Source organism: Sphingopyxis sp. QXT-31, assembly GCF_001984035.1.
Lineage (GTDB): Bacteria > Pseudomonadota > Alphaproteobacteria > Sphingomonadales > Sphingomonadaceae > Sphingopyxis.
Genome location: NZ_CP019449.1, coordinates 3,434,836 through 3,489,950 on the forward strand (window position 1 = coordinate 3,434,836; position 55,115 = coordinate 3,489,950).

The window sequence follows — 55,115 nt, forward strand, 5'->3', positions numbered from 1 at the left end:
AAAGCCGTCGGGGCCGCGCGCCAGGTTGCGCACCGGGTTCAGCAGGATGCCGCCGCAGCAATTTTCCTTGCGCTCGCTGTAGTCGGCGATCAGCCGTACCTTCAGGCTGTCGTTGGGCTCGAACGCCAGCTGGCCGCGCACCAGCCAGCGGTCGCGGTCGTTGATGTCGGGCTCGCCCGGGGTGACGTTCTTGATGAAGCCGTCGCGCTTCTGCCAGACGCCGTCGATGCGCACCGCGGCCGTGTCGCCCAGCGGGGCGTTGACCATGCCGTCGACGCGCCAATAATCATAGTTGCCGTAACTCGCCGACGCCTTGGCGCCGAAGCCGGTCATGTCGGGACCCTTGGTCACGATGTTGATCAGCCCCGCGGTCGAGTTGCGCCCGAACAAGGTTCCCTGCGGACCGCGCAGCACCTCGACGCGCTCGATATCGCCCAGTTCGGACAGGCCGACCCCGGTGCGGCTGCGATAGACGCCGTCGATGAACAGCCCGACCGAACTCTCTAGACCCGGGTTCTCGCCGACGGTGCCGATGCCGCGGATACGCGCGGTAAAATTGACCTCGCTCGTCGCGCCCGAGACGAGCAGCGACGGGGCGACCTGGCCCAGCGCGCGCACGTCGGTGGCGCCGGTCTTTTCCAGCGTGTCGCCCGATACCGCCGACACCGCGATCGGCACGTCGGACAGCAATTCGCTGCGCCGCGTCGCGGTGACGATGATCGTATCTTCGTCGGTCTCGGCCGCGGAGGCGGCCGTGTCCTGCGCGTAGCTCGGTACCGCGATCAGCGCCACTGCGAGCGCGGCCCCTGCCGCACCGCCACGGGCGAAACGCGCAATTCTCCTGTCGGCCTTTTTCATGTCATCCTCCCACCAAGCTTATTTTATTCTCAGTGATGATAACAGATTTTCGGCCGATGCCAAAATCAAAAACCGCCCGCATCCGGTGGGATGCGGGCGGGCTTGAAAGTCCCGAAAAGCGGGCTGTGCGGCTTAGAACTTGCCGCGCAGCGTCACGCCATAGGTCCTGGGTTCGGCCAGGAACTGCGAGAAGATCTGGCGTCCGCCCGGATATTGCGGGTCGGTGAAGGGGGCCGACGTCGTGCCCGCCTGGAACGGCGAGTTGAACGCGACCTGCGCATAATTCTTGTTGAAGATATTCTGCGCCCACAGTTCGACGCCCCATTTCTCGTCGGGGCCGCGCACGCCGACACGCGCGTTGAACAGCGCATAGCCATTCTGTTCCTTCTGCGGGAACAGGTCGGAGCCGGTGTTGTAATCGCTGGTCATGCGGCCATCGATATAGACGAGACCGGTGAGCCCGCTGCTGCCCAGCTCGGGGGTCCAGGTCACGCTGCCGGTGGCGACCAGTTCGGGCGCGTTCGACAGATTGTCGCCGGGCAGCTTGCGCAGCGCGGCGTCGAGCGGCGCGCCCGACTTGTTGCCGACCAGGTCGCCGCGATATTTGGTGCGGGCATAGGTCAGGCCGGCGGCCATGCGGAAATTGGGGGCCGGAACCAGCTGCGCCTCGATTTCGACGCCTTGGGTGCGCACGCCATAGCCGACATCGCCTGCGGCGCAGGTTCCGGTCGCCGAGCTGAGGTCGGTATCGGCGTCGGGGCCGCCGACCAGGTCGCTACAGCCGTTGATCGTCTGGACCAGGAAGACCGTACCGTTGAAGGTATTCAGCTGGAAGTTGCTGAAGTCCGACCGGAAGGCCGACAGGCTCAGGCTGAACGGGCCGGTCGCATATTTGGCGCCGATTTCATAGCTGTCGACCAGTTCGGGGTCGAACTGCAGATTGCCGACCAGCGCCTGCGCCCCGCCCACCGAGGCGAAGGATACGAGTGGCGCCTTGAGCGCCGAGCGGTCGAGGTTGAACCCGCCCGCCTTGTAGCCGCGCGCGAAGCTCGCATAGAGCAGCAGGTCGTCGATCGGCTTGTACGACAGGATCGCGGTACCGGTCCATTCGTCCTCGCTGCGCTTGTCGTTGATCGACACGCCATTGAGTTCGGCGGTCGAATTGCCCTGACAGGCCAGTCCGATCAGCCCCTGCGACACCGCCGCCAGCGCCTGAACGCCGGTGAAACCGCCGACCAGATTCTGGACGTTGACGCACGCGGTGTTGTCGTTGGTGAAGGTCGCATCGAAATTCTTCGTGTCGTGGGTGTAACGGACACCCAGCGTCAGATCGAGCCGGTCGGTGATGTGGACGATATTGTGCGTGAACAGCGCCCAATTGGTGTCCTTCTGGAAATAGCGGTCGTTGATGCTGCCCTTGTCGCGAATGCCGTCGAGCTGGTCGAGCGCGGCGTAGATCGCGGGCGATGCCGCGCCGAATGCCGGCGGCCGCGCCGCGACGCAGCCCGCCGAGGTCGGCGAATAGAGCCCTGCAAGCGCGCCGCCCGAAATCAGGCGACAGGCGGCAAAGCGGCCATATTGGTTGCCGAAACGCAGATTGTCGCGAACCGTCAGGCGCTCGTTGGCATAGAAGCCGCCGACCAGCCAGTCGAGCTTGCCGTCGAACGCTTCGCCCTGCAGGCGCACTTCCTGGGTGAAGGTGTGGAACTGGCGATAGGCGTCGTCGTCCTCGGCGCGATAGAGGATGTCGACCGTGCCGTAATCGACGTCGCCCGCCTGCCCCGACCGATATTCGCGGTAACCGGTGATCGAGGTCAGCGTCGCGCCGCCGAGGTCATAATCGATCTGCGCCGAGAAACCATAATCCTTGGTCTCGCCGGCATAGCTGCGCCCCGGGGTGACCGACAGGTTGCGGCCATAGCCCTGGTTGAAGGCGGACAGCGACTGGCCGAGGTCGCGCAGCACGTTGATGATGTTGTTGCCGTTCGCCTGCGGCAGGTTCGGCGGCGTTCCGCCTGCGCCGGTCGAAAGCGGCGTCGACGGGTTGTTGAGATTGCCGATGAAGGGATTGACGCTGTTGTCGATATAGACCGCGCCGCAGCATTTTTCGTCGCGGAACGTATAGTCGGCGATCAGCCGGATCGACAGCGCGTCGGTTGGCTCGAACAGCAATTGGCCGCGCACGAAATAGCGGTCGCGGTCGTTGACGTCGGTGTTGTTCGCGGCGTCGCGATAGAAGCCGTCGCGCTTGACCCAGATGCCGTCGAGGCGCGCGGCGATCGTGTCGGTGATCGGCCCCGTGATGCTGCCGCCGAGGCGGAAATAGTCATAATTGCCATAGGTCGCTTCGGCGGTGGCGCCGAAGTTGAAGTCGGGCTTTTTCGAATAGATGCTGATCAGGCCCGCCGACGAGTTGCGGCCGCCGAGGGTGCCCTGCGGGCCGCGCTGCACCTCGACGCGGTCGATCTCGCCGAGCTCGTTGAGCCCGATGCCCGAACGCGAGCGATAGACGCCGTCGATGAACACCGGGACCGAGCTTTCGAGGCCGGGGTTGTCGCCGACGGTGCCGATGCCGCGGATACGCGCCGAACCATTGGCTTCCGATCCGGTCGACGAGACGAGCAGCGACGGCGCGACCTGGTTGAGCTGGCGGATGTCGTTGGCGCCGCTGTTCTGTAGCACCTCGGCATTGACCGCCGAGATGGCGACGGGGACGTCGGCCAGCCGCTGCGAGCGGCCCTGCGCCGTGACGACGATTTCGCTGTCGCCGGCGTCGTCGGTGGTCGCGGTGTCGGCGGGGGTATCGCTCTCCTGCGCGAAGGCGGGGACCGCCATGCTGACGATCGCCAGCGAGGCGCCGAGCGCACTGGTGCGCAGAAGGCGGGCAGCACAAAGGGTATAGGATTTCATTTCGGGCACTCCTCTCAACATTTCGTTGTTTTTATTAGCGCCTATTCATACGCATAATTATGCGGCGATCCAGCCGAGGCGCTGCATTTGCGCGATGTTTTCGGCGGGTGATGCATTTGTGTCACAGGCTGTAAAGCCCGGATTTCGGCGCTATCGGGCGCGGCGCGGCATTGCCGTAACGTCATCGGCGGCATGGGCGCCGCAGCGCAGCGACAGCAATTTTCCGCCCGCGACCAGCATTGCGCGATAATCGCCGGCAAAATTGGCTGCGATCGCCTCGTCGCCGACGTCGAGCCCGCCGGTCAGGCTGCCGAAAGCGGGCAGAATCAGCCGCTGCGCATCGCCCGCGAAGCACGGCCGCGATACGAGCCGCCCGCGCAGCTGGAGGCGCAGCTTGGGGTGGAAATGCCCCGATACTTCGGGCCGCGTCTCGCCGTCCATAGATTGGTGGCGAAAAACGATCCCGTCGACCTCGATCTCGTCGGCGACCGCGCCGCCCCACGCGCCGCCGGCCAGCCCGTCGTGGTTGCCCGCGATCCAGGTCAGCCGCACGCTGCCCGTCTGGCGCAGCAGCCGCTCGGCGACCGCGGGCGCGATGCGCTCCGCCGCGGCGCGGTCGTGGAAACTGTCGCCGAGGCACCAGATCGCGCGGGCCCCGGTCTCGGCGGCGAGCCGCGCCAGCCGGTCGAGCGTGTCGTGGCTGTCATAGGGCGGAAGCGGCTGGCCGTGCGCCGCGTACCAGCTCGCCTTTTCGAGGTGCAGGTCGGCGACGATCAGCGCGCCGTGGCGCGGCCAGAACAGCGCGCGCCCGGCGAGCGGGACGAAGTGGTGACCGGCGAAATCGAAATGCGGCGCGGCGGGCATCGCATCGCTATGGCGATGCCGCTTGCCCCCGGCAAGGGCCGCGCGCCCGGGCCTATCCGCGGGGCGGCGAATAGGCGGCGAAACGCTGGCGGTTTTCGCGCGACGCCCCGGTCGGCAGTTCGAAGATCACGCGCTTGTTGGGAAAATCGATCTCGACGCGGTCGAACAGCGACAGGCTGTCCATGCCCAGCAGCAGCGCCGGCCGCTCCTCCAGCCCCAGCGCGCGGAACGCCTGGCTGTCGGCGAAGGAGACGGGCAGGTCGTTGACGTCGGCGCCGCTGATCGTGATGCGCTTGATCGCGGTGCGCGTCGCCGGCACCTCTTCGCCCGACACCGCGTTCAGCACCGTCGAAAAGAAGGGGAAGCTGTGCTGGCGCCGCGATGCGACCAGCCGTTGCAGCGCGAGGTTGCCGACGCTCGTCTGCGCCCCGGTGTCGACGATCACATCGACGCGCTTGCCGTCGATGCGCGCGTCGGACAGGATCAGCCGCCCCGCCATGTTGCGCGCGGTGACGACGATCGCGTCGTCGTCGTCGATGATCGGTCGCGCCCGCCGCCTCGTCTCGAGTATCTCCATGCTTTCGCTGCGGAAATTGATCAGGATGCGCCGGTTTTCGAGCATGTCGACCCCGATCAGCCCGGCCGCGCCGATATGGCGTCCCGAAAAGGCGGGGGCATCGAACGGCGTCATGTGCAGCCCCGTCATCGACAGCGCCGCGACGCGGTAGCTGGTCACCACCGCCGAGCTGCCGATCGTCGCCAGCCGCAATTTCTCGCCCTCGGCCAGCCCCAGGCGGTCGGCGAGTTCGCGCGCGATCACCGTGCGTTCGGCGCCGGTATCGACCAGGAAGGAAAAGGGCCCCTGCCCGCCGACCATCACCTGCACCGCCATGCGCCGCGTCGCGTCGAGGTCGAAGGGCTGGATGAAGGGCGTGACCTCGCTCGTCAGCGCGGGATCGTCGATCAGGGTTGCGGCGGGGGCGGGCACCGCCGGGGGTGCCGGGGGCTGGCTCGCGCCCAGCAGCAGCGGCGCCGCGGCGAGCGCGCTCCAGATCATCGGCCGCTTCGAAACATGGGTCATCGCGGGCATCCTCATTATATTTGTCCCCAGTCTACGCCTCTCCGCGGTTCGCGGCAAGCGGGGCGGGGGCTATGGGAAGGGCGATCGGGAGGGACGGTTTTGGGGTGGCGAGCTGCCCTAAAGGTCCTCCCCACGCGAAGCGATGGGGAGGGGGACCGCCGCGAAGCGGTGGTGGAGGGGTTGCGGGGCAGAGCTGACCTGTGACGTCGCCGACCCCTCCGTCAGCCCTGCGGGCTGCCACCTCCCCATCGCTGCGTGTGGGGAGGATCGTTACGTCCGCTATCGCCCGATACCCGACCGCCCTCCACCCATCGCCGCCGCGGCCAGTTCGTCGGCCAGCTCGCCCAGCAGCGCGTCGTCGATATCCGCCGCCGCGACATTCTCGCGCCCGATCAGCACCAGCACCGGCACCGCCAGCGGGCTGATCCGCTCGAGCCGCTGGTGCAGCATCGTCCCCGCCGCGCGGTCGAGCAGGTCGCCGAGGCGCGCCACATCCGTCAGCCGCTCGCGCGCATCGGCCCAGGCCGCCTCGAGCAAAAGATGGTCGGGCTCGTACTTGCGCAGCACGTCGAAGATCAGGTCGGTGGAAAAAGTGACCTGCTTGCCCGTCTTGCGCTTGCCCGGATGCTGGCGCTCGATCAGCCCGCCGATCACCGCGACCTCGCGGAAGGCGCGCTTCAGGAGGTGCGATCCCTCGACCCATTCGACGAACTCGTACTCGAGGATCGCCGCGTCGAACAGCGCTGCGGGATCGGTCACGGGGCGCAGCGACCAGATCGCCAGCGCATAGTCCGAGGCGACGAAGCCCAAGGGCTGCAGCCCCGCGCGCTCCATGCGTTTCGAGATCAGCATGCCCAGCGACTGATGCGCATTCCACCCCTCGAAGGGATAGGCGACGAGATAATGATTGCCCTCGTGCGGGAAGGTCTCGACCAGCAATTCGCCGGGGCGTGGCAGCACCGATCGCAGCTGCTGCATCTCCAGCCAGAAGCGCACATCTTCGGGAAAGCGCGTCCAGCTCGCGGGCTCGGCGAGAAAGGTCCGCACCCGGTCGGCGAGCCGCGTCGTCAGCGCCATGCGTGCCCCGACATAGGAGGGGATGCGGGCGGGCCGCGTCGTCGCGCGCACCAGCAGGTCGGTGTCGCGGATCGCCTCGACCTCGAGGCTGAGCCCCGCAAAGGCGAAGGTGTCGCCCGGAGTCAGCGTGCTCGCGAAATATTCCTCGACACTCCCCAGGCGGCGCCCGTTCTTGAAGCGCACATCGAGCGTCGGCGCGTCGACGATGATCCCCGCATTGAGCCGGTGTTGCGCCGCGAGCCGCGGATGCGCGATGCGCCAGCGCTGCGTTTCGCCTGGGGGTCCGTCGGGCGCGAGGCGGCGGAAGCGGTCGTAGCTCTTCAGCGCATAACCCCCGTCGCGCACGAAACCCAGCAGCCGCGAAAAGGTCGTCGCGTTGATCCAGCGATAGGGCGCAGCCGAGCGGATTTCGGCGAGCAATTCACCCTCGTCGAACGACGCCGCGCAGGCGAGCGCCATCACATGCTGCGCCAGCACGTCGAGCGCGCCGGGTCGGAAACGGTCGGCGTCGCGCTCGCCCGCTTCCACGGCGTCCAAGGCCGCCTGCGCCTCGAGATATTCGAAGCGGTTGCCCGGTACGATCAACGCGCGGCTCGGCTCGTCGAGGCGGTGGTTGGCGCGCCCGATGCGCTGGAGCAGCCGCGAGCTTCCCTTGGGCGCCCCCATCTGGATCACGCAATCGACGTCGCCCCAGTCGAGCCCGAGGTCGAGGCTCGACGTCGCGACCAGCGCGCGCAGCCGCCCTTCGGCCATCGCGGCTTCCGCCCTTTGTCTTGCCTCGCGGTCGAGGCTGCCATGGTGGATACCGATCGGCAGCGACAGGTCGTTGACCTTCCACAATTCCTGGAAGATCAGTTCGGCCAGCCCGCGCGTGTTGCAGAAGATGATCGTCGTGCGGTTCTTCGCGACCTCCTCCATCACCTGGTGCACCGCATAGCGCCCCGAATGCCCTGCCCAGGGCACCGCGCCCTCGGGCAGGAGGATCGCTATATCGGGGTCGGCACCGGCCTCCCCGGTGACGATCGTCACCGTCCCGCCCGCCGCCTCGGGCGCCAGCCATCCGGCATATTGCGCCGGATCGGCGATCGTCGCCGACAGCCCGACGCGGCGCATCGCGGGGGCGATTTGCTGCAGCCGCGCCAGTGCAAGGCTCAGCAGATCACCACGCTTGCCCGGGGCAAAGGCGTGGATCTCGTCGATCACCACGGTCTTGAGGTCCGCGAACATCGTGAAACTGTCGGGATAGGAGAGCAGAAGCGACAAGGATTCGGGGGTGGTCAGCAATATGTTCGGCGGTCGGCTGCGCTGGCGCGCCTTCTTGTCCGACGACGTGTCGCCGCTGCGGCTCTCGACGCTGATCGGCAGCCCCATCTCCTCGACCGGCACGGTCAGGTTACGCTCGACGTCGGCGGCGAGCGCCTTCAGCGGCGACACATAGAGCGTGTGCAGCCGGTCCGACGGATGCGCGGTGAGATCGACCAGCGTCGGCAGGAAACCCGCCAGCGTCTTCCCTGCCCCGGTCGCTGCGACGAGCAGGGCATGTTCGCCGCGCGCCGCCGCTGCGAGCATATCGGCCTGATGCCGCCGCACCCGCCACCCGCGCGCGGCGAACCAGTCGTTGAAGATTTGCGGGAGGGGCATGGGGCAGATGTGGCGTGCCCGGTGCAGGGCGGCAAGGGTTTCTCCCCTCCCGCAGGCGGGAGGGGAGACAATGGCATCGACAACCCCTTCAAAACCGGCGATACATCCTTAGGGGTCGCATCCATCTGAAGGATGCTCATGTTCAAATTCACACTGGCCGCGAGCGCCGCTGCGGCGCTGCTGTTCCCGTTGCCGGTCGCCGCCGAAGAACCGATGATGAAGCTCGCGGGCATGCTGCGCTGCGCCGCGGTCTATCAGGTCACCAGCGAACGCGCTCCCAAGGAGAGCGAGGCGCAGCTGACCGCGGGGCGCCATTTCCTGCAATATTATATGATCATGCTCGCGCTGGCCGAGAACAAGCCCGACGACAAGTTCGACGCCAAGACGCTGAAGACGCTCTTCGAGGCCGAAAACGCCATCGCCAATTCGGACGCGGTGCTCGCGCGCGTCGAGGGCAAGACCGATGTCTTCGCCGCCGACATCGCCACCTGCGCGGGCTTCCGCGAACGCCAGCCCGAACTGTTCGCGAGCGCCGACCGGACGATCGACACGATGGCCAAGGCGCAGGCGTCGAATTAGGGTAGGGGCGTTTTCGGGCTAAGGATCCTCCCCACGCGCAGCGATGGGGAGGTGGCAGCGCAAAGCGCTGACGGAGGGGTTCGACGCCGTCAAAGGCCGGCGCAAGGCCAGACCCCTCCACCACCGCCTACGGCGGCGGTTCCCCTCCCCATGGCTGCGCCAAGGGGAGGATCTTTCGGGCCGCTCACCCCCTCAAAGCCCCCTCTAAACCCGCTCGCCCACGCCCCCCAGCAACCCGCGCCAATGCTCGCCCAGCCGGCGCTGGAACAGCATCAGTTCGAACCCGTGCCGCGCGACATGCTGCTGCGGGATCGCATCCCAGCCGCGATGCTCGACCGTCACGCGCGTCTCGGCGCCGACCGCCTCGAAGCGCACCTCGACCTCGGTCGCCTGTTCGGGTTTGAAACTCGGCAGCCGCCAGCCGAACGCCAGGAGCGCGCCGGGCTCCCAGCGGTGCACCGTGCCGATTTCCCACTCGCGCCCGTCGGCGAAGCGCGTCACCAGCCGCCCGCCGGGGCCCTCGGGATCGAAGCGCAGCGCGCCGTCGCCCTGCCGCGACAGCGCGAACAGCGGATGGCTCTGCCACCACAGCCCGATCTCGCGCGTGAACACCTCGAACGCGCGCGCGGGCGAGGCCGCGACGCGCAGCGCGACGATCACCGCGGCGCTCATATGTCACGCTCGACATGTGCCTTGAACGCCGCGAGCTGGTCAGCCCAAAGCGCCTCGGTGTCGGCCAGCCATTGCTTGAGCTCGGCGGTCGCGCCGTCCTTCAGCCGATAGATGCGCACCCGCGCGTCGAAGAGCGGAAAGCCGTCCTCGACCAGCCCGCCCTCCTTGAGCGCGCGCAGGTGCCGGCTCATCGCCGGCGGCGCGAGCCCGAGCGCATGCGCGAGCTCGCCCGCGCTGTGGGGACGCTGCCCCAGCAGTTCGACCGCGCGCCGCCGTTTCGGGTCGGCGAGCGCGGCGAAGACACGGTCGACCCCCTCGCTCGATCTTAGGGCGCTCAATCGTCGAGCCGCGTCTTGGTCGTGAAGCCGCCTGCGGCGTCCCACTCGTCGGCGCTCTTTTCCTCGACCGTCACGCCGAAGGTCCAGATATGCCCCTCGGGATCCCTGGCGCGGTAGCTGCGGTCGCCGTAGAATTGCGTCTCGGGCTCCTGGACGATCACGGCGCCCGCGGTGCGCGCGACTTCGCAATGCGCGTCGATATCCTCGCCGGCGGCGAGCTGCACATGCACCGTCTGCGTATTCTTGCCGCCCAGCGACTTGGGGCTCTTGTGATCCTCGGACCATTCGTTGCCGACCATGATCGTCGATCCGCCATAGCCCATCTCGCTATGCGCCAGATTGCCCTCGGCATCGAGCAGCACGAACAGCGGCTCGAAACCGAACGCCTCCTCCAGCCAGCGGAACGCCGCCTTGGCGTCCTGGTAACAGACGGCGCTCGAAAGCCCCTTGCTACGTGCCTGTTCCGCCATGATCGCTCTCCCGATTCGCCTATGATTTCTCGATAATAGAATATTTTCGCAAAAATGAAAATACATGCAATCGCGAATGAAGTTGCTAGGAAGTGGGCGATGACCGACCTCGCCCGCTGCCTCGCCGAAGCCTATGAAGTCGCGCTGCCGCACCGCGGCCAGGGCAAGGTCGCCGACTATATTCCGGCGCTGGCGAAGGTCGATCCGAACCGTTTTGGTATGGCGCTCGCGCTTCCCGACGGCACGCTCCACACCGCCGGCGACGCCAGCGAGGCGTTTTCCATCCAGTCGGTGTCGAAGGTGTTCACGCTGGCGCTCGCGCTCCGCCGCGTCGGCAGTTCGCTGTGGGACAGCGTCGGCCGTGAACCCTCGGGCAGCGCGTTCAATTCGATCGTCCAGCTCGAAAACGAGGCCGGCGTGCCGCGCAACCCCTTCATCAACGCCGGCGCGATCGCGACCACCGACCGGCTGATCGACGGCCGCGACCTCGACGAAACGGTCGAGGAAATCCTCGCCTTCATGCGCGCCCGCGCCGGCGACGACGCGGTAGAGATCGACCTCGACGTCGCATCTTCCGAATCCGAAACCGGCGCGCGCAACCGCAGCCTGACCCATTTTATGGACGCCTTCGGCAACCTCCGTCACCCCGTCGAAACGACGCTCGGCGTCTATTTTCGCCAATGCGCGATCGCGATGAGCTGCACCCAACTGGCGAAGGCGGGGCTGTTCCTGGCGATGGAAGGCCGCGACCCGCGCACCGGCGAGCAATTGCTCGAGGCGCACCGCGCGCGCCGCATCAACGCGATCATGATGCTCTGCGGCCACTACGACAATTCGGGCGAATTCGCCTTCCGCGTCGGTCTGCCGGGCAAGAGCGGGGTCGGCGGCGGCATCCTGTGCATCGCGCCGGGGCAGGGCTCGATCGCGGTCTGGTCGCCGGGGCTCAACGAAGCGGGAACGTCGCTCGTCGGCGCGATCGCGCTCGAACATTTCGCTTATGTCGCGGGCTGGTCGGTGTTCGACTGATAGCATGCGATGAATGTCGCGTTTCGCCCGAAGCCGGCCGTCAATCCTCCAGCAGCGCCAGCCGCACCCGCGCCGTGCCGCTCCGGTGCATGCCGATTTCCTTCGCCGCGGCGTGGCTGATGTCGATGACGCGCCCGCGCCCGAAGGGACCCCGGTCGTTGATCCGCACCACCACGCTCTGCCCGTTCGACAGGTTGGTGACGCGCACCTTGCTGCCGAAGGGCAGGCTGCGGTGCGCCGCGGTCAGGTCGCCGGGATCGCACACCTCGCCATTGGCGGTGCGGTTGCCCGCAATCTCGCGGCTGTAATAGCTCGCCATTCCGGTCGCGACCTCGGTCTCGACGACGGTTTCTGTGTCGTCTTCGACCTCCTGCGCGGCCGCCGGAAGCGCCAGCAGCATCGGCATCAGCATAGCCAACAGCGCCCGCATGACATCCTCCCCCGTTTTCTGGCGGCAGAGAACCGCGCTCGGCGCGCCGTGGCAAGCCGGGCCGCGTTACGCCGCGCCGTAATTGCGATCAGACGTCGAGATTGGCCACCGACAGCGCGTTGGTCTGGATGAAATCGCGCCGCGGCTCGACCTCGTCGCCCATCAGCCGCTCGAAGATATCGTGCGCGACGTCGGCCTGGTCGGCCTCGACGCGCAGCAGCGAGCGGTTGGCGGGGTCGAGCGTGGTTTCCCAGAGCTGCTCGGCATTCATCTCGCCCAGCCCCTTGTAGCGGCTGATCGTCAGCCCCTTGCGGCTGTGCGCGAAAATCGCGTCGAGCAGTTCGGACGGGCGCGTGATCGAGGTAATCTTGCCGCCGGTCGCGGCGGGCAGGTCGCTGTCGCTCGCCTCGGCATCGTTCTCGGCCTCGGCGGACGCGGCGATCGCGGCGGCGTCGGCCGCCTGCGCCGCGGCGCTGCTGCCCTTCACCAGCCGCGCGGGATGCGCATAGGTTTCGGCCTGTTCGGCGGCGAGCTTGTGCAGCCGGCGCGCCTCCTGGCTCGCGAGGAACGCGGCGTCGATGGCATGATGGTCGCTGACCCCGCGCCAGCGCTTTTCGAGCGTATAGCCGCCGTCGACCGCGACGATCGTCCACTTCGCCTCGCTGCCGCCGGTCAGCGCGCGCTCGGCGGCGTTCAGCCACTCGGCGGCACGGATGCCCGCGGTGGCGCGGCCGGCTTCGTCTTGCGCGGGATCGAGCGCGCCGTTCAGCGCCAGCGCCTCGACCAGCTCGTAATTATGCCCGCGCGGGACATAGCGCATCAGCGCCCGCAGGCGGCGGCCATGCTCGATCAGCGAGCGCAGGTCGTTCCCCGACCGCGCGCCGCCGCTCGTCTCGAGCATCAGCGCGTCGATGCCGCCGTCGACGAGGTAGTTTTCGAGCGCGCTATCGTCTTTCAGATAGACTTCGCTGCGCCCCTTCGCGACCTTGTAGAGCGGCGGCTGGGCGATGTAGAGGTGCCCGCCCTCGATGATCTCGGGCATCTGTCGATAGAAGAAGGTGAGCAGAAGCGTGCGGATATGCGCGCCGTCGACGTCGGCGTCGGTCATGATCACGATCTTGTGATAGCGCAGTTTTTCGAGGTTGAACTCGTCGCGAATGCCCGTCCCGAGCGCCTGGATCAGCGTCCCGACTTCCTTCGACGAAATGATCCGGTCGAACCGCGCGCGCTCGACGTTCAGGATTTTGCCCTTCAGCGGCAGGATCGCCTGCACATGCCGGTCGCGGCCCTGCTTCGCGCTGCCACCTGCCGAATCGCCCTCGACCAGGAAGAGTTCGCATTTGGCGGGGTCGCGTTCCTGGCAGTCGGCCAGCTTGCCGGGTAGCGAGGCGATGTCCATCGCGCCCTTGCGCCGCGTCAGCTCGCGCGCCTTCTTGGCGGCCTCGCGTGCCGCGGCGGCGTCGATGACCTTCTGGATCACCGCTTTCGCATAGGCGGGATTTTCCTCGAGCCATTCGGTCATCCGGTCGGCCATCAGGCTTTCGAGCGGCTGGCGGACCTCGGACGAGACGAGCTTGTCCTTGGTCTGCGACGAGAATTTGGGATCGGGCAGTTTGACCGACACGATCGCGGTCAGCCCCTCGCGCATATCCTCGCCGGTCAGCGAGACCTTTTCCTTCTTGAGGATGCCCGACTTGTCGCCATAGCTGTTCAATGTGCGCGTCAGCGCGGCGCGGAAGGCGGCGAGGTGCGTGCCGCCGTCGCGCTGCGGGATGTTGTTCGTGAAGCAGAGGACATTTTCATAATAGCTGTCGTTCCACTCGAGCGCGACGTCGATGCCGATGCCGTCGCGCTCGCTGCTGATCGCAATCGGATCGGGCAGCAGCGCGGTCTTGTTACGGTCGAGATAGCGCACGAAGGCGCCGATGCCGCCTTCGTAGAACAGGTCGTGGCTGACATGCTCGGCATGGCGCGCGTCGACCAGCTTGATGCGGACGCCCGAATTGAGGAACGCCAGCTCGCGGTAACGGTGCTCAAGCTTCTCGAAGTCGAATTCGAGGACATTCTTGAACGTCTCGGTCGACGCCTGGAACGTGACGCGTGTGCCCTTCTTGCCCGCCGGGGCGGGGCCGTTGACCTTCAAGGGCGCGACCGAATCGCCATTCTCGAAGCGCATCCAATGCTCTTCGCCGTCGCGCCAGATCGTGAGTTCCAGCCACTCACTGAGCGCGTTGACGACGCTGACGCCGACGCCGTGCAGGCCGCCCGACACTTTATACGCATTGTCGTCGCTGGTATTCTCGAACTTCCCGCCCGCGTGGAGCTGGGTCATGATGACCTCGGCCGCCGAAATGCCTTCTTCGGCGTGGATGCCCGTCGGGATGCCGCGGCCATTGTCCTCGACGCTGACCGACCCGTCGCTGTTGAGCGTGATCAGGACGAGGTCGCAATGCCCCGCGAGCGCTTCGTCGATCGCATTGTCCGAAACCTCGAACACCATGTGATGGAGCCCCGACCCGTCGTCGGTGTCGCCGATATACATGCCCGGGCGCTTGCGGACCGCGTCGAGGCCCTTCAGCACCTTGATCGAATCGGCGCCATAGGCGTTGCTGTTGGGCTGGTTGGCAGGCGTGCTGGGGGCGATATTTTCAGGGGTATCCGTCATATCGATTATATAGGGTCGGCGCCCCGAAAACCCAAGCGAAAATGCGCCTCTCGGGGTCGTGGCAAGGGGCGTTGCGCCGCCGCGCCGCGGCGGCTAGTTTCGCCCCATGAACCATCGTCTCCCCGCTTCGCTTGCCGCCACCCTCGCCTTCGCGCTCGCCGCCTGTTCGCAGCCCGCGCCGCCCGCCGACAATGCCCCGGTGGTCGCCGGCGAGCCGCTCGCCTCGCGCCCGGTGATGATCGGCACCGAAGGGCCCCAGCTTCCCGCCTGTTCGAGCATCAGCCGCGTCAAGGCCGGCGGCACCGACGTCTATTGGGCGCCCGGCGAAACGCGCGCGGTCAAGGCGAAGCTCGCCGGCGGGGTGCGTGTGTCGCTGTGCGAGGCGACCGACGACGACGCCTGGTTCGGGGTGATCTTCCCGCCCGCGGGACAGGACGACACGCTCTGCGGCATCGGCCGCCCGATCCGCACCGCGCGCGAATATCAGGGCCCGTGCCGCTGGGGCTGGATCAAAGGCGGGACGGTCCAGCTGGGGGCTTAATGGGATATCCTCCCTGTCGCGCAGCGATGGGGAGGTGGCAGCGCGAAGCGCTGACGGAGGGGCGTTGGCGCCCAAATCGCCGCCCCCCCACCATCCTTCGGACGGTCCCCCTCCCCATCGCTTCGCGACAGGGAGGATAATTACCCCCGGCAATCCTCGATCAGCCGCCCGATTTCCGACTGCACCGGCAGCGTCAGCGTGCTGCCGTTGCTCGCTTCCAAGGCAAAGCGCCCGCGGCTGAACGCGATGCGGTCGAGCTTGACGTCGCGTGCGCCGATCGCGACCCGGCCGCCGGTGAGGCGCAGCTGGTCGGTCCCCGCGCTGGTCCGCAATTGCACGTCGAGCGGCGCCTCGCCGGCGCCCAGCCCCGCGCCGAGCTCGATCGACCCGCCGTTGCAGACCATCGTCACCAGCGGCGATGCGGCGCTGGCCTGCGCGAAGCGCGCGGTGCGCGAGCCTGCGTCGTAACGCCATTCGCCGGCGTCGAGCTGACGCTGGTCCCACGGCCGTGCTGGCGGGGCAGGGGGCAGCGGAACGGGGGTAGGCGCGACCGCGACGGGGCGCGGTTGCTGCACCGGCGCCGGGGTCGGCACCGCGGCGCAGCTGGCGATCGCCAGCGTCAGCGGCAGCGCCGTGCCATAGCGCCACCAAGCGCGTCTTTTGCTCATCGGGAAAACCCCCGCCAGTCGATCACTTCGTCGAGGCCAACGCGCGGCACCGGCCATTGGTTCACCGCGGCCGCCTCGTCGGCATAGCCGATCGCCAGCCCGGTGAAGAGGATCTGGCCGTCGCCGAGCTCCAGCGTCTGGCGGATCGTCTCGCCATACATCGCCCAACATTCCTGCGGGCAGCTGGCGAGGCCGTGCTCGACGAGCAGCAGCATGACCGACTGCAACCACATGCCCATGTCGGACCATTGCGGCGGCCCCATGATCCGCGAACAGTGGAGGAACAGCATCACCGGGGCGCCGAAGCCGGTATAATTGTGCATGAACTGGCCGAGCCGGCCCTTCTTGTCCTCGCGCGGGATGCCGAGCGCAGCATAGAGCCCCTCGCCGACGCCGAAGCGCCGCGTCTCCCACGGGTCGGTCAGCCCCTTGGGGTAGATGTCATATTCGGGCTGATGCCCGTCGCGCCCCATCGCGATGCGCCCCGCGACGGCGTCCTTCACCGCCTGCCAGGGCGCGCCCGTCAGCACGACCGCCTGCCAGGGCTGGAGGTTGCCGCCCGAGGGCGCGCGCTGTGCGGCGGCGAAGATTTCCGCGAGCAGCGCGGGATCGACCGGCCGGTCGGCAAAGGCGCGCACCGAGCGGCGCTTGTGGAGCGCTTCGGTCACCGAAGCTGCGGACGGGTCAGTCGCTGGCATATTTATCCTCTCGCCGCTTGCCGAACAGCAATTTGCGTTCGAGCCGCGCCTTCAGTTGCCGGTAATAGGCGAGGAGGAAGACATCGTCCTCCTCGGCCACCGGCCGCCCGATCTTGGCGCGGATCGTGTCGGCGACCTCGCGCATGGCGCGCGGATCGCGGGCGCGCAAGACCCGCTCGAGTTCCTGCAGCTCGTAGATGCCGTAAACCGCGAGCTCGTTTTCGCCGAAAGTCATCGTCGCGGCGCCGTCGGCCTCGGCGGCGATATCCTGGTCGAGCTTCGAGCGCTGCGCCATCACGACCCAGGTCCCCGCGATCAGGTCGCCCATCCGCATCCGGTCCTTGTTGAACAGCAGGAACAGGCTGAGCGTCAGCGACCATAATATGCCGGCCGCGACGGTCAGCCCCGACACGCGGTCCTCGCCCGCGCCGAACCCCAGCATCATCAGCGGCAGAAAGATTTCGAGCTCGCGGATCAGGTTGCGCGCGACCACCGCGTCGGCGGTCAGGCGTCCGCCGTCGCGCGCGACGACGCGGATACCCATCAGCCTCTTGCCCGGCGTCGCGGCGCGCTGCCCCAGCTCGAACCCGATGAACCAGAAGGTCCGCAGGAAGAAGAAGCCGAGCAGCCAGATGCTCTGGAATATGTCCGAGCGGCTCGAATAGCCGAGCCAGCCGATCAGCAGGCTGAAGAGGATCAGCACGACCAGCATGATACCGAGGTCGACGATCAGCGCGCCGAACCGCAGCCCCGAACTCGCGATCTTCAGCTCGAGATCGACCCCCTCGGGGGTGATGAACTGGCGCAGCTTGCCCTGCCGCGCCAGCCGCTCGCGCGCGTTGGTGGCCGCGCTCATGCGGCCTCCTCGCGGCGGGGGAGGTAATAATAGGCGAGCCAGAAGAGCAGCATCGCGGTGCCGATCGCATAGCGCGTCACCGTGTCGGTGATCAGCTGGCGCCCGAAACCTTCGAGCAGCCCGGCGATCAGCAGCATGATGATCACGCCGACCATCACCTTGCCCGCGGTGCGCCCTGCATCCGACGCCGCCTGCAACCGGCTGCGCGCGCCCGGAAATACCACCGCCGCGCCGATGCGCAGCCCCGCGGCGCCAGACAAAGCGGCGGCGAACAGCTCGGTCGTGCCGTGAATGAACAGCCAGCCGGCGAAATCATAACCCAGCCCCTTCGAGGTGAAGACCGCGACCATCGCGCCGATGTTGATGCCCTGATAGAATTCCAGCATCATCGTCGGGATGCCGAAGGCAAAGCCCAGCGCGAAGGACATGATCGACACGCCGCTGTTGTGCGTGAACAGGAAGGAGGCGAAGACGTGCAGCGCGCCGCCCTCCTCGTCGGCCGCGGCCTTGCCGTGCCCCATCGTCGATTGCAGATATTCGACCGTCGCGCGCGGGTCGCGCCCGCCCGCCATGCTTTCGTCGACGAAGCTGTAGTACCATTGCGGATCGCTGGTCACGAGCGACCAGCTGGTCAGTCCGCCGAGGAGGAGGATGGCCACGATGATCAGCGTTTCTTTCCACACTGCCTGCACCGCCAGCGGCCAGTCGCGCGCGAAGAAGCGCGCCAGCCGGTCGAGCCGCGACTGGCGCACGCCATAGATCAGGAAATAACCGCGCATCGACAGCGCCTCGAGATGATCGAGCAATGCCTTGTCGAGGCTGGTTGCGCGCGCGATCGACAGCGACGACAGGGTCGCGCGATAGAGCACGGGCAGTTGGAGCAGCTCCTCGCTCGACAGCCCCTTGGCGCCCTTTTTCTCGAGCCGGGTGAGCAGCGCGTCGAAGGCGATCCAGTCGGCCTCGCGCTCGGCGCGGAAACGCACGGTCGAGAAGGTCGGCGCGTCGATCGCGGCGGCGGCGGAGACGGTCGGCACGATCACAGGCTACCCTCGCGCTTGATGCCCAGATAGGCGTCGATCACCCCGCCCGCCATCGCGTCGGCGGGCACTTCGAGCACGTCGGCGCCCAGCCGCTGCAACCGCGCGATGACCAGCTGGCGGTCGCGCAGCATCGCGGCGGCGACGTTCGATCGCGTGACGTCGGCGGCGCTTTCGGGGCGGCGCTTTTCCTCGCTCTCCAGCTCCTCGTCCTTCAGCACGACGAACAGCAGCCGGTGCTTCTTGACCAGCCGGCCCGCGGCGCGGATCATCAGGTCGGCGCTCGTCGCATCTGTGAATTCGGTGAACAAGATGATCAGCGACCGGCGGTTGAGCTGCGCCGACAAGGTCGTCAGCGCCAGCGTGAAATTGCTCTCGACCGGGGCGTAATCGACCAGGCTCGCCGCGCGCTGGAGCGCCGGGAAATCCTGCGTGTGCATATGGGCCGGCGTCATCGCCTGCGGTTTCGCCGCGAAGGAGAAGAGGCTGATCCGGTCGTTCATCTTCAGCCCGACATAGGCGAGCAGCAGCGCCGCCGACACCGCGCGGTCGACGCGCGGCATGCCGCCCACCGGCTCGGCCATCGTCCGCCCGCCGTCGATCGCCAGCACGACGCGATTGTCGCGCTCGACGCGATATTCCTTGGCAAGCAATTTCACGTGCCGCGCGGTCGCGTTCCAGTCGATCGCGCGCCGGTCCATGCCCGGCTGATATTCGGCGAGCGCTTCATATTCGGCGCCTTCGCCGCGGATGCGCTGCTGGCGCAGACCAAACCAGCTGTTGCGCTGGAACAATCGGCTGCCCTCCTCGGTCACCGCGCGCAGGCTGGGGACGACCGCGATGCTGCCGTCGAGAGCGAATTTGCGCTGTTTCCACACCAGCCCCAGCGGCCCGCGCCAGCGGATCCACGCGGCGTCGATCAAGCCCTTGCCGCGCCGGCTCGCCGACAGCGGCATGATTCGCGTGAGCGGTCCGCCCTCGGCGGCGCGCATCGTTTCGGTGAGCCGGCCCCCGACCGCCAGCCGTTCGTCGACCGCCAGCGCGACCTCGGCGTGCCGCGGCACCCCGCGCTCGCTCGCCGCGGTCAGCTTGAGGTCGAACGGGTCGCCGACCCCGACCTGGTGCGGATATTTCGCATCGAGCGTCAAGTGGCGCGGATGCGCGCCCGCGAGTGCGTCGACCAGCAGGCAGGCGACCAGGAAAGCGATCCACCCGGGCGCGAACAGCCACAGCTCGGGCCGGATCAGCCCGAGCAGCAGCGCGACCGGCGCACCCGCCAGCAGCAGAAGGATCGCCCGCCGGGTCGGATAGATCATCAAAAAAGATCCTCCCTGCCGCGAAGCGGTGGGGAGGTGGCAGCGCTAAGCGCTGACGGAGGGGCTATGACGCAGCCCCTCCACCACGCGCTATGCGCGCGGTCCGCCTCCCCACGGCTTCGCCGCAGGGAGGATCTTTTCCGGCTCCCGATCAACGCGGCACCTCCTCGCGTTCGAGCAGTGCGCTCACCACCTGTTCGACGCTGCGCCCCTCGATCTCGGCCGCGGCCGACAGGATCACGCGGTGGCGCAGCACCCCGGCGGCAAGGCGCTGAATATCGTCGGGGATCACATAGTCGCGCCCGTCGAGTGCCGCCGCGGCGCTTGCGGCGCGCGCGAGCAGCGAGGCCGCGCGCGGGCTCGCGCCGCATTCCAGATCCGCGCTCTCGCGCGTCGCGCGCACCAGCCGCACGATATAATCGACGATCTCGTCGGCCAGCCGGACGTTCGAAATGATATCGATTGCCTCGCCGATCGCCTTGGCATCGGCCACCTGCGCCACGCCGAAATCGCCGACCGCGGGGCTCTTGAAGCGCCCGCCATGCTCGGCGACGATCCGCCGTTCTTCCTCGATTGCCGGATAATCGACGACCAGCTTGAACAGGAAGCGGTCGAGCTGCGCCTCGGGCAGCGGATAGACGCCCTGTTGCTCGATCGGGTTCTGCGTCGCCAGCACAGTGAAGCGCGGGCTCATGACGTGCGGCTCGCCGTTGATCGTCACGCGCCGCTCCTGCATCGCCTCGAGCAGCGCGGCCTGCGTCTTGGGCGGGGTGCGGTTGATTTCATCGGCGAGCAGCAGCTCGGTAAAGATCGGCCCCTTGGTGAGCGTAAAGCTCGACGTCTGGAAGTTGAACAGGTTCGACCCCAGGATATCGCCCGGCATCAGGTCGGGGGTGAACTGGATGCGCCCGAAATCGAGCCCGGTCGCGCGGGCAAAGGCCTGCGCGAGCAGGGTCTTGGCGGTTCCCGGCGGGCCTTCGAGCAGCACATGGCCGCCCGCGAGCAGCGCGATCGTCACCATCCGCGTCAGCGGCTGCTGGCCGAACACCGCCTTGGCGACCTCGGCGTCGATCGCGGCGCCCAGCGCTTGCACGCGCGCGACGCCCCCCGCCCCGTCTTTCTTGGGCCCGTCGCCCTTGGCGAGTAGATCAGCTGTCACGGATTAAGTCCTTCCTGATGTCGTGCAGCGCCTGCGCGTCTGCGAGGAATTCATGCTTGTTGCGCGCGAGCGGCAAGCGCCGCGCGAGCGCCGAGAAGAGGTCGCCGCCGGGCGGCAGATGCCGGTCGATCCAGCTGTCGGTCGCCGCGGCGTCGAGGCCGGCGGGGGCGTGCAGCCGCCGCGCGATCGCGGCGCGCAGGCTCGCGACATAGCTGTCGGCGCCCTCCAGCTCGCGGTCGGCCTGCTTGATCAGGTCGGCGCTGTTCGCGATCAGCGCCGCCTTCGACACCGCGATGGCGCGCCCGGGCTTCAGCGCCGGGCCGAAGCGCGCCCACGCCTGCCACAGCGCGAAGAGCCCCGCCGCGATCAGGCACAGGGTGATGCCGATGAACGGAGGCACGAAGGCAAAGCGCAGCAGCGAGCGCCCACCGCCCAGCCCGTTCAAGGTGACGTCGAAGGCGATGCTGTCGGCGTCGGCGTCCTCGGCGATGCCGTCGATCAGCATCGCGGCGCCGCGCGCGCCCTCGCGGCTGGCAAAGGCGAAATTGTTGATGAGGTCGGGGTCGGCGAGGATGTAGACGTCCTGCTCGCGCGCCCGCGCCAGCACCGCGCCGCCGTCCGGTGCCGCGGCCAATGTCTCGATCCCGTCGCCTGACACCGTCTGGACGCCCGCGGGCAGCGACAGGCCGATCTGGCGCCCCGCGACCCACGCCGGGGCTTTCGTCACCTGGCCCTTTGACGTGTCGATCGCGACCTTGCCGAAGGGCGCCTCGGGCAGCAGCCTCGCGGGCGGCGCGACCGGGGCGCCGACGCTGACCCAACCGGGCTTGGTGTCGCTCCCCGGGATGCGCATCGCCCGCCATTTGGGCAGCACGATCAGCACCGGGGCGCCCCCGGCGCTCGTCAGCAGTTCGGCGATTTCCTCGGCGCGCGTCTCGTGCGTCGGGGTCAGGACGATCAGCGGCTGATAATCGTCATAGCTATAGGAGGGGGGGCTGCGCCGGATATCGACCGTCGCGCCCGCGCGTTCGATCAGGTCGACGATCCCGGCATAGCCCGGCGCTGCCTTCGACAGCGCATGGCCCTGGCCGTCCTTGCCGCTGCTGAGCTGCGGGCCGAGCGCGATCAGCGCCCACAGCGCGATGAAGGCGATGATGCCGATGACGACCACGCCGGCCATCAGCCGCGGGTTGAAGGGGCTCTCGCCGCTCGCCGTCTCGCCGCTCATGCGCGCGCCCAATTCTTCGGCACCGTCATCTCGGCATAGGCGGCGCGGCACTGTTCCCACGCGCCGGCGTCGATCGCACGGCCGCCGAACAGGCTGATCTCGACCGCGCGCGCGATGCGGCTGAACGCCTCGCGTGCGACCGCGGGCAGGTCGCTCGCGCCCGCCAGTTCGCGCGACGTCATCGCGGGCTTGACCAGCCCGGGACGGCGCCCCTCGATATCCTCGACGCTGCGATAGAGCAGCAGGTGCGCCGCTTCGGCAAAGCGCCCCGCCGCCGCCAGCGCGTCGGCCTCGGCGAGCAGCGCGCGTGCCGCGCCGGCTTCCGCCTGCCCAACCAGCTCTTCCTCGTCCGCCGCGCCGCGCTTGCGGCGCAGGCGCAGGTCGTCGACCCAAGTCGCGAAAGCGGGGACGAACAGATAGAGGAGCAGCAGCACCAGCGCGATGCCCGCAACCCACAGCAGGGGCTGCGCTGCGGGGGCCAGGAATTCGAACAGGCGACCGATCGCCCGGCCGATCGCCATCAGCCATCCCGGCGTTTCGGGCACCGGCGGCGGGGGCGGGAAGGCGGTCTGGATCGTGTCGCCCGCCATCGTCTGGATATAGCCGGGATCGACGAGTTCGGGATCGACCAGCCAGCCTTCGCCGCCGTCGCGGGGCGTTTCGGCGGCGGCCGACGCCTGGGCGATCCACAGCGATATCATGTTGAAAAACTGGCTCCGCCCCGGATCGTCATCGCCGTTGGTGGTAGCGCGCCCGGCGGCGCGATGGCAAGAGATGCTTGCAAGCGCCCGCGCGCCATAATAGCGCGCCGCGGCGGGCGGGCCGATGGTTGCGCCTGCAACGAAGAGACGATGGGAGACACGGCGTGGACGCGGCGCAGGCGGTACATGAAAAATTCCTCGCCGCGCTGGCGACGGGCCGGCTGCCCGATCGCGCCGATGCGCCGGATCCCGCGACCGCCGGCCTGTCGCGCGCCGAGGCCACCGACATCTTCCTGTCGCAGCTGACCAGCCGCCAGATGGACCGGCTGTCGCGGCATCTCCAGGCGCGCGGCGAGGGTTTCTACACGATCGGCTCGTCGGGGCACGAGGGCAATGCCGCGGTCGCGGCGGCGCTCCGCGTCACCGACATGGCCTTTCTCCATTATCGTTCCAACGCCTTCCAGCTCCACCGCGCGCGCCAGCTGCCCGGCGAGACCGCGACCTGGGACATGCTGCTGAGCTTCGCGGCGTCGAGCGAGGACCCGATTTCGGGCGGTCGCCACAAGGTGATCGGCTCGAAACCGCTCGCGATCCCGCCGCAGACCTCGACCATCGCCTCGCATCTCCCGAAAGCGGTCGGCGCAGCCTTCTCGATCGGCATCGCGCGGCGGCAGGGGATGAAGGACCTGCCGCTCCCCGACGATGCGGTGGTGCTCACCAGCTTCGGCGACGCCTCGGCGAACCATTCGACCGCGCAGGGCGCGTTCAACACCGCGGGCTGGGCGGCGTTCCAAGGCTCGCCGATGCCGCTGATCTTCCTCTGCGAGGATAATGGCATCGGCATTTCGACGCGCACGCCGACGGGCTGGATCGAGGCGCAGTTCCGCCACCGCGCGGGTCTCCACTATATCCAGTGCGACGGCACCGACCTCGCTTCGGCCTATGCGGGCGCCAAGGAAGCCGCCGACTACGCGCGCCGCACGCGCAAACCGGTGTTCCTCCATATGGCGACGGTGCGTCTCTACGGTCACGCGGGTTCGGACGTACAGGGCGCCTATCTCCCCAAGGCGCTGATCGAATCGGACGAAGCGCGCGACCCCTTGCTCAAGGGCGCGGCGCTGATGGCGCAGCAGGGCTGGATGACCCCGGCCGAAATCGCCGAAACTTATGAGGACATCGGCGCGACGCTCGCACGGCAGGCCGAGGCGGCGATCCAGCGGCCCAAGATCACCACCCCCGCGGGTGTGATGGCCAGCCTCGTCCCGCCGAAGCGCGAGGTCGTGCGCGCCAACACCCCCTCGGCCGAGGACCGCAAGGCGATGTTCGGCAGCGACGCGGGCCAGATGGACAAGCCGATGCACATGGCGCGGCTTTTGAGCTGGGCGCTCGCCGACTTGATGCTCGCGCACAAGGAAATCGCCGTCATGGGCGAGGACGTCGGACCGAAGGGCGGCGTCTATAACGTCACCGCCAAGCTCCACCAGCGTTTCGGATCGTCGCGCGTGATCAACACCCTACTCGACGAACAGGCGATCCTCGGCCTCGCGATCGGCATGGCGCATAACGGCTTCGTCCCGATGCCCGAGATCCAGTTCCTCGCTTATGTCCACAATGCCGAGGACCAGATCCGCGGCGAGGCAGCGACGCTCAGCTTCTTCTCGAACGGTCAGTACACCAACCCGATGGTGATCCGCATCGCGGGGCTCGGCTACCAGAAGGGCTTCGGCGGCCACTTCCACAACGACAACAGCCTCGCGGTCTTCCGCGACATTCCGGGCGTGATCCTCGCGGTGCCGTCGAACGGCCGCGACGCCGTCGCGATGCTGCGCGAATGCGTAAGGCTGGCGCGCGAAGAGCAGCGCGTGGTGGTGTTCGTCGAGCCGATCGCGCTCTACATGACCCGCGACCTCCACGAAGAGGGCGACGGCCTGTGGACCAGCGTCTATGAAGCGCCGGGCGAGGGTACGCCGATCGCTTTCGGCGACGTCGGCGTCCATAGCGACGGCACCGACCTCGCGATCGTCACTTACGGTAACGGATATTATCTCTCGCGGCAGGCCGAGAAATTGCTCGCCGCCGATGGCGTCGAGGCGCGCGTGATCGACCTGCGCTGGCTCGGCCCGGTCGACGAGGACAAGCTCGTCGCCGCGGTCGGCGACGCAAAGCGCATATTGATCGTCGACGAATGCCGCATCACCGGCTCGCAGAGCGAGGCGCTGATGGCGAGTTTCGTCGAGCGCATCCCCGACCAAAAACTCAAGCGGATCGCCGCCGAAGACAGCTTCATCCCGCTCGGCCGGGCCGCGACGCTCACGCTGCCGAGCCGCGATTCGATCTACGCCGCCGCGAAGGAGTTGCTCGCATGAGCGCGAAGAAGACCGCGCTCGTCATCGCCCCCGGCCGCGGCACCTATGGCAAGGGCGAACTCGGCAGCATTGCGCGCCTCCACGGCACACGCTTCGCAGACGTCATCGCGAACTTCGACGCCCAACGCGCCGAGCGCGGCCAGCCGACCGTCACCGAACTCGACGGCGCCGAGCGCTTCAGCATCGCGACGCACATGCGCGGCGATGTCGCGGCACCGCTGATCTACACCGCCACCGCGCTCGATTATCTGAGCATCGACCGCGACCAATATGACATCGTCGCCGTCGCGGGCAATTCGATGGGCTGGTACAGCGCGCTCGCATTGGGCGGCGCGGTGTCGGTCGCGGACGGTTTCCGCATCGCGAACGCGATGGGCCTCAACAGCCAGACCCACGGCCCCGGCGGGCAGATATTGCTGCAGGTCGTCGACGAGGACTGGCGCCCCGTCCCCGGTCTCCGCGAATCAATTGTCGATCTCGTCGCCGCGATCGACGCCCGCCCCGGCCACGACCTCGCGCTCTCGATCGACCTCGCCGGCATGCTCGTCCTCGCGGGCAATGAGGAAGGTCTCGCCGCGCTCTTGGCCGAAGCCCCGCCGACCCCCGGCCGCGATCCGCTGCGCCTCGCGGGCCACGGCCCCTTCCACACCCCGCTGATGTTCGGCAGCTCGCAAAAGGCCAAAGCCGAACTGTCCGCGTCGCTCTTCGCGCCGCCCGCGATCCCGATGGTCGACGGCCGCGGCCATATCTGGCGCCGCTTTTCGTCGGACCCCGATGCCGTGTGGGATTATACCTTCGGCCACCAGGTCCTCGCGCCCTATGATTTCGCGCTCTCGGTGCAGGTCGCGGTCAAGGAGTTCGCCCCCGACGTGATCATCCTGCCCGGCCCCGGCGACACATTGGGCGGCGCGATCGCGCAGTCGCTGATCGGGATCGAATGGCAGGGGATCGCAGGCAAGGCCGACTTCATGGCGCGGCAGGCATCGGACCCAATCCTGCTCTCGATGGGCCGCGCCGGACAGCGCGCGCTCGTCGCGGCCTAAGGCAAAACCAGTTGGGGCCGGCGAAGGGGGACCCTCGCCGGCCCCGCCGGTGGTTGGAACGGCCGCGTGGGTGGCCCGGCCGCGCGATCGAACGGCAGCACCCCCGGGGACCAACTCAGGGGCACGCGCCGCTCATCCTCTCTATAGGATGCGTGCCGCACGTCCGGTCACGCCGCGCCGCCGATCATGCTCCGCTTCGGACCATATCACCCGCCTCGGCGACGAAGCGCAGCCGCAGCAGTTCGGCGATGCTCCCCGCCTCGGCGCGGCGCATGATGTTCGCGCGGTGCACCTCCACGGTGCGCGGGCTGAGCTCGAGCCTGCGGGCGATCGCCTTATTGCCCAGTCCCGCCGCGATCGCCTCGAGGATATCCTGCTCGCGCGGGGTCAGCGCCGCGAGCCGTGCCGCCGCCTCGCGCCGCCGCGCCTCGGCTTCGCGCCGCGCCCGCCATTCGCCCGTCGCCGCGTCGACCGCCGGGCGCACGGCGCGCGGATCGAGCGGCGCGGACAGCAGGTCATAGGCGCCGCTGCGCAGGATCGCCCGCGATTCGGCGAGGCTCAGCCGCTCGGCAGCGACCAGCAGCACGATGTCGGCCCGCCCGCACAGCCGCTCGAGCAACGCCGCACCCCCGCCGTCGGGCTGCTCCCAGCGCATCACTATGATGCCGCTCGCGGCCTCGGCTCCCGCCGCCAGATAATCCTCGCCGCTCGCAAAGCCGCGCACCACGCGCGGCGCCCCCGCGACGAGCGCGCGGAAACAGGCGCTGCGCTCGATCGCATCGGGCAATATCAGCTGGATCTGTCCCTGATCTTCGCTCACCGCTCCTTGCTGCCGCGCCGGGCCGCGGCCGGACAGCGCAGATACTTCCGCCCCGGCGCCAGATCGGAGAAGAGACGAATCCGCCCCGCAACGATTTCGCGCTGGCGCGCACGTGGGGAGTAGTTAGTATACTAATTAAATCCGGAATCAGGGCAAGAAGGAGGGGCATTTGCGCATCATCACCGACGACCGGGCCATCGACGGCGCCGATCTCGCCGCGCGCGTCGATGCCGCCGCCGGGGCCTTCGCGGCGCGCGGGGTCGGGTCGGGCGATTGCGTCGCGCTGTTGCTACGCAACGACATCGCCTTTCTCGAGGCCAGCCTCGCGTGCCGCCGCCTCGGCGCCTATTGCGTGCCCGTCAACTGGCACTTCGCCCCCGACGAAATCCTCTATGTCCTCGGCGACTGCGGTGCCCGGCTGCTCGTCGCGCACGCCGACCTGCTCGCCAGCGTCGCCGACGCGCTGCCCTGCCCCGCGATCGCCGTCCCCGTGCCGCCCGCGATCGCGGCGGCGTATCGCACCGCCGGGCCCGTGGCTGCCGGGGAGGACTGGGACGCCATCCTCGCCGCCGCGACCCCCTGGACGAAGCCGTCGCCGCCTGCCGCCGAATCCTTGATCTACACCTCGGGCACCAGCGGCCATCCCAAGGGGGTCAAGCGCCGCCCCGCCATCGCGGAACAAGCGGCAGCGAGCGACGCGATGCGCACGCTGATCTACGGTATCGGCCCCGGATCGCGCGTGCTCGTGCCCGCCCCGCTCTATCACACCGCGCCCAATCTCTTCGCGCACCGCGCCGCCGCGCTCGCCGATCTGCTCGTGCTCCCCGCGCGCTTCGATCCCGCAGGCCTGCTCGCCGCCATCGAACGCCACCGTATCACGCATCTCTATGCCGTGCCCGCGATGTTCACCCGCCTGCTCGCGTTGCCCGAGGCGCAGCGCCACGCGCACGATCTTTTGTCGCTGCAATTCGTCCTCCACGCCGGCGGCCCCTGCGCCCCCGCGGTCAAGGCGGCGATGATCGACTGGCTCGGCCCGGTGATCGAGGAATATTATGGCTCGACCGAGGCCGGCCCGATCACCCATGTGTCGAGCGCCGAATGGAGCACCCACCCCGGTACCGTCGGCCGCGCGATCCCAGGGGTCGAGATCGCGATCGTCGACGACGCGGGACAGCGCCTGCCCGCGGGCGAAATCGGCGAGGTCCAGTCGCGCAATCCGGGCTATCCCGATTTCACCTATCTCGGCCGCGACGCCGACCGCGCCGCGCTCGACCGGGGCGGCCTGCTCGCCTCGGGCGACCTCGGCTATCTCGACGGCGAGGGCCGGCTCTTCCTCTGCGACCGCAAGCGCGACCTCGTCATCTCGGGCGGCGTGAACATCTACCCGGCGGAGATCGAGGCGGCACTGCAGACCATCGCGGGCGTCGCCGACTGCGCTGTGTTCGGCATCCCCGACGCCATCACCGGCGAAGCGCTGATGGCGGTGGTCGAACCCGAAGCGGGCGCAACGTTGACGGTCGAGGCGATTCGGGAAGGGCTGAAGCCCAGGCTCGCGGGCTACAAGATCCCGAAACGGATCGAACTCACCGCCGCGCTGCCGCGTGAGGCGACGGGCAAGATCCGCAAGCGCCTGCTGCGCGATCCCCATTGGGCCGCGGCGGGGCGGAGCATCTGACTGCCGGGTTTGGAAAAGCTGGTGACCCCTACGGGAATCGAACCCGTGTTTTCGCCGTGAGAGGGCGACGTCCTGACCGCTAGACGAAGGGGCCGCGCTAACGACCGCCGATGGTGACCCCTACGGGACTCGAACCCGTGTTTTCGCCGTGAAAGGGCGACGTCCTAGACCGCTAGACGAAGGGGCCGTCGTTCGGTGAGCGGGCGCCTTAGACGGGCATAAGTTTGCGGTCAAGCGCTTCGCTGCACCGCAACCGCTAATCGGCGAACGCCGCGTCTTCCAGATGCAGTTCGGCGGCGGGGCGGCTGCCCCAATCGTCGCGTTTCGCGCGGCCCGCGAGCCATAATTTGCGCCCGCGCGCATGGAGCAGGGTCTGCCCCAGCTCGGTCTCGGCGCTGCGGAAGGCGATGGCCTTGAAGCGCGCGCCGTCGTCGCCCGACACGATCAGCCGGACATGGTCGGTGCCGACGATCCCCGCCTCGACGATTCGCACCGGCCCCGTCGCGACGCGCGGCGCGGGCCAGCCGGCGCCGTACGGCCCCGCGCTCTCGATCGCCTCGCACCAGAGCGGACTGATTCCGCGCGGCGCCAGCACCGCGTCGATCAGCAGCGCGCGGTCGCCGCTCGCGCGCTCGACATCGGCCGCCAAGCGTTCGTTCAGGAACGCGCCAAACGCATCGAGCTTGTCGGCGGCGACGGTCAGCCCCGCCGCCATCGCATGCCCGCCGCCCGCGACGAGCAGCCCCATTTCCTTGGCGGCAAGGATCGCCGCGCCCAGGTCGACGCCGCTGATCGAGCGCCCCGATCCCTTGCCGACGCCCGCCTCGTCCACCGCGATCACGATCGCCGGGCGGTGCAATTTCTCCTTGAGCCGTCCCGCGACGATGCCGATCACGCCCGGATGCCAGCCCGGCCCCGCGACGATCGCGACCGGGGCATTGCCCGCGCGCTCGCTCATCGCCAGCGCTTCCTCGAGCACCCCCGCCTCGATCGCCCGGCGCTCCTCGTTCAGCCGATTGAGCTCCTGCGAAATCTCCGCGGCCTCGTCGGGGTCCGAGGTGGTGAGCAGCCGCACGCCGAGGTCCGACTTGCCGACGCGCCCGCCCGCGTTGATCCGCGGCCCCAGCGCAAAGCCCATGTCGGTCGCCGTCGGCGCCTTGGTCAGCCGCGCCGCATCCATCAGCGCCGCGAGCCCGATATTTCCGCGCCGCGCCATGATCTTCAGCCCCTGCGTCACCAGCGCGCGATTGAACCCGGTCAGCCGCGCGACGTCGGCGACGGTGCCCAGCGCGACCAAGTCGAGCAATTCGATCAGCGCCGGCTCGGCCCGATTCGCGAAAAAGCCCCGCGTGCGAAGCTCGCGCAGCAAGGCCGCGCCGAGCAGGAAGGCGACCCCGACCGCCGCCAGATTGCCGTGCACCGCCGCGTCGGGCACCTCGTCGAGCCGGTTCGGGTTCACCACCGCAAAGGCCGCGGGCAGCGTCGTCGCGCATTGATGATGGTCGACGATGATCGTCTCGACCCCCGCGGCATTGGCCTCGGCGATCGCTTCGAACGCCTGCGCGCCGCAATCAACGGTGACGACCAGCTTCGACCCCGCCGCGCCGATCTTCACCAGCGCCGCGCCCGAGGGGCCATAGCCCTCCATCAGCCGGTCGGGGATATAGGCGCCCACGGGCACGTCGAGGTCGCGCAGCAGCCGCACGAGCAACGCCGCCGAGGTCGCGCCGTCGACGTCGTAATCGCCGAAGATGGTGATCGCCTCTTTGGCTTCGACCGCATCGGCGAGCCGCGCGGCGGCGCTGTCCATATCCCTGAACAATGCCGGGTCGGGCATGAAGCCGCGCAGCGTCGGCACGCGCTGGCGCTCGAGGTCGTCGCGCGCCACCCCGCGCGCGAGCAGCAATTGCGTCACCAGATCGTCGGGCGCCAGATTTTCCGACGCCATGTCGGCGCTCGCGCGGCGCCAATGCCATGGCTGCCCGGCGATCGAGCGTGTGATACCCAGAGCGGTGTCGGTCATGCCCGTGCTTTGGCGGTCAGGATGCGCGCGCGCAACTCTTCCGCGACGCCGCGCGGGATCGCCGGGATTTCATGGCTGGCGAGCGAACTGCCGCCCGGCACGCCGAAGACGAGCGTCGCGAGGCCCAGCGGGCGCAGGATGAAGTCGGTCTTGAGGTCGGCGCTCTGCACCGACGCATGCGGCAGCAAGGTCGTCTTGGGCTTCCACATCCCGCGCCGGATCGCGACACGGTCGCCGAGGTCGATCCAGCGATGGAAACGCGCGCCGAACAGCGATCCGAGCGCGATCAGCACCCCCGCGACCGGGCCGAGCCACCCGAGCGACTGGCCGAACGACACCGCGGTCAGCCCGCCCAGCGTTGCGCCCACCGACCCCACGAAGCCGCCCAGCGCGACGATGCGGTGGCTGTGCTGCCAATCGGCGTCGCCCGCGGGCCGCGGGATCGCGATCTCGCCCAGCACCGGGTCGATCTCGTCGAGTTTGGCGAAGGGGACGACCTCATGGTCCTTTTCCTTGCCGCCGTCGCTCGCCAGGCTTTGCAGCCGCAGCTGGTGCCAGCCGAAGCGCCGGCGAAACCAGCCGGTGACCAGAATCGCCGCCTGCACGCGGCGCACCGGAATCGCGACGTCGGTGCGCGTCGTCAGCCCGCGCGTACGGCGCAGCGACTTGGGCTCGCGCGTCAGGCGGAAGCCCCAGTTGGCGAAGACCATCGTCGCGATGCCGCTGATAAAACCGATCAGCAGCAGCGAAAAGAGCGCGCCCAGTCCCGCGATCCAGCGGTGCGCGATCACCCACTGATCGAGGCCGTACTGCCCCGCGAGGTCGATCCAGTCGGAGGGGCTGAACATGTTGAAGTCGAAGGGCAGCAGATCGTCGAAGAATTGCATCGTGGCGCCGACCACCGCGAGCGCGGCGAGCGAGAAGTTGAACAGCCCCGCGACCAGCAATCGCCGCGGCCCCATCGCAAAGAGCAGCCGGTCTTCTTCGGCGACGGGCGCGGCGATGGGCGCCGCCTCGCCGACAGGGGAGGCGGCGGACGCCGCGACCGCCCCGCTGCGATGCGCACGGATCGTCGTGCGCAGCGCCTGCGCCGCCTCGAGCGAGATGGCGTCGAGATTGGCCTCATTCTCCTTGCCCGCGCCGCCGGCGCCGGTCTCGAAACCGACCTTGGCGATGCCCAGCGCGCGCGCGACCAGGCCCTGCTCGATGCCGACGTCCTGGATGCGGTCGAACGGGATGGTGCGGTGCTGGCGCGACAGCACCCCGCTTTCGATCACCACTTCGTCGTCGCCCACGAAAAAGCGAAAGCGCAGCCAGTTCAACCAGGCAAAGGCGAGCGAGATCATGATGAAGGCGAGGATCGCGGGGACGATCCAGATCCAGTTGCCGGTGAAACCCAGCGCCGCGACCGCGGGCAGGAAGTTCAGGCTGCGCGGGCCGAGCTTGACGATCGCCAGCGCCAGCGTCGCGGGGTGCAGCCGCTGCCAGTTCGGTTCGGCGCCCGCGCTGTCGGAAACGGGCAGGGCGGCGTCGCTCATGCGAAATCGGTCTGGATATGGCGGCGGATCGTCTCGCGCATCGCGGCGGCGAGGTCGGCGGGCAGGCCGGGCAGGGTGACCGTGCTGTTGTGCGTGCCCGATGTGTGGACGATCAGGTGCGACAGGCCGAACCAGCGCTCGACCGGCCCCTGCCCGACGTCGATATGCTGGACGCGCACGAAGGGCACGATCGTGTCGGTGCGGAACATCCAGCCGCGCGCGACGCGCAATTGCCCCTCGCCGATCCGATAGCCCCAGCGCTGCATCCGCCGCGCGGGAAAGGTGACGATCATCAGGATCGCGATCAGCCAGGCTAGCGCCGTAATCAGCCCGTACGGTCCCTCGAGATGTCGGATCAGCAGCGCGTCGAACACGCTCGCCGCGATCGCCAGCGGAATCAGGTTCATCGCGGTCGTGACGCGCAGCACATGGGTATAGCGCGGGTCGACGGGGTCCAGCCCCTCGCTCGTGTTGAGCGCATTGGGGTCGAAGGGGTCGGTCGGGTGCGCCGGGGCGTCGGTGTCGGTCATGATCCTCCGTAGTCGGTCAGGGGCTTAGGGGACAACCACATTGAAACGCGGGTCCGCGGGCGGGTGCAGCGCGAACCAGCTCAGGAACGCCATCCGGTCGCCGTCGATCTTTATGGCGCCCGACTGCATCAGCGCCGGGAATTGCGCCTGCCCCAGCATCACATCGTCGAGTATCTTGCGGTCGATGGTGATCGTCGCGGCTGGCGCGGGGTCGGTAAAGCCGTAGCGCGGGAATTCGACCCCGCCGCCGACCACCACCGCAACGCTCTCCTTGCTGTCGGGCAAAACGAACTGGAAAGTTCCCTTGAGGCTGCTGCCCTTCGCGGCGTCGAACCGCGTCGCGAGCGCATCGAAGAAGACCGCGGTCGGGATCGCGCTGACGAAGCTGCGGCTCTGCCCGTTGCCCGACACGCTTTCGACCGCGTTGCCGCGCAGGCTGGCCGCTGCCGCCAAATAATAGTTGCGCCACGCCCCCGACTCGGCCTGGTAACCGAGCTGGTCATAGGCCGAGGCGAGCGCCGCGCGCGCCTCCTTGTTCTCGGGCTCGGCGAACACCAGCTTGTTCAGCAGCTCGGCCGCCCAGCGATAGTCGCCCGCCGCGATCGCCTTCTTTCCCGCCGCCAGCAATTTGTCGGCGCCGCCCGCCAGTTCGACATATTTGGGCGCCGACTGCTCGGGCGGAATCGGATTGAAGTTCGCCGGATTGCCGTCCCACCAGCCGAAATAGCGCTGATAGACCGCCTTCAGGTCGTGGTTCAGCGTGCCATAATAGCCGCGCGTCGCGAAATCGCGCGCCTGCACCGGCGCCTCGGCGGTCGCGTCGGCGAGCTCGTGCAAGGTCGCGCCGCGATTGGCGAGAAACAGCGTGCGGTCGTGGACATAGCGATAGGCGTCGCGCTGGTTCGCGAGCAATTCGCTCACCTCGCCCGCCCCCCAGGTCGGCCAATGGTGCGACGCCATCGCCACCTCGGCCTTGCCGCCCCATTTCACGAGCGTCGCGTCGATCACCTTCGACCAGTGCAAAGCATCGCGCACCTGCGCCCCGCGCAAGGTCAGCACATTGTGCAGCGTGTGCGTCACCACCTCGGTCGTGTGCAGCGCCTTATAGGCGGGGATATAGAAGACGAACTCCGACGGCGCCTCGGTCCCGCCGGCGTCGAGGAAGTCGAAGGCCAGCCCGTCGATCGTCAGCGTGCCGCCCTTTTCGCCGACGGTCTCGGTCGGCTCCATATAGCCGATGGTCCCCGACGACAGCTTGGGCCCCAGCCCCGTGTCGACCTGCCCCGCGGGTCCGGGCGCGAGGATTGATCCGAACATGTACAAGGCGCGCCGCCCCATCGCGGTCCCCGCGAGGACATTCTCGGCGGTCGCTTCCTCCGAAAAGCCGTGCGGCGCGATGATCCGGATCTTCTCCTTCGCCACCTGTTCGGGGGTGACGATCCCGCCGACCCCGCCGAAATGGTCGCTGTGGCTGTGGCTGAAGATCACCGCCTTGATCGGCTTCCTGCCCTCCTTGACCTCGACCGTGTCGGCGAACAGCTTCCACCCCGCCGCCGCGGCCTCCTCGGACAGCAGGGGATCGACGACGATCCAGCCCGACTTGCCGCGGATGATCGTCATCACCGAGATGTCGTAGCCGCGCAGCTGCCAGATCTTGCCCGGCACCACCTCGAACAACCCATGCACCGCATCGAGCCGCGCCTGCCGCCACAGCGACGGGTTCACCGTGTCGGGCGCTTCGGCCGCGTTCAGGAACTCGTAGGGCCGCCGGTCCCACACCGTCTTGCCGTCCTTGGTCAGGATCACCCCGCCGGGGATTTCGCCGAGCTTGCCGCGCGTCGCATTCGCCATGTCGCGCGGGTCATCGAGCGGCAGGCGCTTCGCCAATTCGGCCTGCGCGGTGCGCGTCGCCTCGCTCGCGGCGTCCTGCGCGATGGCGGCGAACGGCAGGCAGCTGGCAAGCAGCACGGTGGTCAGTCGGCGCATGAACTATCTCCCCCTCTTCGGGAGCCAGCTTGCGCGCCGCGCCGCGGCTTGGCAAGCATCGCCGCATGACCGCCGCGCCGCACCTCCTGATCGTCTGGCACAGCCGCACCGGCGGCAGCGAAGCCCTCGCGCGCGCCGCCGCGGAGGGCGCTGCGACCGCGCGCCTGCTCGCGGCGGACGATGTGACGCCGGACGATCTGATCGCGGCGAGCGGCTATCTCTTTATCGGCCCCGAAAATCTCGCCGCGCTGTCGGGCGCGATGAAGGAGATGTTCGATCGTTGTTATTATCCCTGCCTGGGGAAACTCGAAGGCCGCCCCTATGCGACGATCGTCTGCGCGGGCTCGGACGGCGAGGGCGCGCAGCGCCAGCTCGACCGCATCGCCACCGGCTGGCGGCTGAAACGCGTCGCCGACGCCGTCATCGTGAACACCGCGGCGCAGACCCCCGAGGCAATCCTCGCGCCCAAGACGATCCCCGCCGCCCGCCTCGCCGAAGCCCGCGACCTCGGCGCCGCGCTGGCGGAGGGCATTGCGGCGGGGATATTTTGAGCGCGGTGTTTAGCGCAATGACTAGTGCGCTTTCGATCCGCCGCGCGGCATAAGAATCGGCGCGGCGACCCTCGATCCGACGGGCGCGAAGGAGGAGAGGCGGATGGCTTTTTCAGGTCCCCTGGAGGATCGTCTCGCGCTGCGCGATTTGCTCGATTCCTATGCGGACGCAGTGTGTCGCAACGATGGCGCCGATTGGGCTGCGACCTGGGTCGAAGCCTGCCGCTGGGACCTTGCGGGTTTTGGGGAGTTAGTCGGCAAGTCGGCGGTGGTGGAGACCTGGACCGCGGCGATGCGCGGCTTTCCGGGGCTCGTGTTTCAGGCGTGGCCCGGCGCGATGACGGTCGCCGGCGATACGGCGACGATGCGGTCCTACACCTGCGAAACCTATTGGCGCGACGGGGAGATGCGCCGCGATTTCGGGGAATATGCGGACCAGTGCGCGAAAATCGACGGGCGCTGGTATTTCGTCAGCAGACAATTTCGTTCGTCGCGGCGATCGGAGAGCGATACATGAAGATCATCGTCGAAGCCAAGGTCGATCTGGACCCGGCCCGCCGCGCCGAGGCGCTCGCGGGCGCGCAAGGCTGGATCGAAGGGGCGCAGGCGCAGCCCGGATGCCTCGGCTATTTCTGGACCGCCGATCCGCACAACCCCGCGCGAGTGCATGTCTTTGAGGAGTGGGAAAGCGCCGGCGCCTTGGCCAGTCACCTGGCCGGCCCGCAATATCGCGGCATGCTCGCGCATGTTTCCGCGTTCGGCCTGACGCACGCCGTCAGCCGGAAGTTTGCGGTCGCGCAGGAGGGACCAGTCTATAATTCAGGCGGCGTGGCGTCGGCCGCGTTCGAATGAAGCCGCCAGGATTCGCCCGGGTGGACAGGAGGGGGCTTGCGTGGCGGCGTTGCTCCGCCGGCGCGACCGACATGTGACCGGGCCTGAAGCCCGAACTACCCCAGCCGGTGCTCGCCCTTCACCCAGCGCACCGTTCCCGACGACGCGCGCATCACCACCGTTTCGGTGGTCATCACCCCGTCGCGGCGGTGCTTGACGCCGCGCAGCAGCGAGCCGTCGGTCACCCCCGTCGCGGCAAAGATCACATCGCCCTTGGCGAGGTCTTCGAGGTCATAGACGCGGTCGAGGTCCTCGACGCCCCATTTCGCCGCGCGCTTGCGCTCGTCGTCGTTGCGGAACAGCAGGCGGCCCTTGAACTGCCCGCCGACGCAGCGCAGCGCCGCCGCCGCGAGCACGCCCTCGGGGGCGCCGCCCGACCCCATATAGATGTCGATATTGGTCTCGGGGTTGGTGGTCGCAATCACCCCGGCGACGTCGCCGTCGGGGATCAGCGCGACGCCGCAGCCCAGCGCGCGCAGCTCGGCGATCATCGCCTCGTGGCGCGGGCGGTCGAGCACGCACACCATGACGCCGTCGGGGCCGCAGCCCTTCTCGCGCGCCACCGCCTCGACATTCTCGCGGATGCTGTTGCCGAAATTGACGATGTTCGGCGAATAGCCGGGGCCGACCGCGAGCTTGTCCATATAGACGTCGGGGGCGTTGAGCAGGCAGCCTTCCTCGGCGATCGCCAGCACCGCCAGCGCATTGGGGCCGGCCTTGGCGGTGATCGTCGTGCCCTCCAGCGGATCGACCGCGATGTCGATCTTGGGCCCCTTGCCCGGCGCATTGCCGACCTTCTCGCCGATGAACAGCATCGGCGCCTCGTCGCGCTCGCCCTCGCCGATGACGATCGTGCCGTCCATATAGAGGTCGTTGAACGCGTCGCGCATCGCCTCGACCGCGGCGGCGTCGGCGGCCTTTTCGTCGCCGCGCCCGATCAGCTTGGCTGCGGCGATCGCCGCGGCTTCGGTGACGCGCACCATTTCGAGCACGAGCACCCGGTCGAGGTTGCTGCCGGTCTTCGTCATGTCGCTCACTCTCCGTCTTTACTTGTTCCGCCCCGTCGGCATGGTGGGCGCCATATGGTCGGTAACGCCGCTTGTCGAGAAACCATCGCGCGATTCGCCGCGGCTTTCGCCGCCGCCTGTGTCGTGATCGTGACGCCCGCCGCGGGGCAGGAAGCCCCGCCCGCGACGCCGCCCACCCCTGTCTACGGGCCGCCCGCGCCCAAGCCGTCCGTCGATGCCGCGACCGCCGCGGCCAAGGCGAAGGAACTCGTCGATCCGATCAAGCGCTGCAAACCCGGCGAGGACGGCGCGATCGAGGTGTGCGGCAGCGACACCGACCGTCACCGCCTGTCGCCCGAACTGCGCGCGATCGCCGGGATTGGCACGTCGACCAAGGACAGCATCCCGCACCAGCCGGTGAGCGCGATGACGCTCGACCGCCTGCCCTATAACTGGATGTCGCTCGGCGGCCGCTTTCCGCCCGGCCCCGAATATAACCATCTCTACGAAATGGCGAAGCGCGCGACCGACCCCGATACCGGCGTGCCGCCGCCGCCCGCCGAGGAAGAGCCCTAGGCAAAAACTTCGGCCGCCGTGGTGCCGGGCTCCGACGCGCGATACAGGCCGGCGGGGATCAGCAGCTGCGCCGCGAAATAGATGCCGAACAACAGCACCCAGCCGATGCTCATCAGCGTCTCGACCAGCCCGCCCGGCGCGTTGGTCGTGATGACATAGAAATGCAGCGCCCCCAGCGCGCCGAACGCGATGCCGAAGGCGACGTTGTAAAGCAGGAAAAATCCGAACAGCCACCATTGCTTGCTCGCGGTGCGTCGCCACGATTCGGCATAGGGCGAAAAGGGCTCGAGCGACCCGCGCGCCGCCATGATCGGCCCGACCAGGCAGAAGCGCGCGAGCAGCCATGTTCCAAACAGCGAAAAGACGAGTTGGCGGATCGCCGCGACGACGGGGTTCATCAGCCATTCGGCGGCGCCCATCGCGAGGACGACGGGCACCACCACTACCAGTCCGACGACGAAATAAAGCAGCACATAGGCGAGCAGATAGGCGAAGCCCGCGACCATCCCGTACATGATCTCCGAAATATAGCCCTCGCGCATCTCGGCCAGCAACGCGTTCCACGCCGCCAGCATCGCCCCCATCACGATCACCGTGACGATGCCCAGCAGGTAGAGCGGCCCGGCGATCGAGCCGCCGACACGATAGGTCCAGGGATCGGCGGCGATCGCCATCAAATTGCGCAGGCTGAAGATCGGCTCGCTCGACAGGAGCAGATACGGCAGCACGACGCCCAGCACGGCATAGGCGAGCAGCGCCTGCCAATGCTCGCCCGCCAACCGGCGCGCCTCGCCCAGCCCGCGCCCGATATCGATGTCCATGAAAACGCCCCCATTGCTCCCCAGGCCATGGGTAACAGGGGAAAGGGCGATTGCAAGCGGCGGACACCTTCCTCCCCCTTGATGGGGGAGGCAGCGAGACTTGGGCGCTTGCGCCCTAGTCGCAGCGGTTGGGGGAGCGGTTTCGGCCTGAAGCGAATAGAGCAAGGACGCACCCTCACCCCCCATCCAACTCCGCCTAGTCGCCTGCGGCGATAAGGCTTCATATCCTTCCCCCATCGAGGGGGAAGGTGCTGTCCGCTACAACGCCAAAATCGGCATATGCATCGGGGCGCCCACGACATGGTCCGACGCCGCCAGCGTGGCCAGCGCCGCGGCGATCGCGCGCGCCGGGCCTTCGTGGGTGACGATCGCGATCACCACGCCGTCCTGGTCGTCGGTGCCGCGCTGGATGAAGCTCTCGATCGACACGCCGGCATCGCGCATCGCCGTCGCGATCTCGGCGAGCACGCCGATGCGGTCCTCGACCACCAGTCGGACATAATGTTTGCCGACCCGCGCGCCGGCATCGGCCTTGGGCGCCTGGTCGAGCGCATCGACGGGCATCGCGAAGGCCGGACCATATTCGTCGCGCGCGATGTCGATGATGTCGGCGACGATCGCCGACGCCGTCGGCCCCGCGCCTGCACCCGCGCCCTCGAAGAACAGCCGGCCGACGAAGTTGCCCTCGGCGACCACCGCGTTGAGCGCGCCGGGAACATAAGCGAGCGGATGGTCCGCGGGGACGAGGCACGGCTGGACATGCTGGTAGAGGGCGCCGCCATTCTTGGCACCGTCGCGCTCGGCCATGCCGATCAGCCGCACGCGGTGGCCCAGCGCCTCGGCCTCGCGGATGTCGGCGGCGATCAGGTCGCGGATGCCGTTCGTCGCCACCGCGTCGATGTCGAGCTTGGTGCCGAAGCACAGCGCCGCCAGGATCGACAATTTATGCGCGGCGTCGATTCCGTCGACGTCGAAACTCGGGTCGGCCTCGGCATATCCCTCGGCTTGCGCCGCGGCGAGCGCGTCGGCGAAGCTCGCGCCGTTCCGCTCCATCTGCGTCAGGATATAATTGCAGGTGCCGTTGAGGATGCCATAGACGCGCGCGATCTCGTTGGCCGACGCGCCCTCGCGGATCGCCTTGATCACCGGGATGCCGCCCGCGACCGCGGCCTCATATTTCAGCGGCGTGTCCTTTTCCTCGGCAAGCCGCGCTAGGTTGAGCCCGTGATGCGCGATCATCGCCTTGTTCGCGGTGACCAGCGCCTTGCCGCTGGAAAGCGCCTGCCGGGCGAGCGTCAGCGCCATGCCGTCGGCACCGCCGATCATCTCGACGACGACATCGACGTCGTCGGCCGCGACCAGCGCACCGAGGTCGTCTTCCCAGCGATAGGGCGACAGGTCGACCCCGCGGTCCTTGTGCCGGTCGCGCGCCGACAGCGCGACGATCTCGACAGCTCGGCCCGCGCGACGTGCGATCAGCTCGCGGTTCGCCTGCAACAGCTTGACCACCCCGCCGCCGACGACGCCGAGCCCCGCGAGCGCGACGCGCAGCGGCGGACGGGGGGCAGCGGGGGCAGGGACAGGCGACATTCGGGCACTCCTAATATGAGGCCTGCGCCCTATCGGCTTTTTGCAACGAAACAAGAGCCACGCGCCTTTGCCTGGTCCTAGTTCCGCTTTACCCCACCGGCGGCTTGCGCGTGCGCGTGCAGTCACCGAGTGCGCCGAGCACGATCGCATAGTCCGACGCCGCCTTGCGCTGCTCGGCAGGGCCGCTACCCTTGAGCCTGCTCATCGGCAACTGGCGCGGCAGGCCGCAGGCGAGGCGGTACCAGGCGAGCGTATCGCGCGCGGGCACCGCCGCCGACCCATCGACGATCTCGCCGAACGCCGCGGCCCAGCGGCGCGACCCGTCGGGGCTCGTCAGGATCGTCAGCGACATCGGCTCGCCCGTCGCGGTGTTGAAAAACAGCTGCGTCTCGCCCTCGCCGGGCAGCGAGCCGGGGACGTGGAATCCATTGTCGACCCCGGTGATCGCGGGCGGCGCGCCGGGCTTGACCAGCTCGGTCAGGATCGCGCGCAGCCGCGCCTCGGTCGCGGGATCCCACGGCAGCTGCGCGTCGGGTGCGACGAGCCGCACGCTGCCGGTGCTGCTGCTTCCCGCGGTCGCCCCCGCGACGGGGCGCGCGAAGAGCAGCAGCGGCTGCTTCTTCTTGAGCTTGACCGGCTTGCCGTTCGCCGCATTGGGCAGGTCGACCAGATAGGCGATGCGCGCCGCGAGCGGCCCGTTGCCGCGAATCAGGCTGATCACGTCGGCCTCGACATAGAATCGGCTGTGCCCCGCGGCGACGCCGGGCGCGCGTTCGGGTTTGAGCACGGTGGCCGAGGCGACGCGCGCGTGGATCGCCATCGGCGCGGCGGTGGCCAGGTCGGCGACGTCGGCATAGCTGTAGGGGCTGGCGGGTGCCGCTGCCATCGGCGCCTGCATCGCCGAAACGGCGGGGATTCCAGCACTTAAGCCGACCAGCGCGGCAAGGGTCACGGGGAGGAGGATACGCATGGCTGGTCCTTTTTCTTTTGTCTCTGACACCGGTTGCATCGGCGGCGTGCCATCATGGCGCGCCCCACATTAACCGCTGATAAAGGGTTTGCGAACTCGCCGCCACCGCGATAGGACGTGCGACGAAGCGGCCGGTAAGAACAGAACAGCCGGTCGCTAGCCCGCCGGGTCTGCGGAACGCATCGGAAAACATCCGGGCATTTGGCAACTTCCCCCCGACGGTATGGATTGGTGTCAGGATGATCTAGCAAGGAGCGTCGTCCCTGAATGGCTTATGGTGATAATGTCGACCCTAAAAACAGGGTAGTGGCAATCGTCTTGGTCGGTCTGTTCACCGCTGTTCTGGGCTATGGCCTGGTCAACGGCTTGAACATCAGCATCGTCAAGAAGATTGCCGAGAAATTGGACGTGGTGGACGTCGAAGAGCCGCCGCCGCCCGAGGAGCCGCCGCCGCCGCCGCCGCCGGACAATGTTCTGCCGCCGCCGCCGCCGGTCGTGACTCCCCCGTCGCCGATTCCGCCGCCGGTGAGCACGAACACCGTGCAGTCGGTGCCGACTCCGCCGCGGCTTCCGCCGCCGCCGGTCTACACGCCGCCCGCTCCGCCGGCGCCGCCGCCGGCTCCGGATCTCAGCGCCGCCGGTACGCCGCGCGGCAACCCCGGCCGCTGGGCGACCAACGACGACTATCCGGCGCGTGCCATGCGCGAAGAGCGCGAGGGGACGACCGGATTCCGCGTCACCTACAGCGCCGATGGCCGGATCACGTCGTGCGACGTGACCGCTTCGAGCGGCCATGCCGACCTCGATGCCGAGACCTGCAAGCTCATCACGCGCCGCGGCCGGTTCAATCCGGGCAAGGACCGTGCGGGCAACCCGACGGGTGGCACCTACAGCAATCGTATCCGGTGGCAGATTCCGCGCTGATCGGCGCCGGTATCCGCCTCCATATCCACGTTTCTCGATTTTCGGACTTTGAGAGGGAATATCCTATATGTTTAATCTGATCGCAAATGCAGCTGCTGCCGCTCCCGCGGCGGCCCACGAAGCCGGCCTCAGCCTGATGCCCGCCTCGATGTGCGTGAAGGAAGAGGGTCAGAGCCCCTATGGTCTCGTTCCCGCGCTCTGCGAAGGCGGCGTCGTCTCGCAGCTGACCTTCCTCATCCTGCTGATCATGTTCGTCGGCACGCTCTACATCCTGTTCACCAAGCTGTTCGAACAGAATAAGGTGATGAACCAGGGCAAGGCCGTCGACGCCAATTTCTGGCGCGCGCCGACGCTGGCCGAAGGGGCTGCCAAGCTCGAAAAGAACAGCGCCTATCGCCAGGTCGTCGAAGACGGTCTGCGCGCCAACGAAGAGCATAACAAGCTGACCGACCCCGTTGAAGCGCATGACTGGATGCACGGCACGCTCGAGCGTTCGCAGAACCACATCAACTCGAAGCTCAACGGCGGCCTCGCCTTCCTCGCGACCGTGGGTTCGACCGCGCCGTTCGTCGGCCTGTTCGGTACCGTTATCGGTATTCTCCGCGCGCTGGTGAAGATCGGTGCGTCGGGCCAGGCCTCGATCGACACCGTCGCCGGTCCGGTCGGTGAAGCGCTCATCATGACCGCCATCGGTCTGATCGTCGCGGTTCCCGCGGTGCTCGCGTTCAACTGGCTGCAGAGCCGCAACAAGGCGATCGCCCGCCGTCTGTCGACCTTCTCGAACGACGTTCTGGGTTCGATCATGTCGGGTGGCCAGGTGAAGCCGGTCGTCCCCGCCGGCAAGGCTGCGGCCCCGGCTGCCGCGCCCAAGAAGTAAGATCGGCCATCCGGCGCCCGTCGCCGCCGCCTCCGCGCGGCGCTTCGGGGGCCGGATCGTCCCATGAAACAATTTGTGACAGGATGCTGATCCTATGTCGATGAGTGTAGGCGAAAGCGGTGGCGAAGACGCCCCGATGTCCGAAATCAACACGACGCCGCTCGTGGACATCATGCTTGTGTTGCTCATCATCTTCCTCATCACGGTTCCCGTGGTGTTGGAGACGGTGAACCTCAAGCTGCCCGATGTGGCGTTCGAAGTGACGACGACGAAGCCCGAAAACGTGTTGCTCTCGGTCCGCTCGGCGGACACCGACGGCGACGGCGAGCCCAATCCTGAAAGCACCGCCTGCGAAGTCTATTGGGGCCAGACCCCAGTCGATTCGAAGGTGCTGCTGGAACGTGGGCAAAAGAAGCTCGAAGATCTGATCGCCGACATCGGCGGGGTCGAGAACATCACCGAGGAAAATTTCCCCGAAGTGCACATCCGCGGCGACGTCAACACGCCGTACCAGTGCATCGGCGGGGTGATCTACACGATGCAGTTCGCCGGCTTCCAGAAGATCGGGTTCATTTCCGAACCGGCGCCCGGCTCGGGCACGATGGGCCGCCTCTAAGGCGCTCCGGCTAGTTATAAAGGAATAATCCTATGTCCATGGCCGTTGGCGATCGGGACGAAAATGAACCGATGATGGATATGAACACGACGCCGCTGATCGACGTCATGCTCGTGCTCCTCATCATGTTCATCATCACCATCCCGGTCCAGACCCACGCGGTGAAGATCGACCTGCCGGTGCCGACCGATGCCGAAAGCAATGTCGATCCGGAAAAGAACAAGGTGATGATCGACCCCGCGGGGACGATCACCTGGAACGGCACGCCGGTCGACCTGGCGCAGCTCGAAAATTACCTGCTCCAGACCAAGGCGCTGCCGGTCGAACCCGAACTTCAGGTTCAGCCCGACCCCTATGCGCGTTACATCGTGGTCGACCGCGTGATGGCGGTGATCAAGCGCAGCGGCGTCGGCAAGCTCGGCTTTGTCGGCAACGAACAATATGCGCGCGTCTTCTGATCGCTGATCGGACCGCGTGAAAAGGTAGGGGCCGCGAAGCAATTCGCGGCCCTTTTCCTTTGGCGGGTGGCGGGGTCGATGGCGGGTTTCGGGCGGTAGCGGACATTCCCCGCCCCTGCTCTGAAGAGGAGGGGTTTGAGGTGTCAAATCCACCCCAAAAGCGCCGCCGTCTTCAAAAAAGGCTTTTCCACATTATCCGGCTGTGCAAGCGCCGATTCCGGCTCGTCACTCGATCGACAGAAGCGGTCGCCTAGGTTCTGATGCGGGGCGCACAGGGCTGAACTTTCCTGAACTTTGGACAGAGCAAGCGTTCGCTCCCCACCCTAACACCGCCATCGCGGCCGCGCCCCCACATGACCGCTTTTCCTTTCGCGCCATTCCCCCTAAAGACGCGCCGCCTCCAGCAATAAAGGGTGAGCCATGAAAATCGCCATGATCGGAACGGGCTATGTCGGCCTCGTCTCGGGTGCCTGTTTCTCCGATTTCGGTCATGACGTCGTGTGCGTCGACAAGGATGCGGCAAAGATCGACGCGCTCCACGCCGGCCGCATGCCCATCTACGAGCCCGGGCTCGACGCGCTTGTCGCCGCCAATGTCGCCGCGGGCCGCCTCGCCTTCACCACCGAACTTGCCCCCGCGGTCGCCGGCGCCGATGCGGTGTTCATCGCGGTCGGCACCCCGTCGCGCCGCGGCGACGGGCACGCCGATCTCTCCTATGTCTTCGGCGCCGCCGAGGAGCTCGCCGCCACCCTCGGCCACGACTGCGTGATCGTCACCAAATCGACCGTGCCCGTCGGCACCGGCGACGAAGTCGAGCGCATCCTGCGCGAAGGATCGCCCGGCCGCAGCCACAGCGTCGCCTCGAATCCCGAATTTCTGCGCGAAGGCGCGGCGATCGGCGATTTCAAGCGCCCCGACCGCATCGTCATCGGCGCCGAGGATGTCCGCGGCGAGGCGGTGCTGCGCGAAGTCTATCGCCCGCTCTTCCTCAACGAAGCGCCGATCCTGATCACCCGCCGCCGCACAGCGGAAATGATCAAATATGCCGCCAACGCCTTTCTCGCGACCAAGATCACCTTCATCAACGAGATCGCCGACCTTTGCGAAGCCGTCGGTGCCGAGGTGCAGGACGTCGCGCGCGGCATCGGGCTCGACAACCGCATCGGCGCCAAATTCCTCCACGCGGGCCCCGGCTACGGCGGCAGCTGCTTCCCCAAGGACACGCTCGCGCTGCTCAAGACCGCGCAGGACAATGATGTGCCGCTGCGCCTCGTCGAGGCGACGGTGCAGGCGAACGACCTCCGCAAGCGCGCGATGGGGCGCAAGATCGTCACCGCACTCGGCGGCAGTGCGCGCGGCAAGACCGTCGCCTTGCTCGGCCTGACCTTCAAGCCGAACACCGACGACATGCGCGATTCGCCCAGCCTCGCCATCGTCCAGACCCTGCTCGACGCCGGCGCGCGCGTCACGGCTTATGATCCCGAGGGCATGGAGATCGCCGCGCCGATGATGCCCGAGGTCGAGATGAAGGCGAGCGCCTATGCCGCCGCCGACGGCGCCGATGCGGTCGCGATCGTCACCGAATGGGACGCCTTCCGCGCGCTCGACCTCGCGCGGCTCGGCGCGGGCATGACCGAAAAATTGCTGGTGGACCTGCGCAACATCTATCGCCGCGACGAAGTCGTCCGCCACGGCTTCCGTCACATCGCCATTGGCACCAGCGGCGAATAGGGCCATCGTCGCGGCGGACGGAACAAATTCGTAGCTGCGGAATTGCGAGTCCGACGCCTTTTTCCGGGGAGCAAAAGAATGACGATGCGTTCGACCATGATCCGTAACCTCGGCATCGGGGCGCTCGCCCTGTCGGTCGTCGCCCTCGGCGGCTGCAAGACGATGGGCAAGAAAGACGATCCCGGTTCGAACCTGCCCGTCGCCGACGCCAGCGCGCAGCTGTTCGACGCGCGCGGCGCCGACCGCGGCCGCGTCGACGTCTATCGCGATACGGACGGCCTGCGCCTCGAACTCGTCGCGCGCGGTTTTGCCGCCGGCACCTATGGCATGCACGTCCACGCTGTCGGCAAATGCGACGCGCCCAAATATACGACCGCCGGTCCGCATTGGAACCCGACGAACGTCCAGCACGGCCGCGACAATCCGATGGGCGCGCATCATGGCGACATGCCCAATCTGGTGATCGAACCCGACACGATCGGCCGCGCGACGCTGCGTCTCGTCGGCTCGCGCCTGTCGGGCGACGGCGCGCTGCTCGACGCCGACGGTGCGGCTTTCGTCATCCATGCGAAGGCCGACGACTACAAGACCGACCCGAGCGGCAACAGCGGCGACCGCATCGTGTGCGGCGTGATCACGGCGCGGGCGGGGTAAGCGGTCTTCGGGCGGGAGCGGTCAAGCCAACGTATAAATCCCGTTCGTGTCGAGCGAAGTCGAGACACGCGAAGGCACGCGCTTCCTATGGGTGTCTCGACTTCGCTCGACACGAACGGAAGTAGAGGACGGCCTGGAAACCACAGCGGAGCCGCCATAGACCTGGCGCCTCAAACCCCCGCCCGTTCCTCGATCGTCGCCTCGGCCTCCGGCACCGCGCGATAGGCGTAGATCAGCAGCGCCAGCGCGATCGGCGCGACAGCGATCAGCGACAATATGCCGGTGCGCAGGTCGCCCACCGGCTTGCCGTCCACGACCGTGCCCGCCAGGTCCGAAATCTGCCCCACCATATAGGGCCCGAAGGACAGGCCGACGAGCGTCGTGCCGAGGAAGAAGGCGGCGGTCGCGGTGCCGCGCATCCGCGGCAGCACCAGGTCCTGCGTCGTCGCCGCCGCCGCACCGAGCGCCGCCGCGCCGAACATGCCGGCGAGGAAGTTCATCGTGTAGAAGAGCAGCGGGTCGGGGGTCGTATAACCGATCCAGATCGGGACGATCGGCGCGACGACGCCGAAGATGATCATCAGGATGCGCCCCGCGGGATCCTTCGCGCGCAAGGCGTCGGCGATCCGCCCGCCGATGATCACGCCGATAAATCCGCTGATCGCGCCATTGGCGCCCAGCACGAAGGCGAGTTCCTGCTTGGGCAGCCCGAGCACGATCTCGGCATAGGGCGCCGACCAGAAGGCGAGCGCATAGGCGGCGAGGCTGACCAGCCCGTAACCCAGGGTCGTGCAGATGAAGGCGGGGGTACCCCAGATCAGGCGGAACGTTGCTGGGTCGCGCGCGCGGAGCGTGCATGCCCAAGAGAAAACCGCGTAATAGCCGAGCCCGACGGCCGACCATTGCGGCAAATTACCCGTCAGCGCGATCATCCACCAAGCGAAGGCCGCGATCGCGACGGCGAAACCGAGGTTGATCGCGAGCGCGCTCGCCCCGCGCTGGGCCGCGCCGATCAGCGTGAAGGGCGGCACGATCGTCGACAGGTCGCGTGCAAACTCGCGGAAGGGCGCCGCGGAAACTTGGGGTGAACTGGGGCTGGCGACGCCGTCCATCGCGCCTCGTACCGGCTCCTTCAGGGTCGCGACCCACAGCGCGACGAGCAGCCCCGGAATGCCGACCGCGAGGAAAGCCGCCTGCCAGCCGACGAGCCCCATCGGCCCCCCGCCCGGATAGGCCGCGTTCCACGCCTGGACGATCGAGGCGCCGATGAACAGCGAGCCGCCGCCGCCGAGATACAGCCCCGACGAATAGATGGCGAGCGCGGTCGCCTTCTGCCGCTTCGGGAAATAGTCCGAAATCAGCGAGTAAGCCGTGGGGCTCGCGGTCGCTTCGCCGATGCCGACCCCCATGCGCGCCGCGGTTAGCGTGAACTGGTTGCGCGCGAAGCCCGACAGCGCGGTCATCGCCGACCACAAGGCGAGCCCGATCGATAGCAATTTCACCCGGCTCCAATTGTCCGCAAGGCGGCCGAGCGGGATGCCGAAGAGCGCGTAAAAGACCGCAAAGGCCGCGCCGCCCAGGAAGCCCATGTCGCCGTCGGTCAGCTGAAGATGCGCCTTGATGTCGACCGCGAGGATACTGATGATCTGCCGGTCGATGAAATTCAGGATATAGACGACGACCAGGACCGACAGCACATACCAGCTGTAGCCGGTGGCGCGGGGCTCGGGCGCGACCGCGGCCGATGCGCTATCCCTGTCGGTATCGACCATCTGGCAACCCTCTCCCTGACCCTCTATCGTTGGCCGCCATGGCTAGCAGAGCCGGAAAAAGGCGCAAGTTGAAAGTCGGTTCAACTTGGGCCGCGAAGAAGGGCGATATGCACGACGACAGCAATCTTCGGAAACCCGCGATCCTGTTCCTCTGCCTCGGCAACATCTGCCGCTCGCCGCTCGCGGAGGGCGCCGCGCGCGCGGCCTTCGCCGCGGCCGGCATCGACGCGACGCTCGATTCGGCGGGCACCGGCGACTGGCATGTCGGCCATCCGCCCGACCGCCGCGCGATCGCCGAGGCGCGGCGCCGCGGCGTCGACATTTCGGATTTGCGCGCGCGCCAGCTCCGCGCGTCGGACTTCGCCGACTTCGACCTGATTCTCGCCGCCGACGACACCAACCTCCGCGACGCCCGCGCGCTTTGCCCCGCGGGCGCGACGGCCGAGCTCAGGCTGATGCTCGACCTCGTCCCCGGCCGCGCCGGCGAGAGCGTCTCCGATCCCTATTATGGCGACGACGGCGGTTTCGCCGCGACGTGGGACGACGTGTCCGCGGTCGCCGCGGCGCTCGTTGCCGACGCTGCGAGCGGATAACGCGCGACGGGGTGATAACGCGACCCGCCATGCCCCATCTCGCTTTCGTAGAGCGTGACATGGCCGAAGGCGAAGTCGGGGCTCGCGAGATCGCTGTGCAGCGCCAGGAAGGGCGCGACCGGCCCCGAGCCGCGGTTGAGCCGCGCCAGCGTGATATGCGGGACGAACGCACGCGTTTCGGGTTCGACCCCGACACGCGCGAGCAACTGATCGACCTTGCGGTGCAGCGCGGCGAGCGGCGCCTGCGGCTCGACCCCCGCCCACACCATGTGCGGCCGCCCCTGATGCTCGAACAGGCTGACCCCCGCGATGCGCGCGGTCACCGCCGCGGCGTGGAGCGCGCCGAGCGCCGCGGCAACATCCTCGGCGCGGTGGCGGTCGACCTCGCCAATGAAGCGCAGGGTCAGGTGGAGCTGGTCGTCGTCCTGCCAGCGCGCGCCCGAAATGCCATGCATCGCAGCGATCAGCGCAACCCTTACAGAGTGCGGCGGGCGGAGCGCGACGAACAGGCGGTGGGTCGACATGGCGGCCCTAGCATAAGCGGTTCCGGCGCCGCCGAAACCGCAAAGAAGCCTCTTTTCCGGTTTCGCTTGAAAGCAAGGGGAAAAATGCCGATATTGCAGGCTACGGCCGGTATGGGCTGGCCGGTTATGGAGTGAAAACAATGGCTAATTGGAACGACCCCAATATGGCGGCTTCCGGTTTTGGCGCCGGCGCGGACGCGAGGGACCAGGCCGTCGATGCCGGCCTGCGGTCGTACATGCTGTCGGTTTACAATTATATGGCCTCGGGCGTGCTGCTCACCGGCATCGTCGCGCTACTCGCCTTCAACACGGGCGTGACGGCGTCGCTGGTCCAGAGCCCGCTGTGGTTCGTCGTCGCGCTGTCGCCGCTGGCCTTCGTGCTGGTGCTGAGCTTCGGTATCAACAAGCTGTCGACCAGCGCGATGCAGGCGATCTTCTGGACCTTCGCGGTGGTGATGGGCCTGTCGATGTCGACAATCTTCCTGCGCTTCGGCATGGGCTCGATCGCGCAGACCTTCTTCGCGACCGCGGCGGCCTTCGTCGGCCTCAGCCTCTACGGCTATACGACCAAGAAGGATCTGTCGGGTTTCGGCACCTTCCTGATCATGGGCGTCGTCGGCATCATCGTCGCGAGCGTGATCAACATCTTCGTCCAGTCGAGCGCGCTGATGCTGGGCATCAGCATCACCGGCGTGCTGATCTTCGCGGGGCTCACCGCCTATGACACGCAGAAGATCAAGAGCATGTATTTCTATGTTCGCGGGTCGGACATGATGGGCAAGTCGGTGATCATGGGGGCGCTGAACCTCTACCTCGACTTCGTCAACATGTTCACCTTCCTGCTCAACATTCTGGGCAGCCGCGACTGAGCGGACGAATGAACGACTGAACAAGGGAGCCCGGCGGAGCGATTCGCCGGGCTCTTTTTTTGCGCGGAATGGGGCGGGTATGAACGCGATCTGGGGTGCGTATGCCGCCGCGGCGATGGGGCTGGCGACGCCGGCCATGGCCGCCGAAACCGCGCCCTGCGCCATCTCGCGCCCCGCTGACGGCGACCTGAAGGCGCACGCCGCGCGCCTCTTCCCTGCTGCCGACAGCGCCGCGATCGACACGCTGCTCGCCTGCCTCGGCGATCCCGATCCGGCGGTGCGCGACGGCTTCGCCTTCACCCTGTGGAGCGAAGGGCTGCGCGGTGGCCATGTCTCGCCAGCGCTGCTGCGCCACGCCAATATGCGGCTGCAGGCGACGCTCGCCGAACCCGACGACTCGGCCGGTTTCCGAAAGCCCTTCGCCGCACTCGCCTTGTCCGAGGTCGCGCGCGCCGACCGCATCGCGCCCTTCCTGAGCCAGACCGAGTTGCACGCGCTCGCCGCGTCGGGCGCTGCCTATCTGCGCAGAATCAGGGACTATCGCGGCTTCGTGGTGGGCGAAGGCTGGCGCCACGGCGTCGCGCATGGCGCCGACCTGATGCTCCAACTCGCGCTCAATCCGCGCCTGGTGCGCGCCGACGCCGACCTGCTGCTCGGCGCGGTCGCCGCGCAGGTCGCACCGGCGGGGCCGGTCTATTATGTCCATGGCGAGCCGGGGCGGCTGGCGCGGCCGATCCTCTATCTCGCCAAGCGGCCCGACATCGACGATGCCGCCTGGGCGGCGTGGTTCAAGACGCTCCACCCCGATACATCGGCCCGCTGGAAAGATCCCTATGCCGGCGAGGCCGGCCTGGCGGCGGTGCACAACAGCAGCGCCTTTGCGCAGACGATCTACGTCAGCGCGTCCGAATCCGCGGACGAGCAGATCAAGCGCCTCGCCCCGCTCGCGGTCGCGCTGATCAAGGCGCTGCCCTAAGTTCTTAACTTAGGCGGACGCCGTTCCCGCCGCCTGCATCTCGGCGATCAGGCCGTTGTCGATTTCCTTCGCGCGCTTGTACCCCGCGCGTTCGCGCAGGCCCGCGGCATAGGCCTCGAACGCCGGGCGGCTGGGGATCGTCCCGAACTGCAGCCCCCAGTCGATCTGGCTGCCGACATAGACGTCGGCGGCGGTGAATTTGTCGCCCGCGACGAAGCTCTTGCCCGCGACCGCGGTCTCGAGCGCGTCGAGAGCCATCTCGAGCGAGCCGAAGCCCGCCGAGCGCTGCTGGTCGGCGTCGGGCTCGATCCCGAAATGCTTGGCGGTGATCGCCTGCTCGACCGGCCCCGCGGCAAAAAACATCCAGCGATAATAGTCGGCGCGCTCATCGGCCTCAGGCGCCAGCCCCGCCTCGGGAAAGGCGTCGGCCAGATAGGCGCAGATCGCCGCGCATTCGGTGACGGTCTTGCCGTCATGGACCACCGCGGGAACCTTGCCCATCGGGTTGATCGCCAGATAGGCGTCGTCCTTCATCGTCGTGCCATAATCCATGATGTGTGTTTCATAGGGCGCGCCGACCTCTTCGAGCATCCAGCGGACGATCTGGCCGCGCGACATCGGGTTGGTGTAGAAAATCAGCTCATCGGCCATCGGGCGTCTCCCATGATTGCGAATCGATGGATCGAACATAAGAAGAACATTGCGATCGGTCCAGCGGGCTTGTTTTGTCATATGGTCCCGCTAAGGCAAAGCGATGAGAGACGAACGCATCTGGACCGCCGCCGTGCTGGTGATCGGCGACGAGATCCTCTCGGGCCGCACGCAGGACAAGAATGTATCGCAGATCGCGACCTGGCTCGACGTGCAGGGCATTCGCCTGCGCGAAGTGCGCATCGTCCCCGATGTCGAGGACGAGATCGTCGACGCGCTGAACGCGATTCGTGCGCGCTACGACTATGTCTTCACCACTGGCGGCATCGGCCCGACGCACGACGACATCACCGTCGACGCGGTGGCGAAGGCGCTCGGCGTCGGTGTCATCATCCACCCCGATGCGCGCGCGATTCTCGAACGCTATTACACTGGGCGCGGCATCGAGCTGACCGAAGCGCGGCTGCGCATGGCGCGCACCCCCGATGGCGCCGAGCTGATCCCCAACCGCATGTCGGGGGCGCCGGGCATCCGCCTCGGCAATCTTTTCGTCATGGCCGGCGTGCCCCATATCACCGCCGGCATGCTCGACGCGCTGACCGGCGAGTTGGAAGGTGGCGCCCCGCTCGTCGCGCACACCATCGGCGCCTGGGCGCCCGAAAGCGAGGTCGCCGACCTGCTGCGCCAGGGCGAGAAGGACCATCCGGGCGTCGCGATCGGCAGCTATCCCTTTTTCCGCGACGGCAAGGTCGGCGCCAATTTTGTCATCCGTTCGACCTCCGCCGCCGCGGTCACCGCCTGCGTCGCCCAGCTCAACGCAGGCCTCGAAGCCGCGGGCTATGCGGTGACCGACGGCGGCATCTGATCGGTATCGCGGTCGGCGTCGCGCGTGGCGCGCGGCAGGCGGCGCAGCATCGCGATCGCCAGCAGGCCGAAGATCGCCGCAACGATGAAGGCCGCGCCGGGGAAATGCACCGGCGCGCCGTCGGCGGTGAACCAGGCCATGGTTCCGGTCAGCAGGATCGGCGCGGCGAGCTGTCCCAGCCCCATCGCCATCGCTGAAATTCCCTGCACCTCGCCCTGCGTCTCCGGGGTGGCGCGGCGCGACATCATCGCCATCAGCGAGGGCTGGACCGGCGCCTGCAGCGCGACGGGGATCAGCAGCAGGAAGGCGCCCAGCGTCGAGGTGGTGAAGGCATAGCCGACATAGACCGCGACCGCGATCAGGATGCCCAATGTCGCGGCGTCGCGCTCGCCGAAGCGCGCGACCGCGGGGCCGACGACGAAGACCTGCCCCAGCGCGATCGCCACCCCCACCGCGGCCAGGCTGGCGCCGATCATCCCCGGCGACCAGCCGAGCTGCGCGATACAATAGAAGCTCCACGTCATCGGATAGACGAGGCTGGCGATCTGCCACAGCACCAGTACGCTCGCGACCCCGCCCATGCCGGGCAGGCCGCGCATCGTCTGCCACGCGCCCAGCGGATTGGCGCGCCGCCAGTCGAAGGCGCGCGTCCGGTCGGGGTGCAAGGTCTCGGGAAAGACGAAGATCCCGTAGAGCATGTTCGCCGCCGCGAGCAGCGCTGCGGCGACGAAGGGCGCGCGTGGCCCGATCTCGCCCAGGAAACCGCCGATCGCCGGCCCGGCGACGAACCCGACCCCGAAGGCGGCGCCGACGAAGCCGAAATTGCGCGCGCGCTGCTCGGGCTCGGTGATGTCGGCGATCGCCGCCTGTGCTGCGGCATAGCTGCCGCCGAAGGTCCCCGACAGTGCTCGCGCCACGAACAGCCAGGGCAGGGTGTCGACGATGGTCAGCAGCGCATAATCGACCGTCAGCCCGCCGAGCGACAGCAGAAGCACGCGCCGCCGCCCATAATGGTCCGACAGATTGCCGAGTATGGGCGAGGCGAGGAAGGTCGCGACCGCCATCACCAGCCCGATCCCCGCCCCGACCTCGATCGCGTGCGGCAGATCGATGCGCCCGATCTCCATCACCAGCTGCGGCAGCACCGGCATGATGATGCCGAAACCGACCGCATCGACGAAGATCGTCGCGACGATGAAGGGGATGGTACGCGAAGCGGTCACGAAATCGTCCTGTTCTGGCGAGAAAGCGGATGCGGCTTGCGCTGGCGCGCCTCTGCGCCTAGCGGCACCGATCCGTCCCCCATGCGTTGTCGATAGATGAAACTCGAAATCTCCGCCTCCCTAAATTACCGGTTGCCCGAACCGGTCGACCTGATGCTCCAGATCGAGGCTGCCGACGGCCATGGCCAGCGCGTGCTCGATGCGTCGCTCGACCTCGGCCGGCCCGACTTGATGGCGCGCGTGCCGACCGCGAACGGCATTTGCGATCCGATCTGGCTGCGCGAGGAAGGGCATTTGCGCGTCGCCTATCGCGCGCTGGTCGCGATCGACCGCCCCGCCGCCGATCTGGCGGCGCTCGCCGCGGTGCCGCTGCACCGCCTGCCGGCGGAAGCGGTGCCCTATCTCAACGAATCGCGATACTGCCCCTCGAATAAGTTCCACGCCTTCGTCGAGCGCCGCTTCGGCGAGCTTGAAGGCGGCGCGAAGATCGCAGCCATGCGCGACTGGATCGAAAGTCGCTTCACTTATGTCGCGGGGGCGAGCAATGCCGAGACCGGCGCGCTCGACAGCTTCGTCGAGCGGCGCGGGGTGTGCCGCGACTATGCACATGTGATGATCGCGCTCGCGCGCGCCGCGCATATCCCTGCGCGCATGGCCAGCGTCTATGCGCTCGGCGTCGAACCCCAGGATTTCCACGCCGTCGCCGAAGTCTATCTGGCGGGCGACTGGCACCCCGTCGATGCCACCGGCATGGCGACCGCCGACGCGATGGCGCGCATCTGCGTCGGCCGCGACGCTGCCGACATCGCCTTCCTTACCGCCTATCGCGAGATCGAACTGGTCGGGCAGGCGGTGGCGGTGAAGGCGGGGTAGGGTCCGGCGAGGCAAAGCCACGCCGTCAGTCCCTGCTGCGCAGGGCTGGCCGAACTTTCACCGATCGCAATTTAACGCGGCTAAATCGCTGCAAAAGTTGGAGCGGGTGAAGGGAATCGAACCCTCGTCGTAAGCTTGGGAAGCTTCTGCTCTACCATTGAGCTACACCCGCATTTCAACGACTTAGCGGTCATTGAGCGTCTTGTTTTGCTTTTTGTTTTGCTCCGACGCGCGCCGCCAATGCCATGAGAGATCGCGACTCGTCAACATAGACCTTGCGAATGCCCCGCACGCGGTCGCGCGACCA

General features: G+C 67.9%; 53 protein-coding genes and 3 tRNA genes (2 of these 56 only partly in view). 21 read left to right on the forward strand and 35 right to left on the reverse strand.

Translation table 11 applies throughout. The features are described 5' to 3' along the window. From BWQ93_RS16590 to BWQ93_RS16610, 5 genes are all read right to left on the reverse strand, one after another. Window positions 1-858, reverse strand: the 5' end (the start) of a protein-coding gene (locus BWQ93_RS16590) for a TonB-dependent receptor (protein WP_077031468.1). 1,959 nt of this gene lie to the left of the window's left edge; the window shows 858 of its 2,817 coding nt (coding positions 1-858); it begins with the start codon at window positions 856-858; the stop codon falls past the left edge of the window. 132 nt (window positions 859-990) lie between these two features. Continuing rightward, window positions 991-3,768 (reverse strand): TonB-dependent receptor, encoded by a 2,778-nt coding sequence (locus tag BWQ93_RS16595; RefSeq protein WP_077031469.1) that lies wholly within the window; start codon window positions 3,766-3,768, stop codon window positions 991-993. Window positions 3,769-3,918: 150 nt separating this feature from the next. Further along, window positions 3,919-4,632, reverse strand: coding sequence for a ligase-associated DNA damage response endonuclease PdeM (gene pdeM / locus BWQ93_RS16600; protein WP_077031470.1), 714 nt, complete (start codon window positions 4,630-4,632; stop codon window positions 3,919-3,921). Between the two features lie 52 nt (window positions 4,633-4,684). After that, window positions 4,685-5,713, reverse strand: coding sequence for a retroviral-like aspartic protease family protein (locus BWQ93_RS16605; RefSeq protein WP_077032477.1), 1,029 nt, complete (start codon window positions 5,711-5,713; stop codon window positions 4,685-4,687). A 279-nt stretch (window positions 5,714-5,992) separates the two neighbouring features. Then, a complete protein-coding gene (locus tag BWQ93_RS16610; RefSeq protein WP_077031471.1) occupies window positions 5,993-8,431 on the reverse strand; it encodes a ligase-associated DNA damage response DEXH box helicase in 2,439 nt (812 codons plus the stop codon). Window positions 8,432-8,569: 138 nt separating this feature from the next. On the opposite strand from BWQ93_RS16610, the gene BWQ93_RS16615 reads away from it, so the two are divergent. After that, on the forward strand, window positions 8,570-9,010 hold the full coding sequence (locus tag BWQ93_RS16615) for a hypothetical protein (protein WP_156878270.1): 441 nt from the start codon (window positions 8,570-8,572) through the stop codon (window positions 9,008-9,010). Window positions 9,011-9,214: 204 nt separating this feature from the next. Here the strand turns inward: BWQ93_RS16615 and BWQ93_RS16620 are convergent, their stop codons facing one another. The 3 genes from BWQ93_RS16620 to BWQ93_RS20925 are packed head-to-tail and all read right to left on the reverse strand — an operon-like array spanning window position 9,215 to window position 10,490. Next, window positions 9,215-9,682: an SRPBCC domain-containing protein gene (locus BWQ93_RS16620; RefSeq protein ID WP_077031473.1), complete on the reverse strand. Its 468-nt coding sequence runs from the start codon at window positions 9,680-9,682 to the stop codon at window positions 9,215-9,217. Beyond that, window positions 9,679-10,020: an ArsR/SmtB family transcription factor gene (locus BWQ93_RS20920; RefSeq protein ID WP_077031474.1), complete on the reverse strand. Its 342-nt coding sequence runs from the start codon at window positions 10,018-10,020 to the stop codon at window positions 9,679-9,681. The genes BWQ93_RS16620 and BWQ93_RS20920 overlap by 4 nt, the downstream gene beginning before the upstream one ends. After that, the gene (locus tag BWQ93_RS20925) at window positions 10,017-10,490 is read right to left on the reverse strand and encodes a VOC family protein (protein ID WP_077031475.1); all 474 of its coding nucleotides are present in this window, start codon (window positions 10,488-10,490) and stop codon (window positions 10,017-10,019) included. The genes BWQ93_RS20920 and BWQ93_RS20925 overlap by 4 nt, the downstream gene beginning before the upstream one ends. Window positions 10,491-10,589: 99 nt before the next feature. On the opposite strand from BWQ93_RS20925, the gene BWQ93_RS16635 reads away from it, so the two are divergent. Then, window positions 10,590-11,516 carry a glutaminase gene (locus tag BWQ93_RS16635; protein ID WP_077031476.1) on the forward strand — a complete coding sequence of 309 codons (927 nt, stop codon included), beginning with the start codon at window positions 10,590-10,592 and terminating at the stop codon, window positions 11,514-11,516. A 40-nt stretch (window positions 11,517-11,556) separates the two neighbouring features. On the opposite strand, the gene BWQ93_RS16640 is transcribed toward BWQ93_RS16635, so the two are convergent. After that, window positions 11,557-11,946 carry a septal ring lytic transglycosylase RlpA family protein gene (locus BWQ93_RS16640; protein ID WP_077031477.1) on the reverse strand — a complete coding sequence of 130 codons (390 nt, stop codon included), beginning with the start codon at window positions 11,944-11,946 and terminating at the stop codon, window positions 11,557-11,559. Between the two features lie 88 nt (window positions 11,947-12,034). Then, window positions 12,035-14,611: a DNA topoisomerase (ATP-hydrolyzing) subunit B gene (gene gyrB, locus BWQ93_RS16645; protein ID WP_077031478.1), complete on the reverse strand. Its 2,577-nt coding sequence runs from the start codon at window positions 14,609-14,611 to the stop codon at window positions 12,035-12,037. A gap of 106 nt (window positions 14,612-14,717) precedes the next feature. Between gyrB and BWQ93_RS16650 the strand changes: the two genes are divergently transcribed. Beyond that, window positions 14,718-15,152: a hypothetical protein gene (locus tag BWQ93_RS16650; protein WP_077031479.1), complete on the forward strand. Its 435-nt coding sequence runs from the start codon at window positions 14,718-14,720 to the stop codon at window positions 15,150-15,152. A gap of 140 nt (window positions 15,153-15,292) precedes the next feature. Here the strand turns inward: BWQ93_RS16650 and BWQ93_RS16655 are convergent, their stop codons facing one another. From BWQ93_RS16655 to BWQ93_RS16690, 8 genes are all read right to left on the reverse strand, one after another. Further along, window positions 15,293-15,820 carry a hypothetical protein gene (locus BWQ93_RS16655; protein WP_077031480.1) on the reverse strand — a complete coding sequence of 176 codons (528 nt, stop codon included), beginning with the start codon at window positions 15,818-15,820 and terminating at the stop codon, window positions 15,293-15,295. Continuing rightward, entirely contained in the window at window positions 15,817-16,518 is a 702-nt protein-coding gene (locus BWQ93_RS16660; RefSeq protein WP_077031481.1) for a nitroreductase, read from the reverse strand. Before BWQ93_RS16660 ends, BWQ93_RS16655 begins: the two co-directional genes overlap by 4 nt. Beyond that, window positions 16,505-17,374: an RDD family protein gene (locus BWQ93_RS16665; RefSeq protein WP_077031482.1), complete on the reverse strand. Its 870-nt coding sequence runs from the start codon at window positions 17,372-17,374 to the stop codon at window positions 16,505-16,507. The genes BWQ93_RS16660 and BWQ93_RS16665 overlap by 14 nt, the downstream gene beginning before the upstream one ends. Further along, entirely contained in the window at window positions 17,371-18,411 is a 1,041-nt protein-coding gene (locus tag BWQ93_RS16670; RefSeq protein ID WP_156878369.1) for a stage II sporulation protein M, read from the reverse strand. The genes BWQ93_RS16665 and BWQ93_RS16670 overlap by 4 nt, the downstream gene beginning before the upstream one ends. Further along, window positions 18,411-19,727, reverse strand: a complete 1,317-nt coding sequence (locus tag BWQ93_RS16675) for a DUF58 domain-containing protein (RefSeq protein ID WP_077031483.1) — start codon at window positions 19,725-19,727, stop codon at window positions 18,411-18,413. Before BWQ93_RS16675 ends, BWQ93_RS16670 begins: the two co-directional genes overlap by 1 nt. 151 nt (window positions 19,728-19,878) lie before the next feature. Further along, window positions 19,879-20,775: an AAA family ATPase gene (locus BWQ93_RS16680; RefSeq protein WP_156420472.1), complete on the reverse strand. Its 897-nt coding sequence runs from the start codon at window positions 20,773-20,775 to the stop codon at window positions 19,879-19,881. A gap of 100 nt (window positions 20,776-20,875) precedes the next feature. Continuing rightward, window positions 20,876-22,114: a DUF4350 domain-containing protein gene (locus tag BWQ93_RS16685; protein ID WP_077032480.1), complete on the reverse strand. Its 1,239-nt coding sequence runs from the start codon at window positions 22,112-22,114 to the stop codon at window positions 20,876-20,878. Continuing rightward, on the reverse strand, window positions 22,111-22,815 hold the full coding sequence (locus BWQ93_RS16690) for a DUF4129 domain-containing protein (RefSeq protein ID WP_077031484.1): 705 nt from the start codon (window positions 22,813-22,815) through the stop codon (window positions 22,111-22,113). The genes BWQ93_RS16685 and BWQ93_RS16690 overlap by 4 nt, the downstream gene beginning before the upstream one ends. Window positions 22,816-22,979: 164 nt before the next feature. Here BWQ93_RS16690 and BWQ93_RS16695 point away from each other — a divergent pair, with 164 nt between their 5' ends. Both BWQ93_RS16695 and BWQ93_RS16700 read left to right on the forward strand, forming a co-directional pair. Further along, complete coding sequence (locus BWQ93_RS16695; protein WP_077031485.1) at window positions 22,980-25,181, forward strand: dehydrogenase E1 component subunit alpha/beta; 2,202 nt, start codon at window positions 22,980-22,982, stop codon at window positions 25,179-25,181. Next, window positions 25,178-26,224: an acyl carrier protein gene (locus tag BWQ93_RS16700; RefSeq protein ID WP_077031486.1), complete on the forward strand. Its 1,047-nt coding sequence runs from the start codon at window positions 25,178-25,180 to the stop codon at window positions 26,222-26,224. Before BWQ93_RS16695 ends, BWQ93_RS16700 begins: the two co-directional genes overlap by 4 nt. Window positions 26,225-26,408: 184 nt before the next feature. Here the strand turns inward: BWQ93_RS16700 and BWQ93_RS16705 are convergent, their stop codons facing one another. Continuing rightward, window positions 26,409-27,044 carry a response regulator transcription factor gene (locus tag BWQ93_RS16705; RefSeq protein ID WP_232314640.1) on the reverse strand — a complete coding sequence of 212 codons (636 nt, stop codon included), beginning with the start codon at window positions 27,042-27,044 and terminating at the stop codon, window positions 26,409-26,411. Window positions 27,045-27,213: 169 nt separating this feature from the next. Between BWQ93_RS16705 and BWQ93_RS16710 the strand changes: the two genes are divergently transcribed. Beyond that, a complete protein-coding gene (locus tag BWQ93_RS16710; RefSeq protein WP_156878271.1) occupies window positions 27,214-28,719 on the forward strand; it encodes an AMP-binding protein in 1,506 nt (501 codons plus the stop codon). 19 nt (window positions 28,720-28,738) lie between these two features. Here the strand turns inward: BWQ93_RS16710 and BWQ93_RS16715 are convergent. From BWQ93_RS16715 to BWQ93_RS16740, 6 genes are all read right to left on the reverse strand, one after another. Next, window positions 28,739-28,813, reverse strand: a tRNA-Glu gene (locus BWQ93_RS16715). A 17-nt stretch (window positions 28,814-28,830) separates the two neighbouring features. Continuing rightward, window positions 28,831-28,906: transfer RNA gene (locus tag BWQ93_RS16720), tRNA-Glu, on the reverse strand. Between the two features lie 69 nt (window positions 28,907-28,975). Further along, window positions 28,976-30,742, reverse strand: a complete 1,767-nt coding sequence (gene recJ / locus BWQ93_RS16725; protein ID WP_077031489.1) for a single-stranded-DNA-specific exonuclease RecJ — start codon at window positions 30,740-30,742, stop codon at window positions 28,976-28,978. Continuing rightward, entirely contained in the window at window positions 30,739-32,280 is a 1,542-nt protein-coding gene (locus tag BWQ93_RS16730; protein WP_077031490.1) for a PH domain-containing protein, read from the reverse strand. Before BWQ93_RS16730 ends, recJ begins: the two co-directional genes overlap by 4 nt. Next, window positions 32,277-32,810: a PH domain-containing protein gene (locus tag BWQ93_RS21310; protein WP_077031491.1), complete on the reverse strand. Its 534-nt coding sequence runs from the start codon at window positions 32,808-32,810 to the stop codon at window positions 32,277-32,279. The genes BWQ93_RS16730 and BWQ93_RS21310 overlap by 4 nt, the downstream gene beginning before the upstream one ends. A gap of 24 nt (window positions 32,811-32,834) precedes the next feature. Then, entirely contained in the window at window positions 32,835-34,796 is a 1,962-nt protein-coding gene (locus BWQ93_RS16740; protein WP_077031492.1) for an alkyl/aryl-sulfatase, read from the reverse strand. Window positions 34,797-34,861: 65 nt separating this feature from the next. Here BWQ93_RS16740 and BWQ93_RS16745 point away from each other — a divergent pair, with 65 nt between their 5' ends. The 3 genes from BWQ93_RS16745 to BWQ93_RS16755 all read left to right on the forward strand — a co-directional run bounded on the left by BWQ93_RS16745 (window position 34,862) and on the right by BWQ93_RS16755 (window position 36,199). Beyond that, window positions 34,862-35,347 carry a flavodoxin family protein gene (locus BWQ93_RS16745; protein ID WP_077032481.1) on the forward strand — a complete coding sequence of 162 codons (486 nt, stop codon included), beginning with the start codon at window positions 34,862-34,864 and terminating at the stop codon, window positions 35,345-35,347. Window positions 35,348-35,450: 103 nt separating this feature from the next. Beyond that, window positions 35,451-35,864: a nuclear transport factor 2 family protein gene (locus BWQ93_RS16750; RefSeq protein ID WP_077031493.1), complete on the forward strand. Its 414-nt coding sequence runs from the start codon at window positions 35,451-35,453 to the stop codon at window positions 35,862-35,864. Beyond that, window positions 35,861-36,199: a putative quinol monooxygenase gene (locus tag BWQ93_RS16755; RefSeq protein ID WP_077031494.1), complete on the forward strand. Its 339-nt coding sequence runs from the start codon at window positions 35,861-35,863 to the stop codon at window positions 36,197-36,199. Before BWQ93_RS16750 ends, BWQ93_RS16755 begins: the two co-directional genes overlap by 4 nt. A gap of 95 nt (window positions 36,200-36,294) precedes the next feature. On the opposite strand, the gene glpX is transcribed toward BWQ93_RS16755, so the two are convergent. Next, window positions 36,295-37,266: a class II fructose-bisphosphatase gene (gene glpX, locus BWQ93_RS16760; protein WP_077032482.1), complete on the reverse strand. Its 972-nt coding sequence runs from the start codon at window positions 37,264-37,266 to the stop codon at window positions 36,295-36,297. Window positions 37,267-37,320: 54 nt separating this feature from the next. On the opposite strand from glpX, the gene BWQ93_RS16765 reads away from it, so the two are divergent. Continuing rightward, window positions 37,321-37,821 (forward strand): hypothetical protein, encoded by a 501-nt coding sequence (locus BWQ93_RS16765; RefSeq protein ID WP_077031495.1) that lies wholly within the window; start codon window positions 37,321-37,323, stop codon window positions 37,819-37,821. On the opposite strand, the gene BWQ93_RS16770 is transcribed toward BWQ93_RS16765, so the two are convergent. The 3 genes from BWQ93_RS16770 to BWQ93_RS16780 form a co-directional block, all read right to left on the reverse strand. After that, window positions 37,818-38,642 (reverse strand): hypothetical protein, encoded by an 825-nt coding sequence (locus BWQ93_RS16770; protein WP_077031496.1) that lies wholly within the window; start codon window positions 38,640-38,642, stop codon window positions 37,818-37,820. The genes BWQ93_RS16765 and BWQ93_RS16770 overlap by 4 nt on opposite strands. A gap of 258 nt (window positions 38,643-38,900) precedes the next feature. Next, window positions 38,901-40,232, reverse strand: coding sequence for a homoserine dehydrogenase (locus tag BWQ93_RS16775; RefSeq protein ID WP_077031497.1), 1,332 nt, complete (start codon window positions 40,230-40,232; stop codon window positions 38,901-38,903). An 88-nt stretch (window positions 40,233-40,320) separates the two neighbouring features. Beyond that, the gene (locus BWQ93_RS16780; protein ID WP_077031498.1) at window positions 40,321-41,202 is read right to left on the reverse strand and encodes a hypothetical protein; all 882 of its coding nucleotides are present in this window, start codon (window positions 41,200-41,202) and stop codon (window positions 40,321-40,323) included. 267 nt (window positions 41,203-41,469) lie between these two features. Here BWQ93_RS16780 and BWQ93_RS16785 point away from each other — a divergent pair, with 267 nt between their 5' ends. From BWQ93_RS16785 to BWQ93_RS16810, 6 genes are all read left to right on the forward strand, one after another. Continuing rightward, complete coding sequence (locus BWQ93_RS16785) at window positions 41,470-42,126, forward strand: energy transducer TonB (protein ID WP_077031499.1); 657 nt, start codon at window positions 41,470-41,472, stop codon at window positions 42,124-42,126. A 67-nt stretch (window positions 42,127-42,193) separates the two neighbouring features. After that, window positions 42,194-43,003 carry a MotA/TolQ/ExbB proton channel family protein gene (locus BWQ93_RS16790; RefSeq protein ID WP_198040407.1) on the forward strand — a complete coding sequence of 270 codons (810 nt, stop codon included), beginning with the start codon at window positions 42,194-42,196 and terminating at the stop codon, window positions 43,001-43,003. Window positions 43,004-43,097: 94 nt separating this feature from the next. Beyond that, the gene (locus BWQ93_RS16795) at window positions 43,098-43,619 is read left to right on the forward strand and encodes an ExbD/TolR family protein (RefSeq protein WP_077031500.1); all 522 of its coding nucleotides are present in this window, start codon (window positions 43,098-43,100) and stop codon (window positions 43,617-43,619) included. Between the two features lie 32 nt (window positions 43,620-43,651). Beyond that, window positions 43,652-44,077, forward strand: coding sequence for an ExbD/TolR family protein (locus tag BWQ93_RS16800; RefSeq protein ID WP_058807310.1), 426 nt, complete (start codon window positions 43,652-43,654; stop codon window positions 44,075-44,077). Window positions 44,078-44,497: 420 nt separating this feature from the next. Next, on the forward strand, window positions 44,498-45,808 hold the full coding sequence (locus BWQ93_RS16805; protein ID WP_077031501.1) for a UDP-glucose dehydrogenase family protein: 1,311 nt from the start codon (window positions 44,498-44,500) through the stop codon (window positions 45,806-45,808). Between the two features lie 78 nt (window positions 45,809-45,886). Further along, on the forward strand, window positions 45,887-46,462 hold the full coding sequence (locus BWQ93_RS16810) for a superoxide dismutase family protein (RefSeq protein ID WP_156878272.1): 576 nt from the start codon (window positions 45,887-45,889) through the stop codon (window positions 46,460-46,462). 170 nt (window positions 46,463-46,632) lie between these two features. Here BWQ93_RS16810 and BWQ93_RS16815 read toward each other — a convergent pair whose 3' ends face one another. After that, window positions 46,633-48,234: an MFS transporter gene (locus tag BWQ93_RS16815; RefSeq protein ID WP_077031502.1), complete on the reverse strand. Its 1,602-nt coding sequence runs from the start codon at window positions 48,232-48,234 to the stop codon at window positions 46,633-46,635. A gap of 107 nt (window positions 48,235-48,341) precedes the next feature. Between BWQ93_RS16815 and BWQ93_RS16820 the strand changes: the two genes are divergently transcribed. Beyond that, a complete protein-coding gene (locus BWQ93_RS16820; protein WP_077031503.1) occupies window positions 48,342-48,827 on the forward strand; it encodes a low molecular weight protein-tyrosine-phosphatase in 486 nt (161 codons plus the stop codon). Here BWQ93_RS16820 and thpR read toward each other — a convergent pair. Beyond that, window positions 48,740-49,351, reverse strand: coding sequence for an RNA 2',3'-cyclic phosphodiesterase (gene thpR / locus BWQ93_RS16825; RefSeq protein ID WP_077031504.1), 612 nt, complete (start codon window positions 49,349-49,351; stop codon window positions 48,740-48,742). The two genes, BWQ93_RS16820 and thpR, sit on opposite strands and share 88 nt — an antisense overlap. A 140-nt stretch (window positions 49,352-49,491) precedes the next feature. Here thpR and BWQ93_RS16830 point away from each other — a divergent pair, with 140 nt between their 5' ends. Further along, window positions 49,492-50,220, forward strand: coding sequence for a Bax inhibitor-1/YccA family protein (locus BWQ93_RS16830; protein ID WP_077031505.1), 729 nt, complete (start codon window positions 49,492-49,494; stop codon window positions 50,218-50,220). Window positions 50,221-50,299: 79 nt separating this feature from the next. Next, a complete protein-coding gene (locus BWQ93_RS16835) occupies window positions 50,300-51,196 on the forward strand; it encodes a DUF2785 domain-containing protein (protein WP_077031506.1) in 897 nt (298 codons plus the stop codon). Between the two features lie 9 nt (window positions 51,197-51,205). Here the strand turns inward: BWQ93_RS16835 and BWQ93_RS16840 are convergent, their stop codons facing one another. After that, the gene (locus BWQ93_RS16840; RefSeq protein WP_077031507.1) at window positions 51,206-51,847 is read right to left on the reverse strand and encodes a glutathione S-transferase family protein; all 642 of its coding nucleotides are present in this window, start codon (window positions 51,845-51,847) and stop codon (window positions 51,206-51,208) included. 103 nt (window positions 51,848-51,950) lie between these two features. Here BWQ93_RS16840 and BWQ93_RS16845 point away from each other — a divergent pair, with 103 nt between their 5' ends. After that, entirely contained in the window at window positions 51,951-52,712 is a 762-nt protein-coding gene (locus BWQ93_RS16845; protein WP_077031508.1) for a competence/damage-inducible protein A, read from the forward strand. Here BWQ93_RS16845 and BWQ93_RS16850 read toward each other — a convergent pair. Beyond that, a complete protein-coding gene (locus BWQ93_RS16850; RefSeq protein ID WP_077031509.1) occupies window positions 52,685-53,935 on the reverse strand; it encodes an MFS transporter in 1,251 nt (416 codons plus the stop codon). The two genes, BWQ93_RS16845 and BWQ93_RS16850, sit on opposite strands and share 28 nt — an antisense overlap. Before the next feature lie 96 nt (window positions 53,936-54,031). Here BWQ93_RS16850 and BWQ93_RS16855 point away from each other — a divergent pair, with 96 nt between their 5' ends. After that, window positions 54,032-54,808: a transglutaminase-like domain-containing protein gene (locus BWQ93_RS16855; RefSeq protein WP_077031510.1), complete on the forward strand. Its 777-nt coding sequence runs from the start codon at window positions 54,032-54,034 to the stop codon at window positions 54,806-54,808. A gap of 98 nt (window positions 54,809-54,906) precedes the next feature. Here the strand turns inward: BWQ93_RS16855 and BWQ93_RS16860 are convergent. Both BWQ93_RS16860 and BWQ93_RS16865 read right to left on the reverse strand, forming a co-directional pair. Beyond that, window positions 54,907-54,980, reverse strand: a tRNA-Gly gene (locus tag BWQ93_RS16860). A gap of 18 nt (window positions 54,981-54,998) precedes the next feature. Beyond that, window positions 54,999-55,115, reverse strand: the 3' portion of a protein-coding gene (locus BWQ93_RS16865) for a tyrosine-type recombinase/integrase (protein WP_077031511.1). The gene runs 996 nt beyond the window's last position; 117 of the gene's 1,113 nt are visible here — the last part of the coding sequence; the start codon falls outside the window, past its right edge; it ends in the stop codon at window positions 54,999-55,001.

What these genes read in the sequence shown, in the direction of transcription:
- BWQ93_RS16595 (WP_077031469.1), bottom strand. Translation starts at nt 3,768, where the DNA reads ATGAAATCCTATACCCTTTGTGCTGCCCGCCTTCTGCGCACCAGTGCG.
- pdeM (WP_077031470.1), bottom strand. Translation starts at nt 4,632, where the DNA reads ATGCCCGCCGCGCCGCATTTCGATTTCGCCGGTCACCACTTCGTCCCG.
- BWQ93_RS16605 (WP_077032477.1), bottom strand. Translation starts at nt 5,713, where the DNA reads ATGACCCATGTTTCGAAGCGGCCGATGATCTGGAGCGCGCTCGCCGCG.
- BWQ93_RS16610 (WP_077031471.1), bottom strand. Translation starts at nt 8,431, where the DNA reads ATGCCCCTCCCGCAAATCTTCAACGACTGGTTCGCCGCGCGCGGGTGG.
- BWQ93_RS16615 (WP_156878270.1), top strand. Translation starts at nt 8,570, where the DNA reads ATGTTCAAATTCACACTGGCCGCGAGCGCCGCTGCGGCGCTGCTGTTC.
- BWQ93_RS16620 (WP_077031473.1), bottom strand. Translation starts at nt 9,682, where the DNA reads ATGAGCGCCGCGGTGATCGTCGCGCTGCGCGTCGCGGCCTCGCCCGCG.
- BWQ93_RS20925 (WP_077031475.1), bottom strand. Translation starts at nt 10,490, where the DNA reads ATGGCGGAACAGGCACGTAGCAAGGGGCTTTCGAGCGCCGTCTGTTAC.
- BWQ93_RS16635 (WP_077031476.1), top strand. Translation starts at nt 10,590, where the DNA reads ATGACCGACCTCGCCCGCTGCCTCGCCGAAGCCTATGAAGTCGCGCTG.
- BWQ93_RS16640 (WP_077031477.1), bottom strand. Translation starts at nt 11,946, where the DNA reads ATGCGGGCGCTGTTGGCTATGCTGATGCCGATGCTGCTGGCGCTTCCG.
- gyrB (WP_077031478.1), bottom strand. Translation starts at nt 14,611, where the DNA reads ATGACGGATACCCCTGAAAATATCGCCCCCAGCACGCCTGCCAACCAG.
- BWQ93_RS16650 (WP_077031479.1), top strand. Translation starts at nt 14,718, where the DNA reads ATGAACCATCGTCTCCCCGCTTCGCTTGCCGCCACCCTCGCCTTCGCG.
- BWQ93_RS16655 (WP_077031480.1), bottom strand. Translation starts at nt 15,820, where the DNA reads ATGAGCAAAAGACGCGCTTGGTGGCGCTATGGCACGGCGCTGCCGCTG.
- BWQ93_RS16660 (WP_077031481.1), bottom strand. Translation starts at nt 16,518, where the DNA reads ATGCCAGCGACTGACCCGTCCGCAGCTTCGGTGACCGAAGCGCTCCAC.
- BWQ93_RS16665 (WP_077031482.1), bottom strand. Translation starts at nt 17,374, where the DNA reads ATGAGCGCGGCCACCAACGCGCGCGAGCGGCTGGCGCGGCAGGGCAAG.
- BWQ93_RS16675 (WP_077031483.1), bottom strand. Translation starts at nt 19,727, where the DNA reads ATGATCTATCCGACCCGGCGGGCGATCCTTCTGCTGCTGGCGGGTGCG.
- BWQ93_RS16685 (WP_077032480.1), bottom strand. Translation starts at nt 22,114, where the DNA reads ATGAGCGGCGAGACGGCGAGCGGCGAGAGCCCCTTCAACCCGCGGCTG.
- BWQ93_RS16690 (WP_077031484.1), bottom strand. Translation starts at nt 22,815, where the DNA reads ATGATATCGCTGTGGATCGCCCAGGCGTCGGCCGCCGCCGAAACGCCC.
- BWQ93_RS16700 (WP_077031486.1), top strand. Translation starts at nt 25,178, where the DNA reads ATGAGCGCGAAGAAGACCGCGCTCGTCATCGCCCCCGGCCGCGGCACC.
- recJ (WP_077031489.1), bottom strand. Translation starts at nt 30,742, where the DNA reads ATGACCGACACCGCTCTGGGTATCACACGCTCGATCGCCGGGCAGCCA.
- BWQ93_RS16730 (WP_077031490.1), bottom strand. Translation starts at nt 32,280, where the DNA reads ATGAGCGACGCCGCCCTGCCCGTTTCCGACAGCGCGGGCGCCGAACCG.
- BWQ93_RS21310 (WP_077031491.1), bottom strand. Translation starts at nt 32,810, where the DNA reads ATGACCGACACCGACGCCCCGGCGCACCCGACCGACCCCTTCGACCCC.
- BWQ93_RS16740 (WP_077031492.1), bottom strand. Translation starts at nt 34,796, where the DNA reads ATGCGCCGACTGACCACCGTGCTGCTTGCCAGCTGCCTGCCGTTCGCC.
- BWQ93_RS16745 (WP_077032481.1), top strand. Translation starts at nt 34,862, where the DNA reads ATGACCGCCGCGCCGCACCTCCTGATCGTCTGGCACAGCCGCACCGGC.
- BWQ93_RS16750 (WP_077031493.1), top strand. Translation starts at nt 35,451, where the DNA reads ATGGCTTTTTCAGGTCCCCTGGAGGATCGTCTCGCGCTGCGCGATTTG.
- BWQ93_RS16755 (WP_077031494.1), top strand. Translation starts at nt 35,861, where the DNA reads ATGAAGATCATCGTCGAAGCCAAGGTCGATCTGGACCCGGCCCGCCGC.
- glpX (WP_077032482.1), bottom strand. Translation starts at nt 37,266, where the DNA reads ATGACGAAGACCGGCAGCAACCTCGACCGGGTGCTCGTGCTCGAAATG.
- BWQ93_RS16765 (WP_077031495.1), top strand. Translation starts at nt 37,321, where the DNA reads ATGGTCGGTAACGCCGCTTGTCGAGAAACCATCGCGCGATTCGCCGCG.
- BWQ93_RS16770 (WP_077031496.1), bottom strand. Translation starts at nt 38,642, where the DNA reads ATGGACATCGATATCGGGCGCGGGCTGGGCGAGGCGCGCCGGTTGGCG.
- BWQ93_RS16775 (WP_077031497.1), bottom strand. Translation starts at nt 40,232, where the DNA reads ATGTCGCCTGTCCCTGCCCCCGCTGCCCCCCGTCCGCCGCTGCGCGTC.
- BWQ93_RS16780 (WP_077031498.1), bottom strand. Translation starts at nt 41,202, where the DNA reads ATGCGTATCCTCCTCCCCGTGACCCTTGCCGCGCTGGTCGGCTTAAGT.
- BWQ93_RS16785 (WP_077031499.1), top strand. Translation starts at nt 41,470, where the DNA reads ATGGCTTATGGTGATAATGTCGACCCTAAAAACAGGGTAGTGGCAATC.
- BWQ93_RS16790 (WP_198040407.1), top strand. Translation starts at nt 42,194, where the DNA reads ATGTTTAATCTGATCGCAAATGCAGCTGCTGCCGCTCCCGCGGCGGCC.
- BWQ93_RS16795 (WP_077031500.1), top strand. Translation starts at nt 43,098, where the DNA reads ATGTCGATGAGTGTAGGCGAAAGCGGTGGCGAAGACGCCCCGATGTCC.
- BWQ93_RS16800 (WP_058807310.1), top strand. Translation starts at nt 43,652, where the DNA reads ATGTCCATGGCCGTTGGCGATCGGGACGAAAATGAACCGATGATGGAT.
- BWQ93_RS16805 (WP_077031501.1), top strand. Translation starts at nt 44,498, where the DNA reads ATGAAAATCGCCATGATCGGAACGGGCTATGTCGGCCTCGTCTCGGGT.
- BWQ93_RS16810 (WP_156878272.1), top strand. Translation starts at nt 45,887, where the DNA reads ATGACGATGCGTTCGACCATGATCCGTAACCTCGGCATCGGGGCGCTC.
- BWQ93_RS16815 (WP_077031502.1), bottom strand. Translation starts at nt 48,234, where the DNA reads ATGGTCGATACCGACAGGGATAGCGCATCGGCCGCGGTCGCGCCCGAG.
- BWQ93_RS16820 (WP_077031503.1), top strand. Translation starts at nt 48,342, where the DNA reads ATGCACGACGACAGCAATCTTCGGAAACCCGCGATCCTGTTCCTCTGC.
- thpR (WP_077031504.1), bottom strand. Translation starts at nt 49,351, where the DNA reads ATGTCGACCCACCGCCTGTTCGTCGCGCTCCGCCCGCCGCACTCTGTA.
- BWQ93_RS16830 (WP_077031505.1), top strand. Translation starts at nt 49,492, where the DNA reads ATGGCTAATTGGAACGACCCCAATATGGCGGCTTCCGGTTTTGGCGCC.
- BWQ93_RS16835 (WP_077031506.1), top strand. Translation starts at nt 50,300, where the DNA reads ATGAACGCGATCTGGGGTGCGTATGCCGCCGCGGCGATGGGGCTGGCG.
- BWQ93_RS16840 (WP_077031507.1), bottom strand. Translation starts at nt 51,847, where the DNA reads ATGGCCGATGAGCTGATTTTCTACACCAACCCGATGTCGCGCGGCCAG.
- BWQ93_RS16845 (WP_077031508.1), top strand. Translation starts at nt 51,951, where the DNA reads ATGAGAGACGAACGCATCTGGACCGCCGCCGTGCTGGTGATCGGCGAC.
- BWQ93_RS16855 (WP_077031510.1), top strand. Translation starts at nt 54,032, where the DNA reads ATGAAACTCGAAATCTCCGCCTCCCTAAATTACCGGTTGCCCGAACCG.